Raw genomic sequence first — 57,671 nt, 5'->3', positions numbered from 1 at the left:
GTGGCGGCGCAGACGCGCGGGTCATCGTCGATGCTCCACACCCGGCACTGGCGCAGCGGGCTGTCGTCGGTCAGCTCGGCGGCCACCACCGGCGCGGGCGTCGGCACCGCCACGTCTTCGGCCTGGCCCAGCGGCACGCTTACCGCGAACACGCTGCCCTTGCCCAGGGTGGAGCGCAGGCTGATGCGGTGGCCCAGCAGGCGGCCGATACGTTCAACGATGGCCAGGCCCAGGCCGGCGCCGCGTTCCTGTTCCACGCCGTCGTTCAAGCGGCGGAATTCCTCGAAGATCTCACCCTGCAGGCTTTCCGGAATGCCCGGGCCCTGGTCGTGCACTTCGATGCGCAGATGGTCGCCCACGCGCCGGCAGCCGATCAGCACGCGCCCGCGCGGGGTGTAGCGCAGCGCGTTGGACAGGAAGTTCTGCAGGATGCGGCGCAGCAGTGCTTCATCGCTGACCACCACCGCGCGCGTATCCACCCAGTCCAGGTGCAGGCCACGGCTCTGCGCGGCCATGCCGAATTCACGGGCCAGGGTTTCCAGTAGCGGCGACAGCGCGAACGCGCGTACCCGCGTCTGCAGCGCACGCGATTCCAGCCGCGAAATGTCCAGCAGGCTGTTGAGGATGGCGTCCTGTGCGGCCAGGGCCGCATCCACGTGTTCGCTCAGTTCGCGTGCATCACCGCTCAAGCGGCCGCGCAGCACCGACACGAACATGCGCGCGGCATTCAACGGCTGCAGCAGGTCATGCACGGCCGAGGCCACGAAGCGGGTCTTGTAGCGGTTGGCCTGCTCGGCCTCGCGGCGCGCTTCGTCCAGATCGTGGGTGCGCTCGGCCACGCGGTGTTCCAGCGCGTCGGCCAGCGAGCGCAGCTCGCGCGCAGCGTTTTTGTAGCTGGTGATGTCCGCGTAGCTGGTGACGAAGCCGCCGTCGGGCAGGGGATTGCCGCGGATTTCAAGCACGGTGCCGTCGTCCTTCTCGCTTTCGCGCATGTGCGGGCGGCCACTGCGCAGGTGGTTCAGGCGGCGCTCGATGGCCTCGTCGATCGGCCCCGGGCCGAGCAGGCCGCGGCGCGCATTGAAGCGGAACAGTTCTTCGATCGGCCGGCCCACCCGCACCAGCCCCGCCGGGAAGCGGAACAGTTCGACGTAGCGCGAATTCCAGGCCACCAGGCGCTGCTCGCGGTCGATCACCACCACGCCCTGCGGCAGGTGTTCCAGGCTGCGGCTGAGCCCACTGTCGGCATCGGTGGCCGCCTGCAGCAGGCCATCCTGGGCGGTGCGCAGTTCCTGCGCGTGCTGCTTCAGCAGTGTTTCCAGTTCGCGGCGGCTGCGCTGGCGGTGCTTGGACAAGCGCCGGCGCTGCTGCACGAACAGCACCAGGAAGCCCAGCGCCAGCCAGGCGGCGGCACCGGCAATGGCTGCACCGCGGCCGGCACTGCCCGCAGCACTTGCATCGTGCAGCAGGTGCAGGCTCCAGTCTTCGTCCTCCAGCGCCAGGCTCTGCCACAGCATCGGCGTGGCCAGCGCCGGGTCCAGCAGGCGCACCATGCGCCCGCCATCGGCCAGTACGTCTTCGGTACGCACCCGCAGCGGCTGCAGGGAACGGTCGGCGTACTGGCGCGCGGCCAGCATTTCGCGGCGCTCGCTGGCACCCAGCGGGCGCAGCAGGCGGTAGCGCCAGGCATCGCGGTTGGCCAGGAACACCACATCATGGTTGTCGCTGGCCAGCACCACGTCGGGGCTGCTCAGCCATTCCTGTTCCAGCGCCGACAGCTCGATCTTGATCACGATCACGCCGATGCGCTGGCCCTGCGCATCCACGATCGCTTCGGACATGAAGTAGCCCGGCACGTTGGTGGTCATGCCGATGCCGTAGAAGCGGCCGCGGCCGTGGGCCATGGCTTGCTGGTAGTAGGGCCGGTAGCTGTAGTCCTCGCCCACGTTGCTGGCCGGTTCGCTCCAGTTGCTGGCGGCCACGGCCACGCCGTCGCGGCCGACCAGGGTGAGCGTGGAAGTACGGGTGACCTGGTTGGCGCGTTGCAGCTTCAGGTTCAAGCGCTGCCGCTCGGCGGCCGACAGCGGCGACTGCAGGGCCTGCAGCAGGTCCGGGTCCAGCGCCATCACCTGCGGCAATGTGCCGAAGCGGTCGATGCGCTGTTGCAGGCCCTGCCCATACAACTGCAGCTGGCGCTGCACCTGGGCGCTTTCGGTGGCCAGCGCGCGGCGCCAGGCGTAGTGGCCGGCCGCGACCGCGCACAGCACGGTACCGCCGATCATCACCAGCAGGGTCAGCAACAGCAGGCGGTGGCGGCTGAGCCAGTACATGGCGGCAGTCTACGCAGGGGCGGCGGGCGTGGGGAGCACGCCCGCCGCAGGCACTGTGGAAGGAAGTGCCGGAGAACGGATCAGAAGTGCATCTGCGCGCGCAGTTCGAAGATTTCCGGGGTGCTGTGCACGCCGCGACGGCTGGCGTCGACCTTCACGTAGTTGGCCTGGAACTTGAAGTGGCTGGTCAGGTACCAGTTGGCGCCGATGGTCAGGTCGTGCTGGCGGCCGCCCAGGATGCTGCCATCGTCCAGGTCCAGACGGCTGTAGCGGGCCAGCAGTTCCACCGCGCCGTAATCGTGGGCGGGCTTGATGTTGGCCACCGCGCCGGCGTTGTACGGGCGCGATTCGCCGGTCAGCACCCAGCTGGCCATCGCGTACTGGCCATTGCCGGTGTAGTCGGGCAGGCCCTTGCGGGTCACCGTGGCTTGCAGGGCTTCGGCCTGCAGCGAGAACGGGCCACGGATCCAGATGCCTTCCAGACCGGTGCGGCGGATCTGGTCGGCAGTGACCAGCGCACCCGAATCGACCAGGCGGATATCGGTCAGGCCGGCTTCCGGGCGGGCACGCAGGCGCGCGCTGGCTTCGTGGTGCACATCGCGGCCATCGTGGTAGCCGCGCGGGTTTTCCTGCGAATAGGCCAGGCCCAGGTGGACCACGTCGCCCGGTGCCTTCACCGGGGTCCACACGGCGCGCACGGCCTGGGTGGTGCCCGGGTTGTCACCCTGCAGGTCCTTGCCGCCGTAGGCGCCAGCCTGCAGCAGGTACTGCGGGCGCTCCAGCACCCATTCCACACCGGTGCGGCGGCCGGCGTAGAACGCCTGCACCGGCAACGCGGTTTCCAGGAAGCTGCCGGCGCGCGAGGAGGTGTTGGCATCCAGGCCGACCGGGGTCTTCATGTAGCCGAAGCGGAAACGACCCACGTCGCGGCCGAAGAACGCCTTGCTTTCAAAGCGCACGAACACGTCCAGCCAGGTGTCGGCCTGGAAGTCGTAGTAGACCATCGCGTCGTACACGCCCTTCTTCTTCAGGGTCGCGCCGAACTCCTTGCGGCGCACCGCATCGTCATCCTCGATGCCGCTGGCCGAGGAAAAGTCGTTGTAGTCGTAGGCGATGTTGGCCGTGGCGGCCAGTTCGGTGCCGTCGCCGAAGGTGTACTTGGTCGGCCAGTTGTCGAAATCGGCGGCGGAGGCGAAGGCGGGCAGTGCGGCCAGCGACAGGGCCAGCAAGGTGGGAATCGGGCGCATGGGTGGTGCGGCTCTCTCAGATTGCGTGTGGACAGGACAACAACGGCCGCGATGGCCGGAACTTGCGCGGGAACGTGCCCGGCCGTTCAGCTCGGGCCACCGGCGTCCCCGGGGGCGTCGGTACGGCGCCAGTGTAGGCACCGCAGCCACCTGAACCGGGGGGCTAGTACCAATAGGTTATCTGCGCCGGCGTGCCCGGCGCGTACAAAGGCGTCCATTGGTCGCGCCGGCGCTCACCGCCGGGCCGCGCCCAGATCCACGGAGACGGTCCCGCCACGGCGGGAACCGTATGCGCCAGAACCGCCCCTTCCGGAGTCCGCCATGCACATCCCGACCACCGCACCGGTGCCCAGCAAGCCGTTGCCGCTCTACCGCCAGCTGTACTTCCAGGTGATCGTGGCGATCGTCCTGGGCGCCGTCCTGGGCCATTACGAGCCGCTGATCGGCGAGAAAATGAAGCCGCTGGGCGATGCTTTCATCAACCTGGTGAAGATGATCATCGCCCCGGTCATCTTCCTGACCATCGTCACCGGCATCGCCGGCATGACCCACCTGCGCACGGTGGGCCGCGTGTTCGCCAAGGCGATGGCGTATTTCCTGTTCTTCTCCACCCTGGCCCTGATCGTGGGCATGATCGTGGCGCACGTGGTGCAGCCCGGCGCGGGCATGAACATCAACCCGGCCGAGCTGGACCAGACCGCGGTGCACAGCTATGTGGAGAAGTCGCATGACCTGACCCTGGTCGGCTTCCTGATGGACATCATTCCGAAGACGCTGATCAGCGCCTTCGTCGATGGCAACATCCTGCAGGTGCTGTTCGTGGCCGTGCTGTTCGGCATCGCGCTGGCCTCGGTGGGCGAGAAGGGCAAGCCGATTGTGAACTTCCTGGAAGCGCTGGTCGCCCCGGTGTTCAAGCTGGTGCACATCCTGATGAAGGCCGCCCCGATCGGTGCCTTCGGTGCCATCGCCTTCACCATCGGCAAGTACGGCGTCGGTTCGCTGGTCAACCTGGCCTGGCTGGTGGGTTCGTTCTATCTCACCGCCTTCCTGTTCGTGGCCGTCATCCTGGGCGTGGTCTGCCGCCTGTGCGGGTTCTCGGTGTTCAAGCTGGCCCGTTACCTGAAGGCCGAGCTGCTGCTGGTGCTGGGCACGTCCTCGTCCGAATCGGCGCTGCCGTCGCTGATGGAAAAGATGGAACGCGCCGGCTGCAGCAAGTCGGTGGTCGGCCTGGTGGTGCCCACCGGCTATTCGTTCAACCTGGACGGCACCAACATCTACATGACCCTGGCGGCGCTGTTCATCGCCCAGGCCACCAACACCGAACTGACCCTGGGCCACCAGATCGCCCTGCTGCTGGTCGCCATGCTCAGCTCCAAGGGCGCGGCCGGCGTCACCGGTGCCGGCTTCATCACCCTGGCCGCCACCCTGGCCGTGGTGCCGGAAGTGCCGGTGGCCGGCATGGCCCTGATCCTGGGCGTGGACCGCTTCATGAGCGAATGCCGCTCGCTGACCAACTTCATCGGCAATGCGGTGGCCACCGTGGTGGTGTCGCGCTGGGAAGGCGCGCTGGACCGTGACCGCCTGAAGCTGGCGCTGGACGGCCGCGAAAGCGAGCTGCCGCCGCCGGTCGACGCGGTGGCCCCGGTACTGACCGAGGCCCTGCCGGCCAAGGGCTGACGCCAGGTGTGTGGTACTGCGGGGCCGGTCACGACAGTGGCACGGCCCCGCAGCGTTTCAGGGCGTCGCTTGGCTGTCATCAAGGGCGCCCACGCTGGACCCGGATCGTTGCATACGGCACGGAATTGTGCGGTCGCAGCATGGTTGCGACAGGATAGCGACAGGTCCAGCCACTCCAACGGGGGTATCATCCCCTGTCCCTCTTGCCCATTCATGTAACCCACATCGATGTCCAACGAAGATTTCAAACAGGCCGCCCTCGATTACCACCGCATGTCGCCGCCGGGCAAGATCCGCGTCGCTGCGACCAAGCCGATGCTGACCCAGCGTGATCTGTCGTTGGCCTATTCCCCGGGCGTGGCCTATGCCTGCGAAGCCATCAAGGCCGACCCGCAGCAGGCCAGCGAACTCACCGCCCGCGGCAACCTGGTCGCGGTCATTTCCAACGGCACCGCCGTGCTGGGCCTGGGCAACATCGGCCCGCTGGCCGGCAAGCCGGTGATGGAAGGCAAGGGCGTGCTGTTCCAGAAGTTCGCCGGCATCGATGTGTTCGACATCGAAGTGGACGAAACCGATCCGGACAAGCTGGTCGACATCATCGCCTCGCTGGAGCCGACTTTCGGCGGCATCAACCTGGAAGACATCAAGGCCCCGGAATGCTTCGTGGTCGAGCGCAAGCTGCGCGAGCGCATGAAGATTCCGGTGTTCCATGACGACCAGCACGGCACCGCGATCATCGTCGGCGCCGCCGTGCTCAACGCCATGGCCATCACCGGCAAGAAGATCGAGGAAGTGAAGCTGGCGACCACGGGCATGGGCGCGGCCGGCATTTCCTGCGTGAACATGCTGGTGCAGCTGGGCCTGAAGCCGGAAAACATCCTGGCCTTCGACCGCGAGGGTGTGATCCACACCGGCCGTACTGATCTGGACCCGGAAAAGCAGCGCTATGCGCGCGACACCGACAAGCGCACCCTGGCCGAGATCGTCAACGGCGCCGATATCTTCCTGGGCCTGTCGGCCCCGGGCATCCTGACCGCCGAGATGGTCAAGACCATGGCGCCGGACCCGGTCATCTTCGCGCTGGCCAACCCGACCCCGGAAATCATGCCGGAAGAAGCGCGCGCCGCCCGTCCGGACGCGATCATCGGCACCGGCCGTTCGGATTACCCGAACCAGGTCAACAACGTGCTGTGCTTCCCGTACCTGTTCCGCGGCGCGCTGGACGTGGGCGCCACCGCGATCAACGAGGAAATGAAGATCGCCTGCGTGCGCGCCATCGCCGCGCTGGCCCGCCGTGCGGCCACCGACATGGGTTCGGCCTACGGCGGCGATGCACCGAGCTTCGGCCGTGAATACCTGATCCCGCGCCCGTTCGACCGCCGCCTGCTGGTGGAACTGTCCGCCGCCGTGGCCCAGGCCGCGATGGATTCGGGCGTGGCCGCGCGCCCGATCGCCGACATGGATGCCTACCGGCAGAAGCTGTCGCAGTTCGTCTACCGCACCAGCCTGATGATGAAGCCGGTCTACGACCGTGCCCGCGCCGACAAGCAGCGCGTGGTGTACGCCGAAGGCGAAGAGGAAGTGGTGCTGCAGGCGGTGCAGAACGTGGTCGATGAAGGCCTGGCGCACCCGATCCTGATCGGCCGCCCGGACGTGATCGAAGCGCGCATCGAACGCCTGGGCCTGCGCCTGAAGGTGGGCGAGAACATCGAGATCACCAACATCAATGATGATCCGCGCTTCAACGAATACTGGCAGTACTACCACGGCCTGACCGGCCGCCGTGGCGTGACCGTGGCCGCGGCGAAGAACCTGATGCGTTCGCGCCCGACCCTGATCGCCGCGGTGATGGTTGCCCGTGGTGAAGCCGATGCCATGCTGACCGGCATCGTCGGCCGCTTCCACAAGAAGCTGGGTTATGTGCGCAGCGTGCTGCCGCTGGAATCGAAGGTCACTTCGACCTCGGCCATGACCGGCGTGATCAACCAGCAGGGCGTGTTCTTCTTCGTGGACACCCACGTGCAGGAAGACCCGACCGCCGAGCAGATCACCGAAGCCACGCTGCAGGCGGCCTACCGCATGAAGCTGTTCGGCATCGAGCCGAAGGTGGCGCTGCTGTCGCACTCCAACTTCGGCAGCCACGATTCCAAGGACGCACTGAAGATGCGCCAGGTCCGCGAGATGCTGCTCAAGCGCAACCCGCGCCTGAACGTGGACGGCGAAATGCAGGGCGACACCGCGTGGGATGAAGCACTGCGCCAGAAGCTGCTGCCGGGCTCCACCCTGCAGGGCCGCGCCAACCTGTTCGTGCTGCCGAACCTGGAAGCGGCCAACATCGCCTACAACCTGGTGCGCGTGTTCACCGATGGCGTGGCGATCGGCCCGATCCTGATGGGCGTGAACAAGCCGGTGCACATCCTGACCACCAGCGCGACCTCGCGCCGGATCCTGAACATGACCGCCATCGCCGCGGTGGATGCGCAGATCCGCAAGCAGCTGGAAGCTGAAAAGAAGGCGTAAGCCTTCTTTCCAGCGACAGCGGCAGAAACGCGCCCCACGGGGCGCGTTTCTGTTTGCGCAAAGCGCAGACCCGGATCGGGTAGCGCCGGGCCATGCCCGGCGAGCGCGCAGCGCGGTAGATCAGGGATTCCGCCAGGCATGGCCTGGCGCTACCGCCCTCAGCGTCGGCCGCGGCGCGCCGGGGCCGGTGGCGGGGCATCGCTGCGTGGCTTGGCGTACTGCGCCCACAACACCGGCAGGGTCTTGCCGGTTTCCTTCTGCCACAGCGTGGGCACGTAGCGTCCGTCGCGCAGCGCCTTGTCCAGCGCCAGCACCAGCCCCGGGTGCTCGCCCTCGGCCCACTTCAGGAACGCACCGGTCACCCGATAGCCGCTTTCCACGGTCTGGCCCTTTTCCACCTTCACCGGCAACGCCCAGCCGGCGGCGGTGTTGTTCATGCCGTAGCGGTCGCGTGCGTAATCGGCAATGCCTTCCACCAGCCAGCCCGGCACGCGCTTGTCGCCGTAGCTGGGGTAGCCCTGCACGATGTGCATCGCCTCGTGGGTCACCAAGTCGATGTCATCGGGGTGCTTCAGCAGCCAGCCCGGATTGATGGTGATCGTGCTGGCCTTGTCCTTGTCACCCACGTAGGCCACGCCGTTGTAGGCCGGATCGATCACGATGCGCACTTCGTTCGGCGCCGCCGGGCGGAAGTCCGCCCGCTCGCGCAGGTAAGCAAAGTAGAACGTGTCGATGATGCGCTTGCGCAGCGGTGCCGCCAGGGCACCGCTGGCATCCTGGTAATACAGGGTCACGCCATCACGGCTGACCTGGCCATCGAAGGCCTGGGTCTGCGCCTGGCCAACACCGGGGAAGGCCAGGGCAAGAAAGAGCAGGGGAATCAGACGAAGGCGCATGGCGTCATTGTACGGTGGCCGGTGCCAGCAGTTCGATCTCGGCCAGTTGCAGACGGCCCGGACCGATCACGCGCAGACGGTACTCGCTGTAGCGTGCCGGCGTGGCAATGCGGAACGGACGGGTCTGCCGCGGTGAGGTGAAATCTTCGCCTTCGCGCTGGTCCAGCGTACGCCAGCTTCCGTTGCCGCTGCGCGCTTCCAGCACCCATTGGCCACCACGGATCGCGCCATCGCCACTGGTCAGCGTGTACATCGTCGGCACGCCATCGGCGCCGCCGCTCAGGCTGATGGTCGCACCCGCACCCAGCGCCACTGCGGTACCCGCATCGTCGTCGGTCAGGGCGGGCAGGGCGCGGCCATCGGCCAGTGCCGCGCGCGCGCTGCTGCCCAGCAGGTCGTGCAGCAGCTGCGGGCGCTTGCCGACCGCGGTCAGCGAAGGCGGTACATCGTCGGCACCGCTGCCCCAGCGCGACGGCTGCGGGCCCATGGTGAAGTCCAGGGTGGCGCCCTGGGCGATCAGCGCGTGCGGCACCCAGGTCTTCGTCCACGGCTTGCCGTTGATCTTCAGCGACTGCACGTACACGTTTTCCGGCGAATTGTTCTCGGCGTTGACGGTCAGCACCGCGCCGCCCTGCAGTTCCACCCGTGCATGGGCGAACGCTGGCGAACCGATCACGTACTCCGGCGCACCCATGCGCAGCGGGTACAGACCCAGCGAGGCGAACAGGTACCACGCCGAGGTCTCGCCGTTGTCCTCGTCACCGGGGTAGCCCTGGCCGATCTCGCTGCCCACGTACAGCCGCGACAGGATCTCGCGCACGTGCTGCTGGGTCTTCCACGGCTGCCCGGCGTACAGGTACATCCACGGTATGTGGTGCGCCGGCTGGTTGCTGTGCGCATACATGCCCATGCGCACGTCGCGCGCTTCGGTCATCTCGTGGATGATGCCGCCGTAGGAACCGGCGAATTCCTTCGCGGCGGTTTCCGGGGTGGCGAAGAAGGTGTCCAGCTTGGCCGCCAGTTTTTCGCGGCCGCCGTACAGCGCGGCCAGGCCTTCGCCGTCGTGGGCAGCGGTGAAGGCGAAGGTCCAGCCATTGGATTCGGTGTAGTCGTGGCCCCACACGCGCGGGTCGTAGTCCTTGGCGTCCACGCGCCAGCTGCCATCGGCCTGGCGGCCCTGGAAGAAGCCCACTGCCGGGTCGAACACGGTCGCGTAACCGGCGGCGCGGTAGCGGAAGTACTCGGCCTCGGTGCGGTAGCGCTCGCGCGCGGCCGGCGTGGTTGCCTTCGTTGCCAGTGCCTGCGCCATGTTGGCAAGGCCGAAGTCATTCAACGCGCCTTCCATCGTCCACGACATGCCTTCGTGCACGTCGGCGCTGGCGTAGCCGCGGAAGGTCGAACGGTCCATGCCCTTGCGGCCGACGTGGCGGTCCGGCGGCACCACGGTCGCGTTCTTCAACGCGGCCGCATAGGCTTCGGCCGGATCGAAACCACCAATACCCTTCAGCCAGGCATCGGCGAAGGCCACGTCGGAACTGGTGCCGACCATCAGGTCCGCATAGCCCGGCGACGACCAGCGCGCGATCCAGCCGCCGGCCCGGTACTGCTCGATGAAGCCCTGCACCAGCTGCCCGGCATCCTGTGGGGTGAACAGCGCATAGGCCGGCCAGGTGGTGCGGAAGGTGTCCCAGAAGCCGTTGTTCACGTACACCTTGCCATCGCGTACCGGCGCGAAGCTGCGGCTGGCGCTGCCGTCGGTGTTGTTGTCTTCGGCGCTGGCCTGGCTGGCGTAACGCCAGTCCGGCGCGGCGGCGGTGCCGGCATTCTCGTGGCCCGAATTGGGGTACAGGTACAGGCGGTACAGGTTCGAATACAGCGTGGTCTTGGCGTCGTCGCTGGCCTGGCCGATATCGAAGCGCGACAGCCGTGCATCCCAGGCGTCCTGCGCGCGCCCGGCCACGCTGGCCAGGGTGTCGGCGTCGGCGATTTCCAGCGCCAGGTTGTGGCGTGCCTGGTCCAGCGAGATCAGCGAGGTGGCAATGCGCATCGTCACCGTGCGGCCCTGCGCGGTATCGAACTTGATGTAGCCGGTGGGGCGGCCGGTATCGATGCGGCCGCTGCTGCGCCACGGCCGGTCGAAGCGGGCCACCACGTACATGCGGGTGGCGCCGTTGGACAGGCCGCTGCGCGTATCGGTGTAGCCGCTCAGGGTCTGCGTGGCTGCATCCAGGGTCAGGCCGCCGCGTGCGTCCACGTTGTCGAACAGCAGGTTGGCATCGCTGCCCTGCGGGAATTCAAACTGGAACAGGGCGGCATGGTCGGTGGGCGCGATCGACGCCGCGATGCCGTTGTCGAAGCGCACGTCGTAGCGGTACGGGCGCGCCGATTCCTGGCTGCGGTCGAAGGACAGGGCGCGCTTGCTGCGGTCGGCCTCGGGCACGCCGCGGCTGGCCGAGGGCATCACCTGGAAGGTCTGGCGGTCGCCCATCCACGGGCTGGGCTGGTGGCTGAGCGCCAGCGCCTGCAGCTGCGGGCGGTTCTTCGCATCGTTCTGCTCGCTCCAGCGGTACAGCCAGTTCAGCGCGCCGGCGTCGGTCACCGGGGTCCAGAAGTTGAAGCCGTGCGGCACCGCCGTGGCCGGGAAATTGTTGCCGCGCGAGAAGGTGCCGTTGGCCTGCGTGCCGCGGGTGGTCAGCACCCAGTCCGATACGCGCTGCGGCACAGTGCGCGGCTGCGCATCCAGGCGCACATCGTCGATCCAGCCCGACACCGGCGCGCCATCGGCGCTGGCCACGGCCAGTTCAATGGCCACGACCCGGCGCCCCAGCAGGCCCGGGACATCGCCCAGGCGCACCGCCTTGCGCGCCCACTGCTGCGGGTACAGCGTCTTCGAATCGCCCTGCGCGCGCGCGCCCAGCGCGATCCCGTGCTGGTCGCGCGCGGCGCTGGCCGACACCCGGCTGCCATCGTCCAGGCGCAGGTCCAGCGACACATAGGTCGAGGCCACGGTATCGCTGCCGACGATCTCCGGCAGCACCAGCCACGACAGCGTGGTGTCGGCGGCAATGGTCAGATCGGTGGTGAACAGTTCGCGTGATGCAGGGCCGCCATTACCGCGGTAGTGCAGGGCATGCAGGCCGGTGTAGCCGGCATTGCGCTTGGCGGCATACGGGGCGGCCGGACCATTGCCGATCTGCACCTGCAGCGCGCCCGCGGCCTTCAGCGGTGCCGGCTCGCCCGGCTCGAACGAGGTCTGCAGGCCCTGCGCCAGCGCCGGCGTCGCAGAGGTCGCGCAGGCCAGGGCCAGGGCGAGGGGAAGCAGGGCGCGGCGCGGATCGGTCAGGGTCATGCAGGGTCTCCCGGGTAAGGCAGGCGGCTGGCAGGACCCGCATCGGCGAACACCCAGGACAGCACCGCCCGTGCCGCCCAGGGGCAGCGCGGAAGCGATGCAGGTCCGGTGGGGGGCGGGCCGTGCGATCGGGTCGGGTTGTGAGGGTCCCGATGCTGCAACAGGCGGCCGCACCCTGACAAGTGCCATTTAGTTCGATCCAAATGCGGCAAATCCTCGCCAGTGCAGGGCGGTGCCCGGAACTGCTTGGATCGATTGAAGAAATCCGCCCAGGTGGGTGTCTGAGCGTCGGGACGGAAGGTATGCAGACGCCAACCCGCCTGTTGCGGCGCAATGCTGGCCCGGCCCAGATGCTAGAATCCCAGCCCTCGCAATCCGTTCATCGACACCCGCCATGAGCCATACCGCCACTGCGCCCGCCAACGCCGAAAAGCGCTACACCGTGCACCGCGCCGACCTGCCGCTGAGCTGCCCGACCCCGGAAATGGCGCTGTGGAACTCGCACCCGCGCGTGTACCTGCCGATCGAAGACGAGCCCAACGGTGAAGCGCAGTGCCCGTACTGCGGCTCCACCTTCGTGCTGGCCGACTGATCGGGCGGCCGTTCGATGCGCCGATTGACCGTGGTGCAGTTGCTGCCGGCGCTGCACTCCGGCGGCGTCGAGCGTTCCACCCTTGAAATCGCCGCCGCCCTGGTGGCGGCCGGCCACCGTGCGCTGGTGGTGTCCGCCGGCGGGCGCCTGGTGCAGCCGCTGCTGGACAGCGGTGCCGAGCACCTCACGCTGGATATCGGCCGCAAATCGCTGCTGACCCTGCGCCACATGCCGACCCTGCGCCGCCTGTTCGCCGAAGTGGGCGCGGACATCGTGCATGCGCGCTCGCGCCTGCCGGCCTGGCTGGGCCTGTACGCGATCCGTGCATTGCCGGCCGCGCAGCGCCCGCGCTGGGTCACCACCGTGCATGGCCTGAATTCGCCCAGCCGCTACAGCGCGGTGATGACCAGCGGCGAACGCGTGATCTGCGTGTCCAATACCGTGCGCGAGTATGTGCACACCCATTACCCGACGGTTCCCGACGCGCGCCTGCAGGTGATTCCGCGCGGCGTGGACGTGGGCCAGTTCCCGCGCGTGGCACGTGCCGATCGTCGCCCACGCCTGGCCCTGGCGGCCGATTACCCGTGGCTGGCGCAGGTGGACGGCCCGCTGCTGCTGCTGCCGGGGCGCGGTACGCGGCTGAAAGGCCATGCGCACGCGCTGCAGTTGCTGGCCGACCTGCGTGCCGCCGGCGTGCCGGCGCAGTTGTGGATGCTGGGCACCGATGAGCCCGGCCGCGAAACCTATGTCGCCGGTCTGCGCGCGCAGGCGGCCGCACTGGGTATTGCCGAGGCCGTGCACATCAGCGTGCCCACCGCGCGCATCGCCCAGGCCTACGCCGCCAGCGATCTGGTGCTGCAGTTGTCGGACAAGCCCGAAGCGTTCGGCCGCACCGTGGTCGAGGCCCTGTCGGTCGGCCGCCCGGTACTGGGCTGGAACCACGGCGGCGTAGGCGAACTGCTGCAGCAGCTGCAGCCGTCGGGCGCGGTGCCGCTGGGCGATGCGCAGGCCCTGCGTGAACGCGCGCTGGACCTGCTGGCACAACCGCCGTCGTTGCCGGGGCGGATCCCGTTTACCCTGCAGGCCATGCAGCGTGACACCCTTCGCCTCTATGCCGACCTTGCCGGCTGACCCCACGCCGGCCCTGCGCGACGATCGCGCCGGGCGCTGGGCGCCGTGGTGGGTGCTGGCCTACGTGGCGCTGTGGCCGCTGCCGGGCATCGCCGAAACCGTGCTCGGCCTGGGTGCGCTGTACGCCGCCGCGCGCATGGTGCTGCGCCGGCTGCAGCACCGGCCGCATCTGCTCAGCCCTGCCGCGTGGGCTCTGACCTCCATCCTGTTCCTGGGCTATTGGCTGCCGCAGGCGTTCTCGGCGCTGGATGCCATCGATCCGTCGGCGGCCTGGACCAAGGCCGCCGCCGGCCTGCGCTATCTGCCTTTCATGTGGCTGGTGGCCATTGCCGTGGCCACCCCGCAGCGGCGTCGGCTGACGCTGGGTGGGCTGGCGCTCATCACCGGGCTGTGGACCGTGGATGCGCTGGTGCAGGCGCTGGCCGGCAGCAGTCCGTGGTTCTGGTCGCTGGACCAGTTGAAGCATGTGGTCAGCGGGCACGGCCTGTGCCCGGCCGATGAAGTCGTGCTGGCCGACCGTCTGAGTGGTGCGCTGGGGCCGTGCAACCTGAAGTTCGGCCAGGTGCTGGCCAGCCTGTCACCGTTCCTGCTGCTGCCACTGGCCCGCCGTTTCGGCCATGCCGGCTGGCTGCTGGGCGCGGCCGCGCTGGGCGTCGTGCTGCTGCTGGCGGGCTCGCGCGCGTCCTGGGTCACCTTTGGCCTGGTGCTGGTGTACAGCGGCCTGCGCCAGTTCGGTTGGAAGCGCCTGCTGCTGTTGTCGCTGGCCGGCCTGCTGGGCGCGGCCGCGTTGACCGCCAGCGTGCCGCAGCTGCGCGAGCGCGTGGCGCGCACCGCCATGGCCTGGGATGGCGCCGACGATGGTGTGGACCAGGCGCTGTCCGGCCGCGCGCGCATCTGGTCGGCGGCGGCGTGCATGATCGAAGAACACCCGATCAACGGCGTGGGCGCGCGCGGTTTCCGCGATGCCTATCCCGCGTGCGTGCACGAGCAGGCACCCGCCGTATGGGGCGCCGAGCCGGCCCTGCACGCCCATCAGATCGTGCTGGAAATCCTCGCCGAAACCGGCGTGCTGGGCCTGCTGCTGTGGCTGGCGGCCGTGGCCCAGGCATGGCGCGCCTGGCGCTTCGCCCCGGCCGCCGCGCGTGAGCGCGCGCGCCCGGCCATGCTGGCCCTGGCCGTCACCGTGTTTCCCTTGAACACCCACCTGGCGGTCTATTCCACCTTCTGGGGCGGGGTTACCGTGCTGCTGGCGGCGCTGTTCGTCGGCACGCTGCTGGCGCGTGAACCGGACGATCCGCCCAACGCGATGTAATCGCCCACCCACCCCACGCGCAGGTAGATCCACGCCATGCGTGGATGGCGCTTTCCCGACCCAACCTCGGGCAACTCCCCAATACCCCTGCTGACCTCGGCAGCGCAGGCTGTGGTCATGGCCAGCCCCAGACTCCGCTACGGCCGTTACTCCCGCACCGGCAACGTGTACGTTCTGACCACGGTCACCGTGCGCCGTGAACCCTTGTTCGCCGACGCTGCCAACGTGGCGGTCCTGGTCGATGCACTGCGCTTCGTGGAGCGCGTCGGCATCAGCCACAGCCTGGCCTGGGTGGTGATGCCCGACCACGTGCATTGGTTGATGGAGCTGCAGAAGGGCACCCTGGCCGAGTGCATGTCCCTGCTTAAATCCCGCAGCAGCCGCCTGTTGAACCAGCAGCTGGGCCGGCGCGGTGCGCTATGGCAGCACGGCTACCACGACCACGCGGTGCGCAGCGATGAGTCACTTCACGAGAAGGCCATGTACATCCTGGCCAACCCGGTCCGTGCAGGCTTGGCGTGCGAGGTGGGGGAGTACGCTCACGCATGGTGCCGTTGGCCGTTGTAATCCGGTGGCGTCGCGCGGAAATCATCCACGCATGGCGTGGATCTACTGCACCTCATTCCACGCCACGCGTGGATGCAGCATTCCCGCCGATGCCCGTAGATCCACGCCATGCGTGGATGCAGCATTCCCCGGTTATTTGTAAAAATCGCTGCGGCCGCCGGGCTGGCGCTTGAACCGGCGGTGGATCCACAGGTACTGGTCGGGGGCTTCGCGCACCATCTGTTCGATGGCCTGGTTCACCCGCGTGGTATCGGCTTCCACGTCTTCACTGGGGAAGTTCTCCAGCGGCGCGCCGATCTTCAGGAAATACTTTCCGCCTTCGCGACGGTGGAAGTAGGGGATGACCGCGCAGCCGGTCATGCGCGCAAACTGGTGGGTGGCGGTGATGGTGGCCGCGGTATGGCCGAAGAACGGCACGAACACGGTGTCCTTGCCGCGCATGTCCTGGTCGGGGGCATACCACAGGAAGCCGCCCTTCTTCAGATGACGCACGGTGGCACGGATGTCCTCGTTGGCATACATCGCCTTGGCATAGCGCAGGCGGCCGAACTTCACCGCCCATTCGTACACCGGGTTCTTGTGCTTGCGGTACATGCCCGACAGGTCCACGTGGTCGCACAGCAGGCGCCCACACATTTCCAGGGTCATGAAGTGGCCCGACACCAGCAGCACGCCACGGCCTTCGGCCTGCATCTGCTTCAGGTGTTCCAGGCCTTCGATCTGCACCTGCGGGCGGATGCTGTCGATGCTGCCCCACCAGGAGCGCGCACATTCGAAGATGCCCACGCCCAGCGCGTCGAAGCTGTCGCGCACCAGGCGGTTGCGCCAGGCCTCGTCCTTTTCCGGGAAGCACAGCTTCAGGTTCACCTCGGCGGCACGGCGGCGGCTGCCGAGCAGGCGCCAGGTGATCCAGCCAACCCCGCGCCCCAGCGCGCGCTGCAGGAACCACGGCAGGCGGGCAATGCCGAATGCGGCAAACATCGCCGCGAACATCGGCCAGTTGCGGGGATCGGCCAGGGACGGGCGGATGGCGGTAGAGGCATCGGACATGCCGCCATTCTACCAACCCCGCCGCGTGTCTTTCCCGGGGGCGTCCCGTATCCTTGCCGCATGCGCAAAGACCCTGTCGAATGGATCCTGCGCGGCCTGTATTCGGCCGTGCTCTACATCCTGCTGCCGATCACCGTGTACCACCTGGTGTGGCGGGGCTTCCGGGTCCGCGAATACTTCCGGCGCTGGGATGAACGCTATGCCTCCTACCCGCAGCCGACCGGCCAACCCCGGGTCTGGCTGCACGCGGTATCGGTGGGCGAAGTCAACGCGGCCGCGCCGCTGGTGAACGCGCTGCGCCAGCAGCGCCCGGACATCCGCTGGGTCATCACCACGATCACGCCTACGGGCTCCGAGCGCGTGCGCGCGCTGTGGGGCGATGCGCTGGATCACGTTTACCTGCCGTACGACGTGCCCGGCAGCGTCAACCGCTTCCTCGGCCACTTCCAGCCCAGCCTGGCGCTGATCCTGGAAACCGAGCTGTGGCCGAACATGCTGTTCGGGTGCCGTGACCGCCGCATTCCCGTGTACATCCTCAACGCACGCCTGTCGGCGCGTTCGCTGCGCGGCTACCGCGTGCTGGCCGCGCTGATCCGCCGTGCCCTGCGCACCGTGACCTGCGTGGCCGCGCAATCGCAGGATGATGCCGCGCGCTTCGTGCAGCTGGGCGCCGCGCCGGAACAGGTGCAGGCACTGGGCAACCTGAAGTTCGACATTGCCACCCCGGAAGTGCAGCCCTTCATCGCCCAGTTCCACCAGCAGGTTCCGGCCCAGCGGCCGGTGTGGATCGCCGCCAGTACCCATGAGGGCGAGGAACAGGCGGTGATCGACCTGCACCGGCGGCTGCGCCAGCAGCATCCGGACCTGCTGCTGCTGTGGGCGCCGCGGCACCCCGAGCGCTTCCCGAAGGTGGAATCGCTGGCGCGCGAGCAGGGCTGGCGCGTGGCCACCCGGCGTGCGCAGCAGTGGCCGCAGGCCGATACCGACGTGTTCGTGATCGACACCCTGGGTGAGCTGATGCCGTTCTACGGCTGCGCCCAGGTGGCCTTCGTCGGCGGCAGCCTGCAGGCCATCGGCGGCCACAACCTGCTGGAGCCGGCGGCATTGGGCACGGCCGCCGTTACCGGCCCGCACCTGCACAACTTCGCGGAAATCTCGCGGCGCATGCGCGAGGCCGGTGCACTGCTGATCGGCGACGACGTGCAGGCCGTGGGCGACCATCTGCAGCACCTGCTGCAGGATCCGCAGGCCCGCGAAGACATGGCGCACGCCGGCTGCACGCTGGTCAGCAACGGTCGCGGCGCGCTGCAGCGCACCGTGGCGCTGGTGGAACCGCACCTGCCGCCGCCGCGCGACTGACCCGGCTCGGCGGTGTGCTGACGCAAACAGCCGCATAAAGCCTGCTTGATGGCCGAGGCGGTGTCGTAGCTGGCCTGCCTGCGCGGCCGTGCGCGTGCCTTCCATCACAGCGCGGTGCTTGCGCGCCGTTTCCCGATACCGCCGCGTCGTCGCCGCTGCCAGCCTGCTGTCGACCACGCTTGGTCGGCATCAAGGAAGCTTTCAATGAACGTCGATGGCGGCAGCACCGCGCGGGGCGGCGTGCGAACCGGCGCTGTACTGGGCACGGATCATCTACTGGTGCTTGCGCTGGCGCTGCTGGTGGGCGGCAGCGTGGTGGCGCTGGTGGGCCAGCACACCGCAGCGCAGGCCGGCCCGGCAATCGTGCTCAGCCTGTTGCTGGCAGCGCTGGGCGCGTGGCTGGTGCTGTGCAGCCTGCGTGATGCGCTGCGTGCGCAACCCGATGGCAGCGGTCTGCACGATCTGCTGCGGGCGGCCTGGGGCCAGCGCGTGGCCGATCTGCTGCTGCTGGCCCTGGTGCTGGAACTGACCGCCACTGTGGCCGGTGCTGCGCAGTCCGGTGCGCGCCATCTCTACGCGGTCGCGGCCACGATGGGCGTGGAGCCGCGGCAGTGGCTGCCCGTGCAGGTGGTCGCCGCCGTGCTGGTGCTGGCCACTGCGGCGATGGCGCTGCTGCGGCCGCGCCGCGCGGTGCTGCTGGCCTGTGCGCTGTTGACCCTCAAGTTTGGCATTGGTGCGCTGCTGCTGGTCCTGGCCGCGCGCCATGTGCATTACGCCCACTGGATTCCGTGGTTGCCCAGCGCGGTGGCCCCGTACCGCTTCGGTATGGGTGGGGTGGTCGCCGCCAGTGTGCCGCTGCTGGCGGTGTTTGCCAGCACGGGCCTGCTGCTGGTGCTGGCTCCGCTGGTCACCCGGCCGCGGCGGCAACTGGTCCTGGCCGTTGGCGTGGCGGTGCCGGCGGGCATGCTGTGGCTGATGGTGCTGGCGGCGCTGCAGTCGGGGCTGGTGGCGTTCCCGGCATTGGCCAGCACACGGCCGCTGTCGGTGGCCCTGCAGGGGGTCACGCAGCTGCAATGGCTGCTGCCGCTGCTGCCGGCCGCCGGTGCAGCCGGCCTGGCCGCGCTGCAGGTGGTACTGGTGCTGCTGGCGACAACGCTGTGCCTGCAGCGCTGGCCGGGCAGCGGCGAGCGCCATCGGGTACAGCGCGCCGCAGTCATCGCATGGCTGGGCACCGGGGCGGCGCTGCTGGCGGTGTGGCTGCCCGAAGGGTTGCTGCCCAGCCTGCCGGGTCCGTTGGCGTTGATCGCGCTGGCGGCGGTCTGTGCGGGCCAGGTGAAGCAGTCCGGCGCGGCCCGGGTGCGTGCGCCGCTGGCCACCGCGCTGTGCCTGCTGCCGCTTCTGCAGCGGCTGTTCTAAGGGCGAGCAGCGTCGCACGGGCACAAAAAAACCACCCGTGAGGGTGGTTTTTCTGTGCGGCCAGCAACGCCTGCAATCAGCGCGTGGTGGTCGACGGGTTGCCCGCGTCCTGGGTCAGCAGGCGGTTGATGTCCTGCAGCTCGGCCACGTCCAGCGAACCCAGCGACTGGCTCAGCAGCAGGCGGTTCTGCAGGAAGGTGTAGCGGGCCTGGGCGTAATCCAGCTGCGCCGAGAACAGGATGCGCTGGTTCTGGATCACGTCCAGCACCGTGCGGGTACCCACTTCCAGGCCGACCTGCGAAGCGTCGTAGGCGCTCTGTGCCGAAACCACGGCCAGGCGGCGCGCTTCCACTTCGCTGATGCCCTGCACCAGGGTCTGGTAGGCATTGCGGGTGTTGCGGTCCAGCGCACGCTTCTGCTGTTCGTAGGTGTCCTGGGCGATATCACGCTGGGCCAGGGCCTGGCGCACGCCCGACTGGGTGGCACCGCCGGAGAAGATCGGCACGCTCAGGGTCAGGCCGATGCTGTTGGTGCGGGCATCGGGCGACAGCGAGCCGGCGCCGGTGCTGTCGCCCCAGGTCGCGCTCTTGCCCCAGCTGCCGCCCAGCGACAGGGTCGGGTAGTGACCGCCACGGGCCGCCTGCACGCCGGCTTCGGCGGCGCTGACCTTCAGTTCCTGCGCCTTCAGCGCCGGATTCTGGCCGCTGGCCTGGGTCACCAGTTCATCGATGTTGCCGCGGTTGGCCGGCACTTCCGGGCGGAAGTCGGCCGGCAGGCCGCGCAGGTTCACCACCGGCTGGCCGGTCAGCTCGGTCAGGGCCTGGTAGTTATCGGCCAGGGTGTTCTGCGCAACGATGGTGTTGGCGCGCGCCTGGTCGTACTGGGCGCGCGCTTCGTGCACGTCGGTGATCGGCGCCAGGCCCACTTCCAGGCGCTTGTCGGCGAAGTCGAACTGCTTCTTCGCGGCCGCTTCATTGGTCTGTGCGGCGGTCAGCGATTCGATCGCCACCAGCACGTTGAAGTAGGCCGCCGAGGTGCGCACGATCAGGCTGTCGTTGGCCGAATCGAGGGTGAAATCCGCCGCCTTGCTCAGCTCGCGCTGCGAACGCAGGTTGCTGATCTGGGTCCAGTTGAACAGCGTCTGGCTGCCATCGACCGTGTAGCTGCGGCGCTTGCTCATCACCGAACCGGAGTTGGCATCGGCATTGGCTTCGCTGCGCGTGCGGTTCAGCGCGGCGGTGCCGTTGATCTGCGGCAGCAGGGCAGCGCGTGCCTGCACGGCGCCTTCCTTGTCGTACAGCCGGGTCGATTCGGCAGCGGCCAGCTGCGGGTCACCGTTGCGCGCCATTTCGTAGACCTGCAGCAGGTCGGCGGCATGGGCAGACAACGGCAGCAGGGCAGTGGCCAGCGCAACAGCGAGGGATCGGCGGATCATTGCGGCTTCCTTGGACTCAGAGGTGGAACTGGGGTGCCGGGGCGGCACCGCGCAGGTAATCGATATCGGTCTCGAACAGCGATTCGGTGCTGCCGTCGGCCTTCACCAGCAGCGCTTCCATGGCCGGCGAACGGCCGTGGATCACGAACAGGCGACCGCCCGGACGCAGCCACGAGGCGAACTGTGACGGCACCACGTCCACTGCGCCAGTGACACAGATCACGTCGAAGCGGCGGTCGGTCTGCCAGGTCAGGGCATCGGCCACTTCAACCCGCACGTTGGTGCCCAGGCCGGAAGCGTCCAGGCGCGCGCGTGCAGCGGCGGCCAGTTCTGGGTCGATTTCCAGGCTCAGCACGTCGCGCGCCAGCGCGCCGATGCAGGCCGACAGGAAACCGCTGCCGGTACCGATCTCCAGCACTTCATCACCCGGCTGCAGATCCAGCGCCTGCAGGGTGCGGCCTTCGATCACCGGCTTCATCATCTTCTGGCCGTTGCCGATGGGCAGTTCGACATCGGTGTAGGCCAGCGCACGGCGCGCGTCGGCGACGAAGGCCTCGCGCGGCAGGCGGGCCAGGACGTCGAGCACCTTGATGTCCAGCACGTCCCAGGGACGGATCTGCTGTTCCACCATCAGTTCGCGGGCGTGGGCGTAATCAATCGTCATGAGGTTCAAATCCAGCGCAGTGGGCCGGCCATTTTACCGGTGCCGGAGGCCGGCGGCGCGCCCAGAGCATCAGCTGCCGGGTGGCCGGGGTCGCAGTGCCGGAAGTCATCGCGACCTCCGGTTCGTTCAGGTTGGTGCGTTTCAGTCGTTTCCGGCCCCTCGCGGGGCATAGGCGCGCAGGAAGAAATCGACGCTGGCGGCCACATGGGTCGTGGCGTCGGTCTCGGCCGGGGACAATGGCATGCCGCACATCATATGCATGTGCACCTCGCCCTTCACCAGGGTCAGGAACTGTTGCCCGGCCTGGGCAAAGTCGTCGATCTGCAGTTCGCCGCGCGCCGTGCGCGAGCGCAGGAACTCAGCCAGCGCCTCGCAGGTGCGCAGCGGGCCGGCCTGCCAGAACAGTTCGCGCAGGCGCGCGTCGGTTTCCGGCGCCATCATCACCCGCTGGATCGACAGCGCCGCGTCCGAAGTGATCAGCTCGAAGAAGGCGTGGCCAATGCCCAGCAGCTGGTCGCGCAGCGGGCCCTCGGCGTCGGCCACGAACAGCGCATCGGGCAGCATCTCGATGCACTTGGACTGCACCGCCTGCGAGAACAGGGTCTCTTTGTCGCCGAAATGGCTGTAAACGGTCAGCTTCGACACGCCGGCCTGGGCGGCGATGCTGTCCATGCTCACACCGCTGTAGCCCTGTTCGATGAACAGCACTTTGGCGGCTTCCAGGATGGCAGCGCGCTTGCCCAGGTCCTTCGGACGCCCGGGCCCGGCGGCCTTGGCAGTGGCCTTGGCCGACGGCTTGCGGGAAGTGGGGGAACTCATTGCCGTAATACTAGACCACGCGGTTCGATATTTATACTATACCGGCTGGTTCAATAATGTCCGTGGCGTAACAGAGTGTTGCCGCCGTGGTCCTCCGGATTTCCTTTCAGGTCGTATCGCCATGAAGAACATGCGTTGGTTGGGCGTAGGTGCGCTGGCCGTGGTGCTGGCAGCGTGTGGCAAGCAGGCGGCCGAGCCGGCGCCGGCCCTGCCGGTGCTGGTGGTCCACCCGGTCACCCAGGACGGGCAGGCGCCGGCGGCGTATCCCGGTGAGGTGCGTGCGCGCCAGGAAAGCCCGCTGTCGTTCCGGGTGGGCGGGAACCTGGTCAAGCGCCTCGTCGATGCCGGTGAACGGGTGAAGAAGGGCCAGCTGCTGGCCGAACTGGACGTGGCCGACTACGCCTCGCAGGCGGCGGCATCGCAGGCCCAGTTGGCGGCGGCCGAAGCCGACCTGGTGCGCGCCCGCGATGACCAGAAGCGCTACGCGACGCTGGCCGAAGACCAGTTGGTGAGCCGATCGGCGCTGGACCAGCAGACCGCTGCCTTCAAGGCGGCACAGGGACAGGCCAATGCCGCCCGGGCCAACCTGGCCGTGGCCCGCAACCAGGCCGAGTACGCGCAGCTGCGGGCACCGGCCGATGGCGTGATCGCCAGCCGCCAGGCCGAAGCCGGGCAGGTGGTCAGTGCCGGGCAGACGGTGTTCACCCTGGCCGCCGATGGCGGCCGCGAGGTGCTGATCGCCCTGCCGGAAAGCTCGATCCGCGACTACCAGGTCGGCCAGGCCGTGCAGGTGGAACTGTGGAACCGCCCCGGCCAGATGCTGCCCGGCACCCTGCGTGAGATCGCCCCGGCGGCCGACGCGCAGGCCCGCACCTACGCCACCCGCGTCAGCCTGGCGCCGGAAGCACTGAGCGAAGTGGAACTGGGCCAGAGCGCACGGGTGTTCGCCACGGCCGGCCGCAGCGGCACGCTGCAGTTGCCGCTGGCTGCGGTGCAGCGCGGCGCCGATGGCCAGGCCAGCGTCTGGGTGGTCAATCCGGCCACCGGCGCGCTGAAGGCGACGCAGGTGAAGGTCGGCGCCTACGGTGCGCAGGCCGTACCGGTGCTGTCCGGCGTAGCGGCGAGTGATTGGGTGGTGGCCGCCGGCGGTCATCTGCTGCGCGAAGGCCAGGTGGTGGCGCCGGTGGACCGGCAGAACCGCCCGGTGCTGGCACCGACTGCGCCCGCCGCCAAGGAACACTGAGCCATGCGCCGCTTCAATCTTTCCGAGTGGGCGCTGGGCAACCGCCCGCTGGTGCTGTTTGCCATGCTCGCCTTCGCCGTCATCGGCGCATGGTCGTACAAGCATCTGGGCCAGTCCGAAGATCCGCCGTTCACCTTCAAGGCGATGGTGGTGCGCACGATGTGGCCCGGCGCCACCGCCGAGCAGGTCTCGCGGCAGGTGACCGAGCCGATTGAAAAGGCACTGATGAACACCGGCGAATACGAGTTCATCCGTTCGTACTCGCGCCCGGGCGAATCGCAGGTGATCTTCATGGCCCGCGACAGCCTGCGCTCCAAGCAGATTCCCGATCTCTGGTACCAGGTGCGCAAGCGCGTGGGCGATATCCGCGCCACCTTGCCGCGCGAGATCGTCGGCCCGTTCTATAACGATGAGTTCGGCGATACCTTCGGCAACATCTACGCCTTGACCGGCGAAGGCTTCGATTACGCGGTGATGCGCGACTACGCCGACCGCATCCAGCTGGAACTGCAGCGCGTGCCCGACGTGGGCAAGATCGACCTGGTCGGCCTGCAGGACGAGAAGGTCTGGATCGAGCTGTCCAACACCAAGCTGGCCACGCTGGGCGTATCGCTGCAGCAGGTGCAGCAGGCCCTGGCCGACCAGAACGCGGTGACGGCCACCAGTTTCTTCGAGACCCCGAGCGACCGCGTGCAGCTGCGCGTGACCGGTCAGTTCGATTCCATCGAGGACATCCGCCGCTTCCCGATCCAGGCCGGCGAGCGCACCGTGCACCTGGGCGACATCGCCGAGATCAAGCGCGGCTTCGCCGACCCTGCCTCGCCGAAGATGCGCTTCATGGGCCAGGATGCGATCGGCCTGGCCGTGGCGATGAAGGACGGCGGTGACATCCTGAAGCTGGGCGCCACCCTGGATGCCGAGTTCGAGCGCCTGCAGAAAACCCTGCCGGCGGGCATGCAGCTGCGCAAGGTCTCCGACCAGCCGCATGCGGTGGAAGAGTCGGTGGGCGAGTTCGTGCAGGTGCTGACCGAGGCGGTGGTGATCGTGCTGCTGGTCAGCTTCTTCTCGCTGGGCCTGCGCACCGGCCTGGTGGTGGGCGTGACCATCCCGCTGGTGCTGGCGATGACCTTCTTCGTCATGCACTACTTCGACATCGGCCTGCACAAGATCTCGCTGGGCGCCCTGGTGCTGGCGCTGGGCCTGCTGGTGGACGATGCGATCATCGCGGTGGAAATGATGGCCACCAAGATGGAGCAGGGTTACGACCGCCTGCGTGCAGCCAGTTTCGCCTGGGAATCCACCGCGTTCCCGATGCTGACCGGCACCCTGATCACCGCGGCCGGCTTCCTGCCGATCGCCACCGCCGCGTCCAGTACCGGCGAATACACCCGCTCGCTGTTCCAGGTGGTGACCATCGCGCTGGTGGTGTCGTGGATCGCGGCGGTGCTGTTCATTCCCTATCTGGGCGACAAGATGCTGCCGGACCTGTTCAATCCGCAGCCGCCCAAGCCCGGCAGCCTGGCCGCGCGCTGGCATGCGCGCCGCCTGCAGTGGGCCGACCGCCATCCGGCGCTGGCGCGCTGGATCGTGCCCAAGCAGCACGACCACGACCATGATCCGTACCAGCGGCCGTTCTACACCCGCTTCCGTGCGTTCCTGGACCGTTGCCTGCGCCATCGCTGGTGGGTGATCGCCGCGACCATCGCGCTGTTCGTCGGGTCGCTGCTGCTGTTCCGCTTCGTGCCGCAGCAGTTCTTCCCCGATTCCACCCGCCCCGAGCTGATGGTGGACATCGAACTGGCCGAAGGCGCGTCGCTGGCCGCTACCCAGGCCCAGGCCGACAAGCTGGAAAAACTGCTGAAGGGGCGCGCTGGCATCAGCAACTACGTGGCCTACGTCGGCACCGGTTCGCCGCGCTTCTATCTGCCGCTGGACCAGCAGTTGCCGGCCACCAACTTCGCCCAGTTCGTGGTGCTTACCGACGATGCCAAGGCACGCGAAAGCACCCGCGACTGGATGCTGAAGGATTTGATCAAGCAGTTCCCGGACGTGCAGATGCGCGTGACGCGCCTGGAGAACGGTCCGCCGGTGGGCTATCCGGTGCAGATGCGCGTGTCGGGCGAACACATCGCCCAGGTGCAGGCCATCGCGCGCCAGGTCGAAGCCAAGGTGCGCGAGAACCCGCACGTGATGAACGTCAACCTGGACTGGAGCGAGCCGAGCAAGGTGGTGCGGCTGGTGATCGACCAGGACCGCGCGCGCGCGCTGGGGGTGAGCAGTGCCCAGGTCAGCCAGTTCCTCAGCAGTTCGCTGTCGGGCATGAGCGTGAGCACCTATCGTGAAGGCAACCGCCAGATCGAGATGCTGCTGCGTGGGCCGGACAACGAACGCGCGCAGCTGGACCTGCTGGGCAGCCTGGCGATTCCGACCAGCGGCGGCACCGCCGTCACCCTGTCGCAGGTCGCGCGGCTGGAGTACGCCTTCGAGGATGGCATCATCTGGCACCGCAACCGCCTGCCGACGGTCACCGTGCGGGCGGACATCAGCGATGGCATGCAGGCGTTGGATGTGGTGCAGCAGATCGTGCCGACCCTGGATGGCATCCGTGCCGGGCTGCCCAGTGGCTACCTGCTGGAAACCGGCGGTTCAGTGGAAGACTCCACCCGCGGCCAGGATTCGATCAAGGCCGGCATGCCGCTGTTCCTGATCGTGGTGGCCACGCTTCTGATGCTGCAGCTGCGCAGCTTCTCGCGTGCGGCCATGGTGCTGGTCACCGCACCGCTGGGCATCATCGGCGCCACGCTGTTCCTGCTGCTGTTCCGCGCACCGTTCGGCTTCGTCGCCCTGCTGGGCACGATCGCGCTGGCTGGCATGATCATGCGCAACTCGGTGATCCTGATTGATCAGATCCAGCAGGACATCGACGCCGGGCACGACCGCTGGCACGCGATCATTGACGCGACCGTGCGCCGCTTCCGTCCGATCGTGCTGACCGCGCTGGCCGCAGTGCTGGCGATGATTCCGCTGTCGCGCAGCGCGTTCTACGGCTCGATGGCGATCTCGATCATGGGCGGCCTGATCGTCGGCACGGTATTGACCCTGGTGTTCCTGCCGGCGCTGTACGCCGCCTGGTTCCGGGTGAAGCCGGACGAATCCGGGGCGTAATGCCCCGGGTTCCCGGGCCCCTGCCCTTGGTAGGTGCCAACCTTGGTTGGCACGGGTTGGGGCATCCACGCATGGCGTGGATCTACCGCATCCACGCATGGCGTGGATCTACTGCATCCACGCATGGCGTGGATCTACCGCATCCACGCATGGCGTGGATCTACTGCATCCACGCATGGCGTGGATCTACTGCATCCACGCATGGCGTGGATCTACTGGGCGGGGCATGGCGTGGTTATGCAGTAGAGCCACCCCATGGGTGGCTGCGCGCAATATCCGAAGAAGGCCGGATCAGGCCAGCTTGGCCAGCACCGCATCGGTGGCGGCCGCCGTGCTCACGGCCTGGCCCTTGGCGGCCAGGTCGGCGGTGAACACGCCGTCGTCCAGCACCGCATGCACGGCCGCTTCCACGGCGGCGGCTTCGGCTTCCAGCCCCAGCGAATGGCGCAGCAGCATCGCTGCGCTGAAGATCGTCGCGTAGGGGTTGGCGATGCCCTTGCCGGCGATGTCCGGCGCCGAGCCGTGGATCGGTTCGTAGATGCCGACCGCGCCCGGCTCACCCAGCGAGGCCGACGGCAGCAGGCCCAGCGAACCGGCCAACATCGAGGCTTCATCGGTGAGGATGTCGCCGAACATGTTCTCGGTCACGATCACGTCGTACTCGCGCGGCTTGGCCAGCAGGTGCATGGCCATTGAATCGACCAGCTGGTGTTCCAGGGCAACGTCCGGGAATTCCTCGCGGCCGATGCGCGCGGCCACGTCGCGCCACAGGCGCGAGGTTTCCAGCACGTTGGCCTTGTCCACCGAGGTGACCTTGCCACGCCGCTGCTGCGCCAGGCGGAAGGCGCTGCGCAGCACGCGCTCGATCTCGGCCACGGTGTAGCGGCACAGGTCGCTGGCACTGTCGGCATCGCGGGTCTTGTCGCCGAAGTAGATGCCGCCGGTCAGCTCGCGCACCACCACGAAGTCCACGCCCTGCAGTAGTTCGGCCTTGATCGGCGAGGCGTGCAGTGCGGCCTCATGGGTGCGCACCGGGCGCAGGTTGGCGTACAGGCCCAGCGCCTTGCGGATCGCCAGCAGGCCCTGTTCCGGGCGCACCTTGGCATTCGGGTCGGACCACTTCGGGCCACCCACGGCCCCCAGCAGCACCGCGTTCGCGGCCTCGCAGGCGGCCAGCGTCGCGGCCGGCAGCGGTTCGCCGTGGCGGTCGATGGCGATGCCACCGATATCGTGCTCGCTGAAGGTGAAGGTGTGGTTGAAGCGTTCGGCGACGGCCTTCAGGACGGCAACCGCGGCGGCGGCCACTTCCGGGCCGATGCCATCACCGGGCAGGACAACAATCTCAGCGTGCATGCTCACTCTCGTAACGTTCGATTTCAGGGACACGGCCCAACAGATACCCCAACTGGTCCACGCCTTCCAGCAGGCAGGTCTGCGAGAAGCCATCCAGCGGGAAGGAATACACCCGGCCATCGGGCGTGCGCAGCTCGCGCGCGGCCACATCGATGGTCAGTTCATCGTCCGGGCGCTGCATCAGCGCCTGCACGTCGGCCTCGTCCAGCACGATCGGCAGCAGGCCGTTCTTCAGCGAATTGCCGCGGAAGATGTCGGCGATCTCGCTGCTGACGATGGCGCGCAGGCCCAGGTCGGTCAGCGCCCACGGCGCATGTTCGCGCGAAGAACCGCAGCCGAAGTTGCGGCCCGCCAGCAGGATGCTGCGGCCGGCGTTGTGCGGCTGGTTGAAGGCGAAGTCGGCCACCGGCGAACCGTCGGCCTGCCAGCGCCAGTCATTGAACGCGTTGCGGCCCAGGCCGGCGCGTTCGGTGGTGGACAGGAACCGCGCCGGAATGATCTGGTCGGTGTCGATGTTGGTCTGCGCCAGCACCACGCTGGACGATGTCAGGGTACGGAAACCGGCCATCACGCCACCTCCTGTGCGAACAGTTCGCGGGTATCGGCTACCTGGCCCTTCACCGCGGCCCAGGCCGCGCTCATCGGCGAAGCCAGCAGGGTGCGCGAACCGGGGCCCTGGCGGCCCTCGAAGTTGCGGTTGCTGGTGCTCACGGCCAGCTGGCCGGGGGCTACCAGGTCACCGTTCATGGCGATGCACATCGAACAGCCCGGCTCGCGCCATTCGGCACCGGCGGCACGCACGATCTCGTGGATGCCTTCGGCCTCGGCCTGGCGCTTGACGATTTCCGAACCCGGCACCACCAGCATGCGCACGCCGTCGGCCACGTGGCGGCCACGCAGCACCTGCGCCACTTCGCGCATGTCGCTCAGGCGGCCGTTGGTGCAGGAGCCGACGAACACCACGTCCACCGGCGTACCGGCCAGGGCATGGCCGGGCTGGAAGTGCATGTAGTCCAGGCCCTTCTGCGCGGCGGCATCGTTGGCGGCCGGAATCGGCGCGTCCACCGCGATGGCGGTACCCGGGTGGGTGCCCCAGGTCAGGGTGGGGCGGATGTCGGCGGCATCGATGCGCACTTCGCTGTCGAAGCGTGCGCCGTCATCGCTGCGCAGCTGCTGCCAGCGCGCCACGGCGGCATCGAAGTCGGCGCCCTTGGGGCCGCGCGGGGTGTTGGCCACGAAGTCGAAGGTGACCTGGTCCGGGGCCACCATGCCGGCGCGCGCGCCGGCTTCGATGGACATGTTGCACAGGGTCATGCGCTGTTCCATGTCCATCGCTTCGATGGTGCTGCCACGGAACTCGATCACATGGCCGGTGCCACCGTTCACGCCGATCACGCCGATGATGTGCAGGACCACGTCCTTGGCACCCACGCCCGGCGCCAGCGCGCCGTCGACGGTGATTGCGAAGGTCTTGGCCTTGCGCTGCAGCAGGCACTGGGTGGCCAGCACGTGGCCCACTTCGCTGGTGCCGATGCCGAAGGCCAGCGAGCCGAACGCACCGTGGGTGGAGGTGTGGCTGTCACCGCAGACGATGGTCATGCCCGGCTGGGTGAAGCCCTGTTCGGGCGCGATGACGTGGACGATGCCGCGGTTGTCCGAGGCCATGTCGAACAGTTCGATGCCGTACTCGGCGCAGTTGCGCGCCAGGGTGGCCACCTGCGCTTCGGAGGCGGCGCTGGCATAGGGCAGCTTGCCGTCGGCACCGGCCGGCAGGGTGGGGGTGGAATGGTCCATCGTCGCCTTGGTGCGGTCCGGGCGGCGCGGCGCCAGGCCGCGCGCGCGCAGCTCGGTGAAGGCCTGCGGCGAGGTGACCTCGTGGATCAGGTGCAGGTCGATGTACAGCACGGCGGGGGCGCTGTCGGATTCGGGAACCACCACGTGGGCGTCCCACAGTTTGTCGTACAGGGTGCGGGGTGCGGAAGTCATGCGTATGCCTGGCAGAAGTACGAGATAGCGAACATCAGTAAAGAGTATGAAACGGTCAAGTCAGCGACGGCGGGCGAGCACGCGCAGGCGCACGTAGTCGGCCAGCGGCTGGCCAGCGGCGTCACGCGGCAGGTCGTTCAGAAGGGCCGCCGCGGCGTCGCGCACGGTGGCGCGGGCGTCGGCCGGCAGGTCGTCCAGCAGCGGTGCGGCGAACACCCGCAGCCAGCCGGCCACGCCGGTCGGCAGTGCGGTGGGGCGTGGCGTGGTTTCGATCAGCTGCACCTGGAAGCCGTGCTGGCGCAGGCGATCGGCGTAGCTGTCAGCGGTCGGGAAGTACCACTGGAACGCGCTGGCGCCGTGGCCGTGGGCCACGCGCGCGGCCTGCACTGCGGCGATGATCGTGGCCACGTTGCCATGGCCGCCGAATTCGGCGACGAAGCGGCCGCCCGGGCGCAACGCCCGGCGGACGCCTTCCAGCACGCGGTCGGGGTTGCCCATCCAATGCAGCGCAGCGTTGCTGAACACCGCATCGAATTCACTGTCGAAGGCCAGCGCGTGGCCGTCCATCACCTGCGCATCGACGCCGCGCGCGCGGGCGGCGATCACCAGCTCGGGCGAGGCATCCACGCCGCGCAGGCGGGCGCCGCTCAGTGCCAGTTCGGTGGTGAGCACGCCATCGCCACAGCCCAGGTCCAGGATGCGCTCGCCGGCGCGCGGGTCGAGCAGGCGCGCAACCGCACCGCCGAGCAGCGGCACGAAGCCGGCGTCGATCGCATAGTCCTGGGCATTCCACTGCTGGCCGGCCGAGGCCGGGGTGGGGGTGTCGAAGGCGCTCATCTCACAGTCCTCAGGCGGTGGCGGGGGTAGCAGTTTCGGCGGTGCTGGCGGCGGCCTGGCGCTGGCGCAGCAGGCGGTTGGCTACATCCAACCAGGCCAGTGCCGAGGCTTCGATGATGTCCTTGCTGGTGCCGGTGCCGTCGTACTCGATGCCTTCGTGGCGCACGCTCAGGTTGGCCTCGCCGCGCGCATCGGCGCCGATGCCCACGCTGTGCACCTGGTAGCTGTCCAGCATCAGCTGCACGCCGGTGGCGGCCGACAGCGCGCCGAACAGGGCGTCGACCGGGCCATCGCCCTGCGCGGTCTCGGCCACGCGGTTGCCTTCCGGATCGGACAGTTCCACCAGGGCGTTGGCGCGGCTGCCGACATCGCTGATGGTCATCGAAGCCAGGCGATAGCCCTGCGCGTTGGACCCGCCCTGCATCAGGGTCTGCAGATCGGCATCGGTTACCACGCGCTGCTGCTCGCACAGGCCCTTGAACTGCTCGAACACCAGCTTCAGCTCGTCTTCTTCCAGCCAGAAGCCCAGCGCACGCAGGCGCGACTCCACGGCGGCGCGGCCGCTGTGGCGGCCCAGCACCATCTGCGAATCTTCCCAGCCCACGTCTTCCGGACGCATGATTTCGTAGGTGCCGCGGTGGCGCAGCATGCCGTGCTGGTGGATGCCCGATTCATGGGCGAAGGCATTGGCGCCCACAATGGCCTTGTTGCGCTGTACCGGCATGCCGACCAGGCGCTGCAGCAGCTGCGAGGTGCCGACGATGCGCGGGGTGTTGATGGCGGTGTCCTGCTCGTAGAACGCCTGGCGCACCTTCAGCGCCATGGTGATCTCTTCCAGCGAGCAGTTGCCGGCGCGCTCGCCGATGCCATTGATCGTGCACTCGACCTGGCGTGCGCCGCCTTCGACGGCGGCCAGCGAGTTGGCCACGGCCAGGCCCAGATCGTTGTGGCAGTGCGCGCTGAAGATCACGTTGGCCGCGTTGGGGACATCGGCCACGCCGGCGATCACCTGCTGGAACATCGCGCGGATTTCTTCCGGGGTGGTGAAGCCCACGGTGTCGGGCAGGTTGATGGTGGTGGCACCGGCGGCGATGGCCACCCGCGAGACCTCGATCAGATAATCCAGCTCGGTACGGGTGGCATCTTCGGCGGAGAACTCCACGTCGTCGATGTACGAGCGCGCCAGGGTCACGTGCTTGCGCACCGATTCCAGCACCTGCTCGCGGGTCATGCGCAGCTTGTGTTCGCGGTGCAGCGGGCTGGTCGACAGGAACACGTGCAGGCGCGGGTTGGCCGCAGCTTCCAGGGCGCGCGCCGAGGTTTCGATGTCGGCCTGCAGGCAGCGCGACAGCACGGCCAGGGTCAGGCTGGGGCGGCGCAGCTCACGGCCGATCAGGGCCATCGCTTCGCGGTCGGACTGCGAGCTGGCCGGGAAGCCGGTCTCGATGATGTCCACGCCCAGTTCGTCCAGCGCACGCGCCATCACCAGCTTCTGCGGCGGGCTCATGCTGCAGCCGGGGGACTGCTCGCCGTCACGCAGGGTGGTGTCGAAGATGCGGATGCGCGGGGTGGTAATTCGTTCGATGGTGGTCACAGGGAAATCTCCTCGACAGCGGGCGTTGCGGCTTGCAGGTGGGAAGGGGAAGGGGAAGCGGTGGAGACGCTGGCCTTGGCGGGCGAGCGCGGTGGCGTTCGGTTGGCGTCGGTGCGGCGCCTGCGCGGTTTGCGCGGCGGCCGCGGGCGGATATCAGTGAGCAGGCCGGCCAGGACACCGGCGTCGATGTTGCCGCCGGACACCACCGCACACTTGCGGCGGCCGGCCACGCGGCGCCCGGCGGCCAGCGCCAGCGCACCGGCGCCTTCGGCGATGATGTGTTCTTCCAGCGCCAGCCGCACCAGCGTCTCGCGCAGTTCGGCTTCGCGCACGATCACCACGTCGTCCAGCAGCGAGCTGCACAGGCGGCGGGTCAGGAAGCCGGGAATCTTCACCCGCACACCGTCGGCCAGCGATGGCACCGGTGCGATCTCGCGCACGTCCCCGCTGATAGCGCGGGCCATGGAATCCACGCCCTCGACCTGCGCGCCGATCACGCGCACGCCCTGCGATTTCAGTGCCAGCGCTACGCCGGACGCCAGGCCACCGCCGCCGATCGGCACGATCACTACATCCATGGCGTGGGGGGCCAGTTCGATGCCGACCGTGCCCTGGCCGGCGATCACGTCGGCATCGTCGAACGCCGACAGGAAACGGTAGCCGTGGCGCTGCGCCAGTTCCACGGCGAACGCATAGGCCTCGTCATAGCTGTTGCCGTGCTGGCGCACGGTGGCGCCCCAGTGGGCGACGCCGGCGATCTTGGTGGCCGGTGCGCCGTGCGGCATCACGGTGATCGCCGGCACGTCCAGGCGGTAGGCGGCCCAGGCCACGCCCTGGGCATGGTTGCCGGCCGAGGCGCAGATGACCGGCCGGGTATCACCGCGTTCGCGGCCGGCCAACAGCGCGTTCAGCGCACCACGCACCTTGTAGGAGCCGGTGCGCTGCAGGTTCTCCAGCTTCAGCCAGGTACCGAAGCGTTCGGCATGGTGCAGCGGGGTAGGCGGCAGGAAGCGGCGCAGGCGGGCCTGCGCAGCCAGAACGTCGGCAACGCTTACGTCGCCGACATCGCTTTCGGTGCTGGCATCAGCGGCCGGCATGGGCCACCTGCGGGCGGCGGCACGGCGCCGCATGCGCGCACGGGCGGCGAAGAAGACGCCCCCGTACCGGCACCGTGGTCTCTACGGTACGGGTGTTCATGATGCGGCTCCTTCCAGTGCGGTGATCTGCACCGATACGCAGTCGTAGATCTTTTCGATCTGCCGGCACAGCGTTTCGGCCGGGCGCTGCCCGTCCACCACCAGCTGCAGGTGCCAGCGGCCTTCGTCGCTGTCCACCGGCGCGCCGCTGATCGCGCGCGGCGCGAAGCCGCGGCGTTCGGCCATGCCGATCACGCGCAGCAGCGCGCCCTCGGCCGGGTGCAGCACCAGGTCAAGCCGGTATTGCATTGGGGGTCTCCTGGCGGGCGTGGGCGGGATTGCTTTCCAGCATGGTGCTGTTGGCGGTGTTGGGCGGCACCAGCGGCCACACGTTGGCGCGGGCGTCGATGGCCACGTGCAGCAGGGCCGGGCCCGGCTCGGCCAGCAGCGCGGCCAGGCCACCTTCCACGTCGTCGCGGGTGTCGATGCGGGTGGCGGCAATGCCGAACACCTTGGCCAGGGCCACGAAGTCCGGGTTGTCGGACAGGTCGATCTCGCTGTAGCGCTCGGCGAAGAACAGTTCCTGCCACTGCCGCACCATGCCCAGCGAACTGTTGTCCAGCAGCACGATCTTCACCGGCAGGCGGCAACGGGCGATGGTGGCCAGTTCCTGCACGTTCATCATGAAGCTGCCATCGCCGGACACCAGCACTACGGTGCGGTCGGGGCAGGCGAACTGCGCCCCCATCGCTGCCGGCAGGCCGAAGCCCATGGTGCCCAGTGCGCCACTGGTCAGGTGGTTGCGCGGGTGGTTGAAGCGGCAGTGCTGGGCAACCCACATCTGGTGCTGGCCAACATCGCAGGCGATCACCGCATCGGACGGGGCCAGTTCGCTCAGCCGCTTCAGCAGCGCCGGGGCGTAGATGTGCTGGCCCGGCGCGTCGTAGCGGGCGGCGAAGCGATCGCGGTGCTGTGCACAGCGCTTGCGCCATGCGTCCTGGTGGGCCTTGGGGGAGGGGAAGGCCGCACGCAGGGCGCGGATCGCATGGCCCACGTTGCCGGGCACGGCGACATCGGCGCTGCGCAGCTTGGAGATTTCGTACGCGTCGGCGTCGATGTGGACCACGCGGGCGAACGGGGCGAACTCGGCCAGCTTGCCGGTGGCACGGTCATCGAAGCGTGCACCCAGGACCAGCAGCAGATCGCTCTCCTGCACGGCCATGTTCGCCGCACGGGTGCCGTGCATGCCCAGCATGCCCAGCGACTGCGGGTGCTGCGGCGGCAGCGCGCCCAGGCCACGCAGGGTCATCACGGTGGGGATGGCGCTGGCCTCGACGAAGTCGCGCAGGTCCTGCACGGCCTCGCCCAGGGCAATGCCACCGCCGGCGTAGACCACCGGCTTTTCCGCCGCGGCCAGCGCGGCAATGGCTTCAGCAATGGCCGCATCGGCGGCGGCCGCCGGCGGTTCAACGCTGGCCGGCACATGGGCCGGCAGGTGGCTGGCATCGGCCAGCTGCACGTCCTTGGGCAGGTCGATCAGTACCGGGCCGGGGCGGCCTTCGCGGGCGATGCGGAAGGCATCGGCCACCACGCGCGGCAGGTCATCGACGCTGCGCACCAGCCAGCTGTGCTTGACGATGGGCATCGTTAGGCCAAACACATCCAGTTCCTGGAAGGCATCGGTGCCCAGCAGTGGCGTGCCGACCTGGCCGGTGATGCAGACCATGGGCACCGAATCCAGCATCGCATCGGCGATGCCGGTCACCAGGTTCGACGCGCCCGGGCCGGAAGTGGCCACGCAGACGCCAACCTGGCCGCTGGCGCGGGCAAAGCCGTTGGCTGCCAGCGCTGCGCCCTGCTCATGGCGCACCAGGATGTGCTTCAGCGCCGAATCCACCAGCGCGTCGTAGAACGGCATGATGGTGCCGCCCGGGTAACCGAACAGCGTACGGACACCCTCGGCCTCCAGCGCCTGGGTCAGCCAGCGCGCGCCGTTGGGCGGCGCGCTGCGGTGTGTGGAAGAGTTCATGGGGGAACCTTGCAAAGCGGGTGGGGGAGGGCCGCGTGGTTACGCGGCCTGTCCTTGCAACCAGACCATCTTGGCGCGCAGTTCCTTGCCTACCTTCTCGATCGGGTGCTCCAGGTCGGCCTGCTTGAATTTGTTGTAGTTCGGCAGGCCCGCTTCGTACTCGGCCACCCAGTTCTTGGTGAAGGTGCCGTCCTGGATGTCCTTCAGGACTTCCTTCATGCGCTCCTTGGTGCCGGCGTCGATCACCCGCGGGCCGCTCACGTAGTCACCGTACTGCGCGGTTTCGGAGATGAATTCCAGCATGCGCGAGATGCCGCCTTCGTAGAACAGATCCACGATCAGCTTCAATTCGTGCAGCACTTCGTAGTAGGCGATTTCCGGCTGGTAGCCGGCTTCCACCAGGGTTTCAAAGCCGGCCTGCACCAGCGCCGAGGCACCGCCGCACAGCACCGCCTGTTCGCCGAACAGATCGGTTTCGGTTTCTTCCTTGAAGGTGGTCTGGATCAGGTTGGCGCGCGCGCCGCCCAGGCCGGCTGCATAAGCCTGCGCGTGCTGCGCGGCCTGGCCGCTGGTGTCCTGGTAGACCGCCCAGATGCACGGCACGCCGCGGCCGATCTCGTATTCGCGGCGTACCAGCGCGCCCGGGCCCTTCGGCGCGACCAGCACCACGTCCAGGTCGGCGCGCGGTTCGATCATGCCGTAGTGCACGTTCAGGCCGTGGGCGAACAACAGGCAGGCGCCCTGTTTCATGTTCGGCGCCAGCACCTCGTTGTAGAGCTTCTTCTGCACCATGTCCGGGGTCAGCACGGCCACCAGGTCGGCATCCTTCACCGCGTCAGCCGGGGCCACCACGGTGAAGCCATCGGCCTGGGCCTTGGCTTCGGTGGGGCCACCCGGGCGCAGGCCTACCACCACGTCGAAGCCGGATTCACGCAGGTTCAGCGCGTGGGCGCGGCCCTGGCTGCCGTAACCGATGACGGCGATCTTGGTCTGGGGCAGGGAGTTGGTGCTCATGGGGGAGGTTCCTTGGCTGGGAAGAAAAAAGACGGCCGGCAGTCGAAGCGACGTACCGGCCGGTCAGGGGAAAACGGGGGAGGAGGCGCCGCGCATCGCACGGCCACAGCCACCACGGCAGGGCGTGGTGGTGCAGGTCCGGGTTTTGCGGGAGGCGGTATGCATGGTCGTGGCTGGATGGCTGAGTGGTTGCGTGTGAAACCAGGTCCTGAAATGAAAAAACCCGCACCTGGGTGGGTGCGGGTTTCTGATCGAGTTCCGGTGTGTGTTGTCTGCTTACACGCTGGCTCGTCCCGCACCTGTGGGCTGGCTAATAAGTACGAGCACGAGAAGCGAACGCAGCGATGCGGCGCCGGAATCGGCGGCTTCAGTAGCGGTTCGCAGGGGCGGGTGGCGTTGCAGCATGGGATCGAGAGAAACATAGCCATTTCGGCGGTGTCAACCCTGGCAAACGCTTTTCCATCGGTTTCGCCTGTATCTGGCGAAAAGGCTTGCGGCACAAGGATGGTTGCCGCTGAAAGTGTTTCGGTGAACCGCAATTCACTCTTTTCAGCGGGTTTTTTGCGCGGATTCGCGGGTGATTTCGCCTTGGTAGGTGCGGACCTTGGTCCGCACTGGATTCCCCGAAGCCGGCGGCCGTGCAGGCATCCCGCTCTGGTAGGTGCGGACCTTGGTCCGCACGGAACTCCCCGAAGCCAGCAGCGGTGCAGGCATCCTGCCCTGGTAGGTGCGGACCTTGGTCCGCATTGGAATCTCCGAAGCCCGTAGCCGTGCGGACCAAGGTCCGCACCTACCGAAGCCGTTGGCCGTGCGGACCAAGCTCCGCACACACCACGGCACCGCCGCCCATGACCTCTGCCCGATTCCGGCTGCCGCCCGAAGCGGCGAAGATCAGGGCACCACCCTTCCATCGGACCCCAACTGTGTCCCGACGCCTTGCCCGTTCCCTGCTTGCCGCTGCCGTGCTGGCCGCGGTCCCCGCCGTGTCCAGTGCCGCCGACCGCATCACTGGCCAGACCTTTGCCACCCGTTCGGAAGTCATTGCCCCGCACGCGATGGCCGCCACCTCGCAGCCGCTGGCCACCCAGATCGCGCTGGACGTGATGAAGGCCGGCGGTTCGGCCGTCGATGCCGCCATTGCCGCCAACGCCGCCCTGGGGCTGATGGAGCCGACCGGCAACGGCATCGGCGGCGACCTGTTCGCCATCGTCTGGGACCCGAAGACGAAGAAGCTGTACGGCTACAACGGCTCGGGGCGTTCGCCGAAGTCACTCACCCTGGCTGAATTCCAGCGCCGTGGCCTGAAGGAGATCCCCGCCACCGGTCCACTGCCGGTATCGGTGCCCGGCGCGGTCGATGGCTGGTTCGCCCTGCATGACCGCTTCGGCCGCAAGCCGATGGCCGACAACCTGGCCCCGGCCATCCGCTACGCGCGCGAAGGCCACCCGGTGGCGGAAGTGATTGCCTACTACTGGGATCGTTCGGTGCCGCGCCTGTCCAAGTACCCCGGCTTCACCGAACAGTTCACCATCGACGGCCACGCCCCGCGCAAGGGCCAGATGTGGAAGAACCCGAACCTGGCCGATACCCTGCAGAAAATCGCCGACGGTGGCCGCGATGCGTTCTACAAGGGCGACGTAGCACGCACCATCGGTGATTACTTCAAGGCCAACGGCGGTTATCTCAGTTACCAGGACATGGCCGACCACCACGGTGAATGGGTGGAGCCGGTCAGCAGCAACTACCGCGGCTATGACGTGTGGGAACTGCCGCCCAACAGCCAGGGCATTGCCGCGCTGCAGATCCTCAACGTGCTGGAAGGTTACGACTTCTCGAAGATTCCGTTCGGCTCGCCCGAGCATGTGCACCTGTTCGTGGAAGCCAAGAAGCTGGCCTTCGCCGATCGCGCGCGCTTCTATGCCGACATGGCCTTCCAGCCGGCGCCGGTGCAGAAGCTCATTTCCAAGGATTACGCCGCGCAGCGCCGCGCGCTGATCTCGATGGACAAGGCGCTGAAGGAAGTGCAGCCGGGCACGCCGAAGCAGCTCGAGCAGGGCGACACGATCTACATGACCGTGGCCGACAGCGACGGCATGATGGTCTCGCTCATCCAGTCCAACTACCGTGGCATGGGCAGCGGCATGGCACCGCCGGGGCTGGGCTTCATCCTGCAGGACCGCGGCGAGATGTTCGTGCTGCAGAAGAACCACCCCAACGGCTACGCGCCGGGCAAGCGTCCGTTCCAGACCATCATTCCGGCCTTCATCACCAAGGACGGCAAGCCGTACGCCAGCTTCGGCGTGATGGGCGGTGCGATGCAGCCGCAGGGCCATGCGCAGATCGTGATGAACCTGGTGGACTTCGGCATGAACCTGCAGGAAGCCGGCGATGCGCCGCGCATCCAGCATGAGGGGTCCACCGAGCCGACCGGCCAGGCTACGGCCATGAGCGATGGCGGCGAAGTGAACCTGGAAACCGGCTTCCCCTACGAAACCGTGCGCGCACTGATGCGCAAGGGCCACCGCGTGGTGTTCGCCGATGGCCCCTATGGCGGCTACCAGGCGATCCTGCGTGATCCGGAAACCGGCGTGTACTTCGGTGCTTCGGAAAGCCGCAAGGATGGCCAGGCGGCGGGCTACTGAGCCCGCCTGTGCTCTAATACGCAGCAAGAAGCGGGGGTACCGTGGCCAGTGGCCGCGGTTGAGACAGTCCCTTGGAACCTGATCCGGTTCATACCGGCGTAGGGAAGCTTTGCAGTGCAACCGTGCCCGGAGTCCGCCCAAGGACCGTCCGGGCGCGGTGCGCAGTGCGCCGCCGCTTCGTCCCTGACCTTCCTGGACGATGCCCGATGAACGCACAGCCTTCCGATCTGCAGCAGCAGGCCCAGCAACTTTCCGCCTCCGTGACCCGGCCCATTGCCGGCTCCCGGAAGATCCACGTGCCCGGCTCGCGCCCGGACCTGCGCGTGCCCATGCGCGAGATCGCCCTGACCCGCACACCCACCCTGTTCGGTGGCGAAGCGAATCCACCGTTGACCGTGTACGACACGTCCGGTGCCTATACCGATCCGGACGCGCGCATCGACCTGACCACCGGCCTGCCGGCGCTGCGCCGTGCCTGGATCGAAGAGCGGGCCGATACCGCGCAACTGGACGCACTCAGTTCGCGCTTCGGTCGCGAACGCGAGCACGATCCGAAGCTGGATGCGGTGCGCTTCCCGGCACGCAGCCTGCCGCGGCGCGCACAGGCTGGAGCCAACGTCACCCAGATGCACTACGCACGGCGCGGCATCATCACCCCGGAAATGGAGTTCGTGGCGATCCGCGAAAACCAGCGTCTGCAGGATATCCGTGATGCAACGCTGCTGCAGCAGCACGCAGGTGAATCCTTCGGTGCATCCATCCCGAAGATCATCACGCCTGAGTTCGTACGCGATGAAATCGCCCGCGGGCGTGCCGTGCTGCCCAACAACATCAACCACCCCGAAAGCGAGCCGATGATCATCGGCCGCAATTTCCTGACCAAGATCAACGCCAACATCGGCAACAGCGCGGTGTCCTCCGGCATCGCCGAAGAAGTGGAGAAACTGGTGTGGGCGATCCGCTGGGGCGGCGACACGGTGATGGATCTGTCCACCGGCAAGCACATCCACGAAACGCGTGAGTGGATCATCCGCAATTCGCCGGTGGCCATCGGTACGGTGCCGATCTACCAGGCGCTGGAAAAGGTGGACGGGCGCGCCGAAGCGCTCACCTGGGAAATCTTCCGCGACACGCTCATCGAACAGGCCGAGCAGGGCGTGGATTACTTCACCATCCATGCCGGCGTGCTGCTGCGCTACGTGCCACTGACCGCCAAGCGGGTGACCGGCATCGTCAGTCGTGGCGGTTCGATCATGGCCAAGTGGTGCCTTGCCCACCACAAGGAGAATTTTCTCTACGCGCACTTCGAGGAGATCTGCGAAATCATGAAGGCCTATGACGTGACCTTCTCGTTGGGCGATGGCCTGCGCCCGGGCTGCATTGCCGATGCCAACGATGCCGCCCAGTTCGGTGAACTGGAAACGCTCGGCGAGCTGACGAAGATCGCGTGGAAGCACGACGTGCAGACCATGATCGAAGGGCCCGGCCATGTGCCGATGCAGCTGATCAAGGAAAACATGGACAAGCAGCTGCGCGAGTGTGGCGAAGCGCCGTTCTACACGCTGGGTCCGCTGACCACCGATATCGCGCCTGGCTACGACCACATCACCAGCGCCATCGGCGCAGCCATGATCGGCTGGTTCGGCACCGCCATGCTCTGCTACGTCACGCCCAAGGAACACCTGGGGCTGCCCAACCGGCAGGATGTGCGCGACGGCATCATGGCCTACCGCATCGCCGCCCACGCCGCCGATCTGGCCAAGGGCCACCCGGGTGCACAGGTGCGTGACAACGCGCTCAGCAAGGCGCGTTTCGAGTTCCGTTGGGAAGACCAGTTCCACCTGGGCCTGGATCCGGAAAAGGCCAAGGAATTCCACGACGAGACACTGCCCAAGGACGCACACAAGCTCGCCCACTTCTGTTCGATGTGTGGCCCGCACTTCTGCTCGATGAAGATCACCCAGGACGTGCGCGAGTACGCCGAGGCCGGCATGCAGGAAAAGTCCAGGGAGTTCCGCGACGGCGGTGCCCAGGTCTACCAGCAGGGCTGACACGGTAGCGCCGGTGCCCGGCCCGGCGAGCGCAGCGGTAAACAGCAACCGCTGCGCTCACCCGGCACCGGCTATGCTCGCCGCATCACCCAGGGGATGCAGACCATGCCTGTTGCCGTGACCACCCGCTGGCTGGCCATCGCCCGCCGCCATCCTTCCGCCTGGTTGTTGGCGGCGCAGCTGCTGGCGGTACTGCTGTACCCGGCGCTGGACGAAACCGCCGGCGGTCGCGCCGCGCTGGGGGTGTTCGGCATGGCGGTGCTGGGGCTGGCGTTGTGGGTGGTGCAGCGCAGCCCGCTGGGCACCTGGCTGGCGTTGGTGCTGGCCATTCCGTCGGTGGTGTTTTCCATTGCCGCCGCGCTGCTCGATCACCCCGGCCTGGGCAGTACCGCGCAGCTGCTTGAAAGCCTGCTGTACTTCTACACCGCCGGTGCGCTCACTGCGTACATGCTGCAGGACCACAAGGTGACCCGCGACGAACTGTTCGCCGTTGGTGCTACGTTCACATTACTCGCATGGGGATTCGCGTTCGCATTCGCGGTCTGCCAGCAGTGGTATCCGGGCAGTTTCCAGGGCACCGGCGGGGGGCTGCAGCGCACGTGGATGGAGCTGCTTTATCTGAGCTTCAGCTTGCTGTCCGGGGTCGGTCTGAGTGACGTGGTTCCCCTGCATCCGCAGGCACGCGCACTGGTCATGCTGGAGCAGTTTTCCGGCGTGATGTACGTGGCTTTGGTGGTTTCGCGACTGGTCGGACTGACCATGCTGCGGCGTGCCTGAAAATGAACGCCAGATAAAAATTTCGCGCCCCGAAGGGCGCGAATGGTGCAGCTTATTATCTGAATGCGTCGGCGAGAGAGAGCCTGATGTCCACCACGCGATAGGCGAGGTAACCTGCATAGGCTAGTATTCGCGCGCTTCGTTTTTTTTGCGGTATGCGCCGATGGTTTGTGCGGAATCTGGCTTTTGGAGGTTGCAGGGACGGAAACACAACGCTGCCCAGTGGTATCTGCAACGTGTTTCAAGCGTCTAGCAATCAATGAACAGCAACGAGAGCCAGTCGCAGGAGTGTGACCGCGTTCGCGTGGGCGAATGCGTAGTGACCGTGTCGTCGCGCGAAGTGGACGTGCCGGGTGCGCGTCGTCCGCGCCGTTTGACGCCCAAGGCGCTGGGCGTGCTGCGCGTACTGCTGCGCCAGCCCGGCCGCGTGGTCACTCGCGATGAGCTGTTCGCCGAAGTGTGGCCCGATACGCTGCCTACCAACGATGTGCTGACCCAGGCGGTCACGCAGTTGCGCAAGGCCTTTGCCATCGGCGAAGACAGCGGCCAGTCGTACATCGAAACCATTGCCAAGACCGGCTATCGATTGCTGGTGCCGGTGCAGTGGCTGCACGACAGCGAACCGCAGCCGGAGGCGCAGGACAGTGCGCCGCTGGAGACCGCCGTCGACGCGCCCGTGGAAGACCCACAGGATGCGCGCCGCCGCCGTTGGCGCCTGTGGCGCCGCCGACTGCTGCTGGCAGTGGGCGTGGCCATGCTGCTGGCCTTGTTGGTGCTGAGCGTGCTGCTGGCGCAACGTCCTGCGCCGTCCTCGCCGCTGGATGCCGTGGTGGAAGACGGCACGCGGGTCATCGGCAGCCCCGAACGTCCGTATCGGCTGATCACCGCCACCGCTGGTTTCGAGACCTATCCGACCCTGTCGCCTGATGGCTCGCAGGTGGCCTACGAAGGCGCCAACGATGACAGCCAGAACGGGGGCGCCATCCGCGTGCAGACCTCGGGCAACGCACCGGCGCGTCAGCTGGTGCAACCGCCGGCCGGTGCCAGCGACCGTTTTCCCAGCTGGTCGCCGGACGGGCGCGAGATCGCGTTCGCCCGCTTCGCCGCCGATGGCAGTTGCCAGGTGCTGATTGCCAGCGCCACCGGCGGCGCGTTGCGCCAGGCCACGCGCTGCGACGGCACCGAGCTGCTCAGCTTCGACTGGACCCCCGATGGCCGGGGCCTGGTGTTCGGCAGCATGGTGGGCCGCTATGCGCATCGCGGCATCCGCGTGCTGGACCTGCCCAGTGGGCAGTGGCGCGCGCTGCAGTACGGTGCCGGTGAAGATGATTTCGATTACGCACCGCGCTATTCGCCCGACGGGCGCTGGCTGGTGTTCGTGCGCAACCCGCAGCTGGGCGATCTGTGGCGCATGCCGGCCAACGGCGGCACCCCGGAACAGCTGACCAACGAGGCCGCCGAGCTGCGTGGCTGGGCCTGGCTGGGCGACGGCCGACACATTGTGTTCGGTCGCCGCGTGGACAGCGAGGCGCGCCTGTACTACCTGGACGTGGAACGGCGCACGCTGCGCGATGCCGGCCTGGACGATGCACAGTGGCCGGCCGTTTCGCGGCGTGGCGACATGCTGGCCTTCGTCCATCGCCGGGCGCAGTTCGGCATGTTCCGCATGCCCGTGCAGGGCGGCAGCGCACAGCGCCTGTTCGCCTCCAGCGGGCGCGATGGCCAGCCGATGGTGGCCCCGGACGGGCGGCAACTGGTGTTCAGTTCAGACCGCTCGGGCAGCTTTGCGCTGTGGTGGGCCGACATGCAGCGCCCCGATTCGCTGCGGCCGATCGAAGGGCTGCGGCCGGAAGCGCGGCAGGCCCCCGACTGGTCCACCGACAGCCGCCAGTTGCTGGTGGTCGGACGCGACGCGCATGGACAGGCCGTGGTCTACGAAATCGCCCCGCGCGACGAGCGCCTGCAGGTGCTGCCGGTGCCGGTGCAGCAACCGCTGCAGGCGCTGTACGGGGCCACGCCGGAACAGGTGCTGGTACTGGAACGTGATGACCAGCAGCGGGTGCGGCTGAGTCTGTTCGACCGCACAAGCCAGCCGTGGCGCCGCCTGGCCAGCCTGGACGGCGTATCGCAGGCACGCCTGGACCGCAGCAGTGGCCGGGTGCTGTACACCCGCCTGGCTGCCAGCGGGCTGTGGTCGATCAAGCCAGATCTGGACGCGGGCAGCGTGCAGCAGGTCAGCGATGGCTGGCCCAGCCGCTGGCGTTATCGCACCTGGGCGGTGGCCGGCAACGGCCGCATCGATTACCTGGGCAGCACCGCCGACTGTTCCACCACGCTCACCCGCGTGCAGGGTGGGGCGACCGAACCGGAGCGTTGCCTGGACGCGCAGCGGCTGAGCGCAGGCAACGGACTGAGCGCCAGTGCTGACGGAGGCGACCTGTACCTGGCCCTGGCGGTGTCCGACGGTGCCGACATTGGCGTGATGCACCTTCCGGCAGCAGCGCCGACGCTGTTCCCGGCGTTTTCCAAGCTGCTGATTTTCAACGACAAAGGGCCTTCGTAACTCTTTCGTGGCGAAGTCGTAGCGATTTCGTGGCGATCTCGGCGGTTCTTCCTGACCGGCATGCACCTGATTTGGCAAAACGGTGGCCTGTACTTGGCAAATCCGTGGTGCTCCCATGCGTCAACTCTCGCTGGCCGATCGTGGCCAAACCGTCTCGCTGGACAAGGCTGTCGATGACGTGGCCCCGACCTGCCTGGGCGTTGCCCGGCTGGGCAGCCTGCAGACCGCAGGCAGCAGCTTTACCGTATGGATGCAGGTGCGTGGCACCTCATGGGTGGAGGCAAAGGAAGGGCGCTTCCGCCTGCGCCAGGGCGAGTGGATCGCCTTCGAAAAGGAATCGCGCCCGCTGGTGCAGGCTGGCCGCAATGGGCTGTGCGTTGGCCTGAACCTGAACATTGAAGCGCTGCGGGCGCTGGCCGAGATGGCCGACTGCGGCCTGTATGCCGGTCGTGGCCAGATGAACCGCGGCGACGCCCGCGTGGCCCTGCGCCTGTGGCGCGACGCCCTGGCCAGCGGCCAGCCGGCGCAGTCGCTGCGTCCGCTGCTGCTGCACCTGGCGGGCCTGCAGCGTGGCCTGGCCGACAACGTGCAGCGTTGCCCGGGTCGCTCGCGCAGCCGCAAGCGCCAGGTGTTCGGCCGCATGCAGCGTGCCCGCCTGTACCTGGAAGGCAACAGCCACCGCGTGGTGCGCATTGGCGAACTGGCCGAGCTGACCAACTTCTCCAGCTGGTACCTTTCCAAGACCTTCCAGAGCCTGTATGAAGAAAGCCCGCAGTCGCTTTCGGCACGCCTGCGCCTGGAACGCGCCGCCGACCTGTTGCGCGATACCGACATGATGGTGGGCGAAGTCGCCGCTGCCAGCGGTTTCGACAACTGCTGCAGCTTCGCGCGGGCCTTCCGCGCCCGCTATGGCACGTCTGCTTCGCGGTTCCGTGAAGAGGGCGCGAAGCTCCCGCCAAAATCAGCAAAGTCTCTCGTTGGTTCGCGCAAATACAGCGCTGCAACGCAATCGTAACGTGCTGGGGTGTTTTAACACGCTACTAACACGTACCTTGGAGAGATTGATGAACGTTCGCAACCCCGCCCTGCGGCTGGGCCTGCTGCCGGCCGGCATCGCGATTGCGCTGACCCCGGCCTTCGCTTCCGCCCAGGAAGCAACTGCTGCCACCACCCTCGATCGTCTGGAAGTCACCGGCTCGCGCATCCGCTCGGTGGACGTGGAGACCTCGCAGCCGGTTCTGACCCTGAGCCACGAGGAAATCCAGCGTTCGGGTCTGGTCAGCGTTGGCGACCTGCTGCAGAACCTGTCGGTTGCCGGCACCCAGACCTTCAGCAAGGCGGCCGTGCTGGCCTCCAACCCGGAGCAGGGCGGCCAGTACGTCAGCCTCTACAACCTGGGTGAGCAGCGCACGCTGGTGCTGGTCAACGGCAAGCGCTGGAGCACCAGCCTGGCTGGCTTCACCGACATGTCCACCATCCCGACCTCGCTGATCGATCGCGTGGAAGTGCTGAAGGACGGCGCCTCGGCCATCTATGGTTCCGACGCCATCTCCGGCGTGGTCAACATCATCCTGCGCAAGAACTTCGACGGCGCAGAAGCCAGCGTCTACTACGGCCAGAACAGCCGTGGCGACGGTGCCAAGACCCAGTACAGCCTGACCCTGGGCTCGACCGGCGAGCGTTCCTCGATCGTGTTCGGCGCCAACTACACCAAGGAAGATCCGGTGTGGGCCAAGGACCGTGGCCTGACCCGCTACAGCTACGGCCAGAACCACAAGGAAGACGGCCTGAGCCCGGCCGGCCCGTGGGGCCGCTTCACCGATCCGCGTGCCGCTGGCACCGAAGGTGCAGGCTCGTACAACTCCAAGGGTGTCTGGCAGCCCAACACCTGGGTGGTCAACCACACCGGTTCGTGGGACACCCCGGTTGGCGTCGGCGCTGATTCCAGCGACTGGAACAACTACCACCTGATCGGTGAAGACGACTACTACAACGCCTCCCAGCAGATGATGCTGAACCAGGGTGGCGAGCAGAAGTCGATGTTCACCTCGGCCAGCTACGACATCAACGACAACCTGCGTCTGAAGTCGACCGCGATGTACTCCGAGCGCGATTCCAAGCGCCAGATCGCCGGCTACCCGCTCACCGGCACCTCGCAGCCGACCTTCCCGGTCGTGATCAGCAAGGACAGCCTGTACAACCCGACCGGCCAGGACATCTCCGGCTGGGGCCGTCGTATCTTCGAACTGCCGCGCATCACTGAAAACAACGTCAAGTCGCTGCACTTCGACGCGGCGTTGGAAGGCAACTTCGACTTCAACAACCGTCCGTTCGACTGGGATGTGGGCATCAACTACAACCAGTACGATGTGACCCAGATCAGCTCGGGCAACATCAACCTGCTGGCCCTGCAGAAGGCCCTGGGCCCGTCGTTCATCAACGCCGCCGGCGTCGCCCAGTGCGGCACCGCTGAGAACCCGATCGCGCTGGGCACCGGCACCGGCCAGTGCACCCCGTTCAACGTGCTGGGCGGCGCTTCGGGCGCTACCCCGGACGCGCTGGCGTACATCAACACGATCCTGAACTCGACCGGCCAGAGCAAGAGCAAGCAGTACTTCGCCAACATCACCGGTTCGCTGTTCGACATGCCGGGTGACGCAGGCGAGTTCGCCTTCGCTGCTGGTTACGAGCACCGCGAAGTGTCCGGCTTCGACAACCCGGACGCGCTGTCGTCGGCCGGTTACACCACCGACCTGGCCGCACAGGCCACCAGCGGCAAGTACAAGACCAACGAAGTCTACCTGGAGCTGATGGTCCCGCTGCTGCGTGACATGCCGGGTGCCAAGGAACTGTCGCTGGATATCGCCAGCCGTTATTCGGATTACGACAAGTTCGGCAACACCGTCAACAGCAAGTTCAGCGTCACCTGGAAGCCGATCGAAGACCTGCTGGTGCGTGCCACCTACGGTGAAGGCTTCCGTGCCCCGACCCTGGACGACACCTTCGGTGGCGGTTCGCAGACCTTCGACACCTTCACCGACCCGTGTGATGCCGTGTTCGGCCAGACCGCCAACGCCGGCGTTGCCGCACGTTGCGCCGGCCAGGGCCTGGCTTCGGACTTCCGCCAGACCGACGCCGCTGGCCGTCCGGTCACTGCACGTGACGTGCAGGGCAACGCTCCGTTCAACTCGGGCGTGGGCAACGAAACGCTGCAGCCGGAAACCAGCAAGACCCGCACCGCGGGCCTGGTCTACAGCCCGAGCTTCGTTGATGGCCTGAACGTTTCGCTGGACTGGTACAAGATCACCGTCGACAACGTGATCACCGCTGTGTCGGCCAACTACGTGCTGAACCAGTGCTACCAGAACAACAACGAAGCGTTCTGCAACCAGTTCAGCCGTGACGCCACCACCGGTCAGGTCACCAGCCTGAGCCGCGGCAACGCCAACCTGGGCTCGCTGGAAACCGAAGGCTACAACTTCGGCGTGCGTTACCGCCTGCCGGAATACGCCTTCGGCACCCTGTCGTTCAACCTGGACACCAACTACCTGGTCAGCTTCCGCCAGCAGGCCACCAAGGGTGCCGAGTGGGATGACTACGCAGGCTACTGGAACTACCCGCGCGTCCGCGGCACCCTGACCACCACGTGGACCAAGGGTGACCTGTCGGCCAACTGGAGCATGCGCTACTACGGTGGTTTCCGTGACTTCTGCTACGACCAGGAAGCCGGTATCGAGTGCAACCAGCCGAACTACCAGACCGACAACGGTGGTTGGGCCGGTGGCCTGGGTGCCAACAAGAAGGGCGCGATCGTCTATCACGACATCTCGGCCACCTGGCAGGCTCCGTGGAACGGCAGCGTGACCGTCGGTGCCCGCAACGTGTTCGGCAAGACCCCGCCGATCACCTACGCGGTGACCAACGCCAGCGCCGTGCAGCTCGATCCGATGCTGGACTACGATCGTTACCTGTTCGTGCAGTACAACCAGCGCTTCTGATCCATCGAAGCCTGGAACACGCAGTACAAGGAGGGCGGACCGCAAGGTCCGCCCTCTTTCTTTGCGCGCGGCTCGGGTCTGCAAACCGGCATGAAAAAAGGGCAGGCCCTGCGGCCTGCCCTCGGTTTGCCTTGTCGTGCGGCGCTCAGGCCTCGCTGGGCACCAGACCCATCAGGCTGTTGGCGTGTTCGCGCCACTGCGGCAGCTTGTTCAGCACGCCTGCACGCTGCAGGTAGTCCTCGTCCACCGGGTCGCCGTTCACCAGCGCCAGCGCCACGTGTACCGCACCGGTCACCCAGAAGCTGCGGGTGGTCGAACGCTGCGGCTGCAGGTGGAAGGCCACGGCCTCGATGATCGGCATCGGCAGGCCCCACAGGCCCAGCAGGTAGGCGCCGGCCTCGGCATGGCCGGGCAGGGGATCGCCGCCCAGCGACGGGTCGGTACGCTCGTTGCGCACCCCCGGCAGCAGCAGGCCGATATCGGCCAGCAGTGCGGCGGTGGCACCCAGCTCGGCGCTGGATTCGGGCAGCAGGCGCGCGGCCAGGCGCGAGGCCATCAGCGCGCGCTGCTGCAGTGAATTGCGCTCGGCCGCAGACAGCGTGGGCGCGGAAAACACCTCGCTGGCCAGCACCAGGTCGCGCAGCGTGGCCAGGCCCAGCCGTGTGACCGCGGTGCGCAGGTCGGCAATGGTGCGGCCCTGGCTGAAGAACGCCGAGTTGGACAGCTGCAGTACCTTGGCGGCAATGGCCGGGTCGGCGGCCACCAGCTTGGCGACATCGGCGCTGTCGGTCTCGTCGTCGTGTTCCAGCGCCTGGGTCAGGCTCAGGTACAAGTGCGGCGGCGAAGGCAGCTTCTCGATGCGGCCGATGGCATCGCGCAGGCGCGGGCTGTCCAGCACTTCGCGCAACTCTTCCAGGCTGGTCAGCGCTTCCAGCAGCACTTCCGGCGCCAGTGGCAGCGGCAGGAAGCGGTGGGCGACGCCGATCAGGCGCGCCGGCGGCGGCCGGTTGCCCTGCTGGGCATCGACCAGCGCGATACGGATGGTTTCCGGGCGCAGCGTACGGATCTGCCCCAGCAACGTGGTGGCATTGAGATCGGGCAGCTGCGGGCAGACGATCACCGCGTCCACGCCCTGCGCGGCCACCACGCTCATCGCGCTGTGGCCATCGGTGGCGGTCAACGGTTGCCAGTCTTCCCCAAGATCGGCAATGAATTCGGACAGCTCAGCCGGCAGGCTGGCTGCATCCCCTACAAGCAGAATACGCACGACACATTCCCCTGGCTGTCTCGACGATGGGCGTCGAAGACGTGTGAAGTGACGCAATTTACCTAATACGGCGCCAACAGTGATGGACCGCCGTCATGAAACGTGACCAGGATCGCTCCTGCGGGCTGCGCCGGAGCGATCCTGTTCAGGATCAGGCCTTGTTGTCCAGATGGCGCTGGTGCGCTTCGATCAGGATCTGCTTGGCCTCGGCCGCGCCACCCCAACCGTCCAGCTTCACCCACTTGCCCTTTTCCAGATCCTTGTAGTGCTCGAAGAAGTGGCCGATGCGCTCCAGCCAGTGGCTGGACACCTGGGCGATGTCTTCCACATGGGCATAGCCACTGAAGATCTTCGACACCGGCACGGCCAGGATCTTTTCGTCGCTGCCCGCTTCATCGCTCATCTTCAGCACGCCCACCGGACGGCAGCGCACCACCGAACCCGGCACCAGCGGCAGCGGCAGCACCACCAGCACGTCGGCCGGGTCGCCATCGCCGCACAGGGTGCTGGGCACGTAGCCGTAGTTGCACGGGTAGCGCATCGGGGTGGACAGGATGCGGTCGACGAAGATCGCGCCGGTTTCCTTGTCCACTTCGTACTTCACCGGCTCCGAGTCCTTCGGGATCTCGATGATGACGTTGATTTCTTCCGGCGGGTTCTTGCCGGGCGAGACGAGTTCCAGACCCATGGTGTGCTCCAGGTGGGGGTGTAGACGGTTAGTCCCCCATTTTATGCCTTTGCCGGGCGCTGTGCAGGGGGGCGGTTCCCACCTGCCGCGGCGTGCATCGCCCACCGGCCGGCGCGGGCTTCCCCGATGGGCGGTCGTAACGGGCGGGCGCAGGCTGGAGCCTCGTTCACCTGGAGTGCTGACATGCGATGGATGATCGGGTGCTGCGGCGCCCTCCTGTTCTCTGCCTCGCTGCCCGGCCTGGCGCGCGGGCTGCATGTGGATCTGATCGACTACCCCCATCCCGAAGCCAACTGGGACCGCGCCTTCGACCTGGAAGCCGCGCTGGCCCGCGAGTTCTCTGCGCTGTGCGCCGATACCCTGTGCGAGGGCGACTACAGCAACTACCGGGTCATGCAGTTCCGCTGCGCGGTGTTGGCCGCGCGCGGCACCGTACAACGCTGCGTCTGGGTGGTTGCCGCCAGCGAACTGGCCGTGCAGGCCGATACCGGCTTGCTGCAGGTGGACAACGGGCGCTGGGCCTGCACGGTGCCGCTGCAGCCGGGCGTGCCTGTGGAAGCCTTCCATGCCGCGCTGGCTGCACCCGGAGGGCTGACCGCGCCGCTGCCCGGCGTTGGACACGGCCTGTTCGAGGGCCTGGTTGCGTGCCTGCAGGGGCGGGGGAGGGTGGGCTGATGCGCATGCTCCTTGCCCTTGCGCTGTGCGCGGGCCCGCTGCTGGCTGGCCCTGTCCAGGCCGCCGGGCCCTACGTTGATGCGCGCCAGTACCCGACGCCTGCGGCCGGTCACGAGCGCTTCCTGGCCGCCGAACGCGCGCTCGAACGCGGTTTCGACGACGTGTGTGGCGATACCTTCTGCGAAGGCCAGTACTACAACCTCTGGGCGATGCGCCTGCGCTGTTCCGTGCATTCCGGCTCCGGCGTGCTCGCCAGCTGCATCTGGACCTTTGCCGGCAGCGATACCCGCGTGCGCGGCGACGGCCGCTTCGACGTGGACCAGGGCGCATTTGCCTGCGCGTTCCCGATCGCAGCCGGTACGCGGCTGGAGGATGTGCTGCGCGCCTGGGAGGCGGCACCGGCCAGAGAGGCCATCCATGTGCCGGTGCCGGGCATGCCCGGCAGCGTGTACGACGCACTGACCGACTGCCTGTGAATGATGCGTCCGTCAATGCAAACGTGATTTATTCGCATCAACGGAGTAGCATGCGCGCCGCCCCTGTCTGCCCTCACCGCGCATGCCCTCCAATGCCGCCACGCTTACCGAACTGCTGATCCGCGAACGGCCGGCGCTGCTGCGCCGCGTGCAGCGCATCCTGGGCAGCGAAAGCAGCGCCGAGGACGTGATCCAGGCCGTGTGGTTCAAGGCCCGCGGCGTGGACAGCCAGCAGACCATCGACAATCCGCGCGCCTATCTGTACCGGCTGGCCATCAACCTGGCCACCGATCACGGCCGCGAGGCCACCCGCCGCAACCGTCTGCTGGCCGATCACTACCTGTGGCAGGACGAGGACACCGTGTCCACCGAATCGCAGGTGATGGCGCAGGACGAGCTGCAGCGCGTGCTGGAAGCGGCCGGCCATCTGCCCGAGCCCACGCGTACCATCTTCCGCCTCAACCGCCTGCAGGGCCTGACCCAGGCCGAAATCGCCCGGCGCCTGGCGGTGTCGGTCACCACCGTCGAGAACCACATACGTTCCGCGTTGCAGCGGCTGGCCTGGGCCCGCGAAGGCCGATGATGGATCGGCTTGGGGCAGGCCCGCCCGCAGACGTCTTCCCTGCAGTGGCGTGCCTGCCACCCTGCACCCAGCCACGCGCGTGAACGCGTCCACCCGCCAGCCCATGAGCCCGCACCTGCCGACGTCCTCCGCCCACGATGCTGCCCTGGCCGAGCAGGCCCGCGACTGGATCGCCTGGTTGGCGGCCGGCGAGCTGAGTGATGCGCGCATGCAGGCCTTCGAGCACTGGCTGCAGCAGCCGGGCCATCGCCGTGCGTTCGAGCACGAGCGGCGGCTGTGGCGCAGCCTGGGGCCGCCCCCGGCGTGCACGCCGCTCGCGCCGCCGCGTCGGCGCCCGCGCCGTCTGCGCTGGGCGATGGCCGCCGCCGCTGCGGTGGCGCTGCTGGTGGTATGGCCCGATGCCTGGCTGCGCCTGCAGGCCGACCACCGCAGCCAGCAGTTCGTGCAGGACGTGCGCCTGCCCGATGGCAGTCGCGCCGTACTCGACGCCGACAGCGCCATTGCCGTGCGCTTCGACGCGACGGCACGGCAGATCGAACTATTGCGTGGCCGTGCCTGGTTCGAGGTGGCGGCCGATGCCCAACGACGTTTCAGTGTGTCGGCCGGCAACGGCGTGGTGGAGGACATCTCCACGGCATTCACCGTGGAACGGCAGGGCGATGGTGCGCAGACCGAAGTGGGGCAGGGGCAGGTGCGCGTGGCCAGCCCCACCGATGGTGGCTGGACCTACCTGCGCGCCGGGCAGCGCGCGTCCTATGGCGGGCACAGCGGCGTGCAGCGCCTGGCAGACGCCGATACCGACAGCATTGGCAGTTGGCGCCGCGGCGAACTGCTGCTGCAGCAGACCCCGGTGGCCGAGGCGATTGACCGCCTGGGCCGCTACCGCAGCGGCCCGACCATTGTGCGCGGCGATCTGTCATCGCTGCCGCCGATCAGCGCGGCCCTGCGCATCGACCGCCCCGAGCAGGCATTGGACACGCTGGCGGCCACCGCCGGCCTGCGGGTGACCCGCTGGCCGCTGGGCGTGGCCATCGTCCAGTAGATCCACGCCATGCGTGGATGAATCCGCCGGCAACCCCACAGCCACGCATGGCGTGGCTCTACTCACGCACCGGTAGAACCACGCCATGCGTGGATGAATTCACCTTGGGGTTCCGCTCATCCTATCCGTCTTACTCCACGAACGTACCCGCCGCCGCCACGTACGTCGTTGTGTCCGCGCGCTGTGCGGATGACGCCGCGTCCGCGGTAACGCTCTCCTGACAGGTTTCCCATGTACGACTTCTCAAGCCGTGGCCGTCGGCCGCGTCCGTCCCGCCTGTGCATCGCGCTGCTGGCTGCCGGCCTGGCCGCCACCGCGCCTGCCGTGCTTGCTCAGTCCGCTCCGCGCGGCGCCGACACCGCCGTGCAGCGCTTCGACATTCCTGCCCAATCGCTGGATGAAGCATTGCGCAGCTACATGCGCCAGTCCGGCGTGCAGGTAGCCTATGCCGCAGCGCTCACCGCCGGGCGTACCTCGCAGGCGGTCAGTGGCAACCTGCCGGCCAGCCAGGCGCTGTCACAGCTGCTGCAGGGCACCGGTCTGCTTGCCCGCCCGGTGGGCGCCGATGCGGTCATCCTGGAAGCCGGCGCGCCGCTGCAGGCCGGCGATGATGTGATCGTGACCGACACGCTCAGCGTGGCCGGCGACCCGGTGCAGGGTGGTGCGGTCAGTGACGAAGCACGCCTGCTCGACAGCTACCGCACGGTGGGCTCGACCAGCACGATCAACCGCACCACGCTGGAACGCTTCCGCGGCACCTCCACCGGTGACATCGTGAAGGGCGTGGCCGGCGTGACCGCCGGTGATCCGCGCGTCGGCAACGGCTTCGACGTCAACATCCGCGGCATCCAGGGCCAGAGCCGGGTACCGGTCATCATCGACGGCGGCCAGTCCAGCATGGATACCTATCGCGGTTATGCCGGCCAGTCGCAGCGCACCTACCTCGACCCCGACCTGATCTCGCGCCTGACCATCACCAAGGGCCCCAGCCTGCAGGCCAATGCCTCAGGCGGCATCGGTGGCGTGGTGGAAATGGAAACGCTGAACGTGGACGACGTGCTGCGCGAAGGCCGCGACGTGGGCGTGCGCGTGCGCGGCGGCCTGGCCAACGGCAGCGCCAACAACCTGCCGGGCTACGATGCTGCCCCGCGCAGCGACCGCAGCGCCACCGGCAGCCAGTTCTTCAACGTGGCCGCGGCCGGCCACTGGGATCGCTTCGATCTGGTGGCCGCGTACGCCTACCGCGACAACGGCAATTACTTCTCCGGCAAGCACGGCTATGACGATTTCCCGCAGACCCGGCGCACGCTGGCGCCGCTGAATCCGCCGCGCACCGAAGTCTTCAACACTTCCTCGCGCTCGGAATCGGCGCTGCTGAAGGGGACCTGGCGTATCGATGATGCGCAGACCCTGGAACTGGGCTACCGCCGCTACGAGGGCACCGCCGGCGAGATCATGGCCTCGCAGATCATCCGCGTGGACCGCGACCGCGTGCCGCAGTGGGACCCGGGCCACGTCGACATGGACAGCTACAGCGCGCGCTACCGCTTCAACCCGGACAGCGACAAGGTCGATCTGCGCATCAACGCCTGGTACACCGACGCCGACAGCGTGATGTACAACAGCCTGACCGGCATCACCCCGTGGTACTTCGACCGCCACACCGAGTGGTACGACGCGCCCAGCTTCAGCGGCAACCCCGGTTACAAGGATGCCTACCGCAATCCGCTGCGGCAGAAGCGCTTCGGCCTGGACGCCAGCAACACCTCGATCTTCGAGACCGGCGCGGGCCGTTTCACCCTGGACTACGGCCTGTCCTACAGCGATGAAGACATCGCGCCGGGCAGCTCCGGCCCGATCATGCAGGACGACCTGGTCAACAACCGCTTCCTGCGCAATGCCTGGCGCAAGGAATACAGCGCCGTGGCCGCGCTGAAGTGGGAGCCCAACGAACACTGGGAACTGATGGCCGGCGGCCGCTGGAACCGCGTGGACGTGCATGACCGCAACCGCCTGGCCACCGTCGATGCCTATGAAGTGCAGGGCCAGTACCGCTACACCGAGCTGCTGAACGGCAACCCGGCGCTGCCGTCGTGGCGCGCGCAGCGCATCGCGCTGCTGAACTGGTACCCGGACGCCAACGGCAACTTCACCCAGGCCTCGCTGCTGGCTTCGCCGTACAAGAAGGGCACGGTGGCCGATCTGGGCGGCTGGAACTTCTACGATGCCGACGCCCCGGAAGACTACGAAGTGCCGGTCAGCTGGACCTGGTCGCAGCCGATCCGCCGCCGTGACAGCGCGTTCTCGCCCACCGCCAGCGTGGCGTTCCGCTTCAGCGAAGGCGCCATGATCTACCTGAAGTACGCCGAAGGCACCAAGCTGCCCAGCCTGTTCGAAACCACGCTGGGGCTGTTCACCGCCGCACGGCCGGTGGCGGAACTGAAGCCGGAAACCGCACACAGCTGGGAGCTGGGCGCCAGCACCATCCACCACGACCTGTTCACCGCCGGCGATCGCCTGGCGCTGAAGCTGGCCTACTTCGATACCCGCATCGACGATCTGATCACCCGCGACTACCGCACCTTGTCGGCCGGGCTGATCCGCAACATCGACCGCTTCAAGGTCTCGGGCCTGGAGTTCCAGTCCAGCTATGACAGCGGCACGCTGTTTGCCGATCTGTCCGCGCATTACTACTTCAAGGCCAAGACCTGCGCGCCGGACATTGCCGCCGAACGCCGCGCCTATGGGGTGCAGCGGAAGAACGCCGAACTGGCGGCCACCCCCGATTGCGTCGACGGCGGTTTCGAAGGGTCCTACACCAATACGCAGAACCCGCCGCGCTACATGGTCAACCTGACCCTGGGCTCGCGCCTGTTCGACGAGCGCCTGACGTTCGGCACCCGCGTGGTGCACAACGCCGGCCCGATCAGCAAGCTGGACAAGGAATGGAACGTGGGCCTGTCGGCCATCCAGCAGCTGTACCGTCCCACCACCCTGGTGGACGTGTTCGCCAGCTGGGCGTTCAACGATCAGCTGTCGGTGGAAGCGAACGTGGACAACCTGACCGATCGCTACTACCTGGACCCGCTTGCCCTGGGAGTGATGCCGGCCCCGGGCCGCACCGCACGCCTGGCGGTGACCTGGCGGTATTGATCGGTCATCCACGCACGGCGTGGATCTACCGCAAACGGGTAGCGCCGGGCCACGCCCGGCGTTACCCGGCCTGCGCGCTTACAGACCGCGCGCAGCCTTCACCGCATCTTCGTGCAGCGCCTCGTTCAGCTCGTCAACCACGGTGGTCCAGGCCGCGTCCGCTTCCAGCGATTCGGCCAGGAACTGGCGCTGCGCATCATTCCAGTACGGCGCGTCCACCACCTCCACTTCGGTGGCCAGCTGGTGGCTGCCGATGAACTGGGCGATGCCTTCGGCGCTGGCATCCAGGCCCAGCTGCAGGAACAGGTTGGTCATGCGCGGTTCGGTGGTGATCATGGTCGTTACCTGGCGGATTGGGAACCTGCATTATCGACGCTTGCGCGCTTGGGGAAATCCCCCGTTCAGACGTCTATTGCACGACGCATCCCCGGGTTCACTGCATGACCGCCTCCGTGACTTCCGAAACCAGCCGCAGCGTGCGGCTCAAGACCGCCACCCGTGACAGCCACGGTGCGCTGGACAAGCGCATCATGGCCGGCGATATCTTCGCCAACCGCAGCAACTTCGCCCGCTTCCTGCGCGTGCAGTACCGCTTCCACCGCAGCATCGACGCGCTGTATGCCAACCCCGCGCTGGATGCGCTGCTGCCGGACCTGCACGAACGCCGCCGCCTGCAGCAGGTGCGGCGCGACCTGCAGGATCTGGAACAGACGCTGCCCGGTGCCGATATCGCCGCGCTGGGCGATGACCTTTCCCTGCCGGCCGCGCTGGGCTGGCTGTACGTGGCCGAGGGCTCCAACCTGGGCGGTACGGTGCTGTACAAGATGGCCGCTGCGCTGGGGCTGGACCGCGACTTCGGCGCGCGCCACCTGGCCGCACACCCCGATGGCGCGGCGCGCCACTGGCGCGAATTCACTGCCGCGCTGGATGCGGTGGTGTTGACCGCCGAGCAGGAACAGCAGGTGATCGACGCTGCCGATACGGCGTTCCGCAGTGTGCATGGCCACGTCGAACGGGAGTTCTGCTGATGCCTGGGCG

The 57,671-nt window shown here is 67.7% G+C and carries 42 protein-coding genes and 1 riboswitch (1 of these 43 only partly in view); of the genes, 22 read left to right on the top strand and 20 right to left on the bottom strand.

Features of this window, described 5'->3' with window-relative positions; translation table 11 throughout:
- Positions 1–2,327: the 5' portion of a PAS-domain containing protein gene (locus tag C1930_RS16560; RefSeq protein ID WP_108757114.1), read on the bottom strand. Its footprint begins 322 nt before the window's first position; 2,327 of the gene's 2,649 nt are visible here — the first part of the coding sequence; the start codon lies at positions 2,325–2,327; its stop codon lies off the left edge, out of view.
- 80 nt (positions 2,328–2,407) lie between these two features.
- Positions 2,408–3,574, bottom strand: coding sequence for a porin (locus tag C1930_RS16555; protein ID WP_108754098.1), 1,167 nt, complete (start codon positions 3,572–3,574; stop codon positions 2,408–2,410).
- Between the two features lie 321 nt (positions 3,575–3,895).
- Here C1930_RS16555 and C1930_RS16550 point away from each other — a divergent pair, with 321 nt between their 5' ends.
- Together C1930_RS16550 and C1930_RS16545 are read left to right on the top strand one after the other, a co-directional pair.
- Entirely contained in the window at positions 3,896–5,251 is a 1,356-nt protein-coding gene (locus C1930_RS16550) for a dicarboxylate/amino acid:cation symporter (protein WP_108754097.1), read from the top strand.
- Positions 5,252–5,479: 228 nt separating this feature from the next.
- A complete protein-coding gene (locus C1930_RS16545) occupies positions 5,480–7,771 on the top strand; it encodes an NADP-dependent malic enzyme (protein ID WP_108754096.1) in 2,292 nt (763 codons plus the stop codon).
- A gap of 158 nt (positions 7,772–7,929) precedes the next feature.
- Here C1930_RS16545 and C1930_RS16540 read toward each other — a convergent pair whose 3' ends face one another.
- Positions 7,930–8,667 carry a basic secretory protein-like protein gene (locus tag C1930_RS16540; protein WP_108772214.1) on the bottom strand — a complete coding sequence of 246 codons (738 nt, stop codon included), beginning with the start codon at positions 8,665–8,667 and terminating at the stop codon, positions 7,930–7,932.
- A 4-nt stretch (positions 8,668–8,671) separates the two neighbouring features.
- Positions 8,672–12,016 carry a GH92 family glycosyl hydrolase gene (locus C1930_RS16535; protein WP_108772213.1) on the bottom strand — a complete coding sequence of 1,115 codons (3,345 nt, stop codon included), beginning with the start codon at positions 12,014–12,016 and terminating at the stop codon, positions 8,672–8,674.
- Positions 12,017–12,410: 394 nt separating this feature from the next.
- On the opposite strand from C1930_RS16535, the gene C1930_RS16530 reads away from it, so the two are divergent.
- The 4 genes from C1930_RS16530 (at position 12,411) to C1930_RS16515 (ending at position 15,618) form a co-directional block, all read left to right on the top strand.
- Complete coding sequence (locus C1930_RS16530; RefSeq protein WP_108750589.1) at positions 12,411–12,608, top strand: zinc-finger domain-containing protein; 198 nt, start codon at positions 12,411–12,413, stop codon at positions 12,606–12,608.
- A 15-nt stretch (positions 12,609–12,623) separates the two neighbouring features.
- Positions 12,624–13,739: a glycosyltransferase gene (locus C1930_RS16525; RefSeq protein ID WP_108757111.1), complete on the top strand. Its 1,116-nt coding sequence runs from the start codon at positions 12,624–12,626 to the stop codon at positions 13,737–13,739.
- On the top strand, positions 13,720–15,051 hold the full coding sequence (locus C1930_RS16520; RefSeq protein WP_108772212.1) for an O-antigen ligase family protein: 1,332 nt from the start codon (positions 13,720–13,722) through the stop codon (positions 15,049–15,051). Before C1930_RS16525 ends, C1930_RS16520 begins: the two co-directional genes overlap by 20 nt.
- Positions 15,052–15,168: 117 nt before the next feature.
- Entirely contained in the window at positions 15,169–15,618 is a 450-nt protein-coding gene (locus C1930_RS16515) for a transposase (RefSeq protein WP_108772211.1), read from the top strand.
- Positions 15,619–15,750: 132 nt separating this feature from the next.
- Here the strand turns inward: C1930_RS16515 and C1930_RS16510 are convergent, their stop codons facing one another.
- Complete coding sequence (locus C1930_RS16510) at positions 15,751–16,668, bottom strand: LpxL/LpxP family Kdo(2)-lipid IV(A) lauroyl/palmitoleoyl acyltransferase (protein ID WP_108757108.1); 918 nt, start codon at positions 16,666–16,668, stop codon at positions 15,751–15,753.
- A gap of 60 nt (positions 16,669–16,728) precedes the next feature.
- Here C1930_RS16510 and waaA point away from each other — a divergent pair, with 60 nt between their 5' ends.
- Positions 16,729–18,027: a lipid IV(A) 3-deoxy-D-manno-octulosonic acid transferase gene (gene waaA / locus C1930_RS16505; RefSeq protein ID WP_108757107.1), complete on the top strand. Its 1,299-nt coding sequence runs from the start codon at positions 16,729–16,731 to the stop codon at positions 18,025–18,027.
- A 204-nt stretch (positions 18,028–18,231) separates the two neighbouring features.
- On the top strand, positions 18,232–19,443 hold the full coding sequence (locus C1930_RS16500; RefSeq protein ID WP_108757106.1) for an amino acid transporter: 1,212 nt from the start codon (positions 18,232–18,234) through the stop codon (positions 19,441–19,443).
- Between the two features lie 76 nt (positions 19,444–19,519).
- Here C1930_RS16500 and C1930_RS16495 read toward each other — a convergent pair whose 3' ends face one another.
- The 3 genes from C1930_RS16495 to C1930_RS16485 all read right to left on the bottom strand — a co-directional run bounded on the left by C1930_RS16495 (position 19,520) and on the right by C1930_RS16485 (position 22,361).
- Positions 19,520–20,878 (bottom strand): TolC family outer membrane protein, encoded by a 1,359-nt coding sequence (locus C1930_RS16495; protein WP_108754088.1) that lies wholly within the window; start codon positions 20,876–20,878, stop codon positions 19,520–19,522.
- A 16-nt stretch (positions 20,879–20,894) separates the two neighbouring features.
- Positions 20,895–21,542 carry a protein-L-isoaspartate O-methyltransferase gene (locus C1930_RS16490; RefSeq protein WP_108750596.1) on the bottom strand — a complete coding sequence of 216 codons (648 nt, stop codon included), beginning with the start codon at positions 21,540–21,542 and terminating at the stop codon, positions 20,895–20,897.
- 141 nt (positions 21,543–21,683) lie between these two features.
- Positions 21,684–22,361: a TetR/AcrR family transcriptional regulator gene (locus C1930_RS16485; protein ID WP_108750597.1), complete on the bottom strand. Its 678-nt coding sequence runs from the start codon at positions 22,359–22,361 to the stop codon at positions 21,684–21,686.
- Between the two features lie 121 nt (positions 22,362–22,482).
- Between C1930_RS16485 and C1930_RS16480 the strand changes: the two genes are divergently transcribed.
- Together C1930_RS16480 and C1930_RS16475 are read left to right on the top strand one after the other, a co-directional pair.
- The gene (locus C1930_RS16480; protein WP_108772210.1) at positions 22,483–23,604 is read left to right on the top strand and encodes an efflux RND transporter periplasmic adaptor subunit; all 1,122 of its coding nucleotides are present in this window, start codon (positions 22,483–22,485) and stop codon (positions 23,602–23,604) included.
- Between the two features lie 3 nt (positions 23,605–23,607).
- Positions 23,608–26,769: an efflux RND transporter permease subunit gene (locus C1930_RS16475; RefSeq protein WP_108772209.1), complete on the top strand. Its 3,162-nt coding sequence runs from the start codon at positions 23,608–23,610 to the stop codon at positions 26,767–26,769.
- Positions 26,770–27,060: 291 nt separating this feature from the next.
- Here C1930_RS16475 and leuB read toward each other — a convergent pair whose 3' ends face one another.
- The 9 genes from leuB to ilvC form a co-directional block, all read right to left on the bottom strand.
- Positions 27,061–28,122, bottom strand: a complete 1,062-nt coding sequence (gene leuB, locus C1930_RS16470; protein ID WP_108757103.1) for a 3-isopropylmalate dehydrogenase — start codon at positions 28,120–28,122, stop codon at positions 27,061–27,063.
- Positions 28,112–28,690 (bottom strand): 3-isopropylmalate dehydratase small subunit, encoded by a 579-nt coding sequence (leuD, locus tag C1930_RS16465; RefSeq protein ID WP_006390726.1) that lies wholly within the window; start codon positions 28,688–28,690, stop codon positions 28,112–28,114. The genes leuB and leuD overlap by 11 nt, the downstream gene beginning before the upstream one ends.
- Positions 28,690–30,108, bottom strand: coding sequence for a 3-isopropylmalate dehydratase large subunit (gene leuC / locus C1930_RS16460; RefSeq protein WP_108757102.1), 1,419 nt, complete (start codon positions 30,106–30,108; stop codon positions 28,690–28,692). The genes leuD and leuC overlap by 1 nt, the downstream gene beginning before the upstream one ends.
- Positions 30,109–30,168: 60 nt before the next feature.
- Entirely contained in the window at positions 30,169–30,945 is a 777-nt protein-coding gene (locus C1930_RS16455; protein WP_108757101.1) for a class I SAM-dependent methyltransferase, read from the bottom strand.
- Positions 30,946–30,955: 10 nt separating this feature from the next.
- A complete protein-coding gene (locus C1930_RS16450) occupies positions 30,956–32,539 on the bottom strand; it encodes a 2-isopropylmalate synthase (protein WP_108757100.1) in 1,584 nt (527 codons plus the stop codon).
- The gene (locus C1930_RS16445) at positions 32,536–33,636 is read right to left on the bottom strand and encodes a threonine dehydratase (protein WP_108757099.1); all 1,101 of its coding nucleotides are present in this window, start codon (positions 33,634–33,636) and stop codon (positions 32,536–32,538) included. Before C1930_RS16445 ends, C1930_RS16450 begins: the two co-directional genes overlap by 4 nt.
- Positions 33,637–33,732: 96 nt before the next feature.
- Complete coding sequence (locus C1930_RS16440) at positions 33,733–33,984, bottom strand: ACT domain-containing protein (RefSeq protein WP_108750606.1); 252 nt, start codon at positions 33,982–33,984, stop codon at positions 33,733–33,735.
- On the bottom strand, positions 33,968–35,704 hold the full coding sequence (gene ilvG, locus C1930_RS16435; protein WP_108772208.1) for an acetolactate synthase 2 catalytic subunit: 1,737 nt from the start codon (positions 35,702–35,704) through the stop codon (positions 33,968–33,970). Before ilvG ends, C1930_RS16440 begins: the two co-directional genes overlap by 17 nt.
- A 39-nt stretch (positions 35,705–35,743) precedes the next feature.
- Positions 35,744–36,718 (bottom strand): ketol-acid reductoisomerase, encoded by a 975-nt coding sequence (gene ilvC, locus C1930_RS16430; protein WP_108754076.1) that lies wholly within the window; start codon positions 36,716–36,718, stop codon positions 35,744–35,746.
- A 923-nt stretch (positions 36,719–37,641) separates the two neighbouring features.
- Here ilvC and ggt point away from each other — a divergent pair.
- The 6 genes from ggt to C1930_RS16400 all read left to right on the top strand — a co-directional run bounded on the left by ggt (position 37,642) and on the right by C1930_RS16400 (position 48,749).
- Positions 37,642–39,360: a gamma-glutamyltransferase gene (gene ggt, locus C1930_RS16425; RefSeq protein WP_108772207.1), complete on the top strand. Its 1,719-nt coding sequence runs from the start codon at positions 37,642–37,644 to the stop codon at positions 39,358–39,360.
- Between the two features lie 22 nt (positions 39,361–39,382).
- A riboswitch (TPP riboswitch) is annotated at positions 39,383–39,483 on the top strand.
- 83 nt (positions 39,484–39,566) lie between these two features.
- Positions 39,567–41,411, top strand: a complete 1,845-nt coding sequence (gene thiC, locus C1930_RS16420; RefSeq protein ID WP_108772206.1) for a phosphomethylpyrimidine synthase ThiC — start codon at positions 39,567–39,569, stop codon at positions 41,409–41,411.
- 105 nt (positions 41,412–41,516) lie between these two features.
- Positions 41,517–42,188 carry an ion channel gene (locus C1930_RS16415; RefSeq protein WP_108751624.1) on the top strand — a complete coding sequence of 224 codons (672 nt, stop codon included), beginning with the start codon at positions 41,517–41,519 and terminating at the stop codon, positions 42,186–42,188.
- Positions 42,189–42,447: 259 nt separating this feature from the next.
- Positions 42,448–44,751, top strand: coding sequence for a winged helix-turn-helix domain-containing protein (locus C1930_RS16410; protein WP_108772205.1), 2,304 nt, complete (start codon positions 42,448–42,450; stop codon positions 44,749–44,751).
- Positions 44,752–44,866: 115 nt separating this feature from the next.
- Positions 44,867–45,766: a helix-turn-helix transcriptional regulator gene (locus C1930_RS16405; protein WP_108750612.1), complete on the top strand. Its 900-nt coding sequence runs from the start codon at positions 44,867–44,869 to the stop codon at positions 45,764–45,766.
- Between the two features lie 49 nt (positions 45,767–45,815).
- Positions 45,816–48,749, top strand: a complete 2,934-nt coding sequence (locus C1930_RS16400; protein ID WP_108754071.1) for a TonB-dependent receptor — start codon at positions 45,816–45,818, stop codon at positions 48,747–48,749.
- 145 nt (positions 48,750–48,894) lie between these two features.
- Here C1930_RS16400 and C1930_RS16395 read toward each other — a convergent pair whose 3' ends face one another.
- Both C1930_RS16395 and ppa read right to left on the bottom strand, forming a co-directional pair.
- Complete coding sequence (locus C1930_RS16395) at positions 48,895–50,016, bottom strand: HDOD domain-containing protein (RefSeq protein WP_108757094.1); 1,122 nt, start codon at positions 50,014–50,016, stop codon at positions 48,895–48,897.
- A 151-nt stretch (positions 50,017–50,167) separates the two neighbouring features.
- Positions 50,168–50,704: an inorganic diphosphatase gene (gene ppa / locus C1930_RS16390; protein WP_108754069.1), complete on the bottom strand. Its 537-nt coding sequence runs from the start codon at positions 50,702–50,704 to the stop codon at positions 50,168–50,170.
- 183 nt (positions 50,705–50,887) lie between these two features.
- Between ppa and C1930_RS16385 the strand changes: the two genes are divergently transcribed.
- The 5 genes from C1930_RS16385 to C1930_RS16365 all read left to right on the top strand — a co-directional run bounded on the left by C1930_RS16385 (position 50,888) and on the right by C1930_RS16365 (position 56,633).
- Positions 50,888–51,379, top strand: a complete 492-nt coding sequence (locus C1930_RS16385; protein WP_108757093.1) for a hypothetical protein — start codon at positions 50,888–50,890, stop codon at positions 51,377–51,379.
- A 5-nt stretch (positions 51,380–51,384) separates the two neighbouring features.
- Entirely contained in the window at positions 51,385–51,855 is a 471-nt protein-coding gene (locus C1930_RS16380; RefSeq protein ID WP_234412686.1) for a hypothetical protein, read from the top strand.
- 82 nt (positions 51,856–51,937) lie between these two features.
- Positions 51,938–52,438 (top strand): RNA polymerase sigma factor, encoded by a 501-nt coding sequence (locus tag C1930_RS16375; protein WP_108757091.1) that lies wholly within the window; start codon positions 51,938–51,940, stop codon positions 52,436–52,438.
- 103 nt (positions 52,439–52,541) lie between these two features.
- Positions 52,542–53,480, top strand: a complete 939-nt coding sequence (locus tag C1930_RS16370; RefSeq protein WP_108772203.1) for a FecR domain-containing protein — start codon at positions 52,542–52,544, stop codon at positions 53,478–53,480.
- Positions 53,481–53,711: 231 nt separating this feature from the next.
- Complete coding sequence (locus tag C1930_RS16365; RefSeq protein ID WP_108772202.1) at positions 53,712–56,633, top strand: TonB-dependent receptor; 2,922 nt, start codon at positions 53,712–53,714, stop codon at positions 56,631–56,633.
- 78 nt (positions 56,634–56,711) lie between these two features.
- Here the strand turns inward: C1930_RS16365 and C1930_RS16360 are convergent, their stop codons facing one another.
- Positions 56,712–56,969: a DUF2789 domain-containing protein gene (locus C1930_RS16360; protein ID WP_108754064.1), complete on the bottom strand. Its 258-nt coding sequence runs from the start codon at positions 56,967–56,969 to the stop codon at positions 56,712–56,714.
- A gap of 104 nt (positions 56,970–57,073) precedes the next feature.
- Here C1930_RS16360 and C1930_RS16355 point away from each other — a divergent pair, with 104 nt between their 5' ends.
- Complete coding sequence (locus tag C1930_RS16355; RefSeq protein ID WP_108754063.1) at positions 57,074–57,661, top strand: biliverdin-producing heme oxygenase; 588 nt, start codon at positions 57,074–57,076, stop codon at positions 57,659–57,661.
- Positions 57,662–57,671: the final 10 nt, after the last annotated feature.

Source organism: Stenotrophomonas sp. SAU14A_NAIMI4_8 (assembly GCF_003086695.1).
Classification (GTDB): Bacteria; Pseudomonadota; Gammaproteobacteria; order Xanthomonadales; family Xanthomonadaceae; genus Stenotrophomonas.
Note: the sequence above shows the minus strand (reverse complement) of the source record. Positions and strands in the feature narration are given on the sequence as shown.

Bases quoted from the DNA above. Each gene is read 5' to 3' on its own strand.
- C1930_RS16410 (WP_108772205.1), top strand. From the start codon at position 42,448: ATGAACAGCAACGAGAGCCAGTCGCAGGAGTGTGACCGCGTTCGCGTG.
- C1930_RS16370 (WP_108772203.1), top strand. From the start codon at position 52,542: ATGAGCCCGCACCTGCCGACGTCCTCCGCCCACGATGCTGCCCTGGCC.
- C1930_RS16490 (WP_108750596.1), bottom strand. From the start codon at position 21,542: ATGACGATTGATTACGCCCACGCCCGCGAACTGATGGTGGAACAGCAG.
- C1930_RS16400 (WP_108754071.1), top strand. From the start codon at position 45,816: ATGAACGTTCGCAACCCCGCCCTGCGGCTGGGCCTGCTGCCGGCCGGC.
- C1930_RS16510 (WP_108757108.1), bottom strand. From the start codon at position 16,668: ATGTCCGATGCCTCTACCGCCATCCGCCCGTCCCTGGCCGATCCCCGC.
- C1930_RS16455 (WP_108757101.1), bottom strand. From the start codon at position 30,945: ATGAGCGCCTTCGACACCCCCACCCCGGCCTCGGCCGGCCAGCAGTGG.
- C1930_RS16440 (WP_108750606.1), bottom strand. From the start codon at position 33,984: ATGCAATACCGGCTTGACCTGGTGCTGCACCCGGCCGAGGGCGCGCTG.
- C1930_RS16375 (WP_108757091.1), top strand. From the start codon at position 51,938: ATGCCCTCCAATGCCGCCACGCTTACCGAACTGCTGATCCGCGAACGG.
- C1930_RS16445 (WP_108757099.1), bottom strand. From the start codon at position 33,636: ATGCCGGCCGCTGATGCCAGCACCGAAAGCGATGTCGGCGACGTAAGC.
- C1930_RS16500 (WP_108757106.1), top strand. From the start codon at position 18,232: ATGAACGTCGATGGCGGCAGCACCGCGCGGGGCGGCGTGCGAACCGGC.
- C1930_RS16360 (WP_108754064.1), bottom strand. From the start codon at position 56,969: ATGATCACCACCGAACCGCGCATGACCAACCTGTTCCTGCAGCTGGGC.
- leuD (WP_006390726.1), bottom strand. From the start codon at position 28,690: ATGGCCGGTTTCCGTACCCTGACATCGTCCAGCGTGGTGCTGGCGCAG.
- C1930_RS16515 (WP_108772211.1), top strand. From the start codon at position 15,169: ATGGCCAGCCCCAGACTCCGCTACGGCCGTTACTCCCGCACCGGCAAC.
- C1930_RS16485 (WP_108750597.1), bottom strand. From the start codon at position 22,361: ATGAGTTCCCCCACTTCCCGCAAGCCGTCGGCCAAGGCCACTGCCAAG.
- C1930_RS16480 (WP_108772210.1), top strand. From the start codon at position 22,483: ATGAAGAACATGCGTTGGTTGGGCGTAGGTGCGCTGGCCGTGGTGCTG.
- C1930_RS16385 (WP_108757093.1), top strand. From the start codon at position 50,888: ATGCGATGGATGATCGGGTGCTGCGGCGCCCTCCTGTTCTCTGCCTCG.
- C1930_RS16555 (WP_108754098.1), bottom strand. From the start codon at position 3,574: ATGCGCCCGATTCCCACCTTGCTGGCCCTGTCGCTGGCCGCACTGCCC.
- C1930_RS16535 (WP_108772213.1), bottom strand. From the start codon at position 12,016: ATGACCCTGACCGATCCGCGCCGCGCCCTGCTTCCCCTCGCCCTGGCC.
- C1930_RS16520 (WP_108772212.1), top strand. From the start codon at position 13,720: ATGCCGACCTTGCCGGCTGACCCCACGCCGGCCCTGCGCGACGATCGC.
- C1930_RS16525 (WP_108757111.1), top strand. From the start codon at position 12,624: ATGCGCCGATTGACCGTGGTGCAGTTGCTGCCGGCGCTGCACTCCGGC.
- C1930_RS16365 (WP_108772202.1), top strand. From the start codon at position 53,712: ATGTACGACTTCTCAAGCCGTGGCCGTCGGCCGCGTCCGTCCCGCCTG.
- C1930_RS16380 (WP_234412686.1), top strand. From the start codon at position 51,385: ATGCTCCTTGCCCTTGCGCTGTGCGCGGGCCCGCTGCTGGCTGGCCCT.
- ilvC (WP_108754076.1), bottom strand. From the start codon at position 36,718: ATGAGCACCAACTCCCTGCCCCAGACCAAGATCGCCGTCATCGGTTAC.
- C1930_RS16530 (WP_108750589.1), top strand. From the start codon at position 12,411: ATGAGCCATACCGCCACTGCGCCCGCCAACGCCGAAAAGCGCTACACC.
- thiC (WP_108772206.1), top strand. From the start codon at position 39,567: ATGAACGCACAGCCTTCCGATCTGCAGCAGCAGGCCCAGCAACTTTCC.
- C1930_RS16355 (WP_108754063.1), top strand. From the start codon at position 57,074: ATGACCGCCTCCGTGACTTCCGAAACCAGCCGCAGCGTGCGGCTCAAG.
- C1930_RS16545 (WP_108754096.1), top strand. From the start codon at position 5,480: ATGTCCAACGAAGATTTCAAACAGGCCGCCCTCGATTACCACCGCATG.
- ilvG (WP_108772208.1), bottom strand. From the start codon at position 35,704: ATGAACTCTTCCACACACCGCAGCGCGCCGCCCAACGGCGCGCGCTGG.
- C1930_RS16405 (WP_108750612.1), top strand. From the start codon at position 44,867: ATGCGTCAACTCTCGCTGGCCGATCGTGGCCAAACCGTCTCGCTGGAC.
- leuB (WP_108757103.1), bottom strand. From the start codon at position 28,122: ATGCACGCTGAGATTGTTGTCCTGCCCGGTGATGGCATCGGCCCGGAA.
- leuC (WP_108757102.1), bottom strand. From the start codon at position 30,108: ATGACTTCCGCACCCCGCACCCTGTACGACAAACTGTGGGACGCCCAC.
- C1930_RS16540 (WP_108772214.1), bottom strand. From the start codon at position 8,667: ATGCGCCTTCGTCTGATTCCCCTGCTCTTTCTTGCCCTGGCCTTCCCC.
- C1930_RS16475 (WP_108772209.1), top strand. From the start codon at position 23,608: ATGCGCCGCTTCAATCTTTCCGAGTGGGCGCTGGGCAACCGCCCGCTG.
- waaA (WP_108757107.1), top strand. From the start codon at position 16,729: ATGCGCAAAGACCCTGTCGAATGGATCCTGCGCGGCCTGTATTCGGCC.
- C1930_RS16495 (WP_108754088.1), bottom strand. From the start codon at position 20,878: ATGATCCGCCGATCCCTCGCTGTTGCGCTGGCCACTGCCCTGCTGCCG.
- ppa (WP_108754069.1), bottom strand. From the start codon at position 50,704: ATGGGTCTGGAACTCGTCTCGCCCGGCAAGAACCCGCCGGAAGAAATC.
- C1930_RS16415 (WP_108751624.1), top strand. From the start codon at position 41,517: ATGCCTGTTGCCGTGACCACCCGCTGGCTGGCCATCGCCCGCCGCCAT.
- C1930_RS16550 (WP_108754097.1), top strand. From the start codon at position 3,896: ATGCACATCCCGACCACCGCACCGGTGCCCAGCAAGCCGTTGCCGCTC.